Raw genomic sequence first — 55206 nt, forward strand, 5'->3', positions numbered from 1 at the left:
GTGCGCACCCAGGCGGCGGCCAGCTCGATGGCCAACGGGATGCCGTCCAGCCGGCGGCAGATGCGCACGACCTGGCGCCGGTTGCCCTCGTCGACGGTGAAGCCCGGCACCACGGCCGCCGCACGGTCGGCGAACAGGTCGACCGCCTCGGAGCCGTTCGCCCGGTCCGTGTCGTCCGGCACCGTGAGCGGCGGGACCGGCATGGTCTGCTCGCCCGCGATGCCCAGCACGTGCCTGCTGGTGGCGAGAACCCGCAGGTCGGGCGCGGCCGCGAGCAGCTTGCCCACGAACATCGCGCACGCGTCCACCAAGTGCTCGCAGTTGTCGAGCACCAACAGCAGCCGCTTGCCCTCCAGGTACTCGGCCAGCCGTGCCGCGGGCTCGACCGACGCGTCCCGCAGCCCGAACGCCGCCGCCACGCTCTGCGCCAGCAGCGACGGATCGTGCAACGCGTCGAGCTCCACCCGGTACACGCCGTCCGGGAAGGTCCGCCGCAGCTGTTCGGCGATCCGGATGGACAGCCGGGTCTTGCCCACGCCGCCCGCACCCGTCAGCGTGAGCAGGCGGGAGGCCGACAGCAGCTTCCGGGCCTCGGCCAGCTCATGTCGGCGGCCGATGAAGCTGGTCAGCTCTACCGGCAACCCACCCGTCGGCTGCGACACGTCCGCGACGACCACGGTTCGACTCCCGTCTCTCCGTCGAGGTACAGCCTACGGACATGCGCACCCGGATACGTAGTTCTCCCGATGCCGTGCGGCCTCGACGAGCGCAGGCTATTCGCATGTGGTCCAGAGCACACAGGCCGGTTGAGGAATCGACCGATGGGCCCCGAGGAGCGTAATCATGTGCCAGCACCAGCCCCCGTGCCCGGCAGGAACCGAACCGACCGGTCAGTGGGCGCAGATCGTCGCCTCCCACCCCGAGCAGGGCTGGTACCTGCTGTGCAACGGCGTGGTGCTGTTCGACGACGGCGGCCTGATGCTGTCCGACCACCGCGTCGTCGCGCCGGTCTACGAACTGGCCGCCGCCTGACCACCCTGGCGGAACCACGATCTCGGCCGCCGAGCGCCCCGACACGCTCGGCGGTCGGCTTTGCCCGGGGCGTCCTCCGCGTGGATACCCCGCGAACCCGGTGGTCTCCCCGCTCCGACGTCTGGTCGACGTAGCAGCGCATCGGGTCACAGGTCAGGCGGCGCGCCCGCGGCAGCACTTCATGCCGCCGGCGCGCCGCCTGACCGTTTTCGCATGTCCGCATGTCCGCATGTCCGCATGAGCGACAAACCCGCAGCGTGCAGCCGCTGCGCACATGCGATCCGGCAGAGCCCCCACGACGAAGGCGGGACATTCCCACTAGTGGGAATGTCCCGCCTCTGTCTGTCGAGCAGGGCCTTCAGCGACTTCTCGCAGCACCCTCAGGCCGTGCGCTGCCCCGCGCCGGAGCTGTCGAGGGTGTCGAGGGTGTCGACGACGCGGTCGCACCGCAGTCGCCACGTACCGACGTGCAGCCACTGCCGACCGGCGCGGTTCGTGACGAGCACCGTGTCGCGCAGGCAGCGCGGGCACGGCTGCGGAAGCGAATCGATGGTCATGCGAACTCCTCGTGATCCGGCCTCGGTCGTGGTGTCTTGCTGCCACGATGCCGGGCGAGGAGTCCGGCTCACATCGTCAGACCTACGTAGGTGACTACGTATCACCGGGAGACGAGTCATCCGAGGACTTGCTGCCCGGGGTCGTGCGCTTGAGGCGGCGGTTCAACTCCGCCACCAGTTGCTGATCCGTGAGCACCGCCGGGTCCGGAGAGGCCACGCGCTGGTCGGCCTCCTCGGCGGTGATCAGGTGGAACCCCACCATGACCTCCATCGGGGTCACGCCGAGCGCCTTGGCGACTCGGCGGGCGTTGTCCAGGTTGGGCTTCTCGCCCTGGCGCCACCTGGTGAAACGACTGCGCTCCAAACCGGCCTTCGCCGCCAACTCCGCTTGTGTCATCCCGTGGTTCTCGAGTTGGCGCTGGAGCCACTTCCCCCAGGGCGAGGCCGCACTCTCGTCTGTGGTCACCCGACCATGCTAGCTGCGCACACGCAACGTTTGCTGCGCACTCCCCCCAGATGGGCGCTGACCTGCACGTTGTGTGCACACAACATCAGTTGCGCGTTCACAAGACACTGCTAGCGTTGTGTGCACACACCACACGTTGGGTGTGCACAACACGAGGCGGACCATGCCGAACACGATCAAGCTCCGCACCGACGTCTTCGCCAGGGCCGCCCGGCTCGCGGGCTTCAAGTCGGACTACGCCCTGGCCAAGGCGATGGACGTCAACCGCTCCACGGTCGCGCGCGTCCTCAGCGGCGAACTCCAGCCCGGCCCGGCGTTCATCGGCGGCGCGTTGACGGCGCTCGCGCCGATGCAGTTCGACGACCTCTTCGAAGTCGTCCCCAATCCCGGCTGAGGCCGGTCCGCGAGTGCCCCGGTCGAGCGCTTGTGCGACCGGTTTCGCCGAGAGTCCGCCACTTCAGCGGTGTGCGGTGCAACCCGATGACGCCGCAGAGCGATGAGACCAGTGGTCCACCCCCTACAGGTCGCCCCCCGCCACGGGGACCCGGAAGGCAGATCCGGCACCGGCGACCACTGCCCGGCGGGCAGAGGACGAAAGCTCATGCCGAGAAGCTTTCACCCGATGGGTGTCAGACTCACGAAACCCGCCGACCACACCCGGACGCATCGTGACACCACCTCTGGGTTGCAGTGGTGCCAACTTGGTGCCATAGTGATGCCATGGACTTGACGCCGTACGTCGACAACCTCCGCCAGGAGCTGGCCACCGCCGCCGAGGCAGGCGGCGCGGAGGCACGGGCACTGGCCGAACGACTCGTCGCGCCACTGGAGTCGGCGATCCGGTTGACGCTGCTCGAAGCCCTGTCCACAGCCATGGACGAGATCACGCGGGACTTGGCGCCGGGGTCCGTGGACGTGCGGTTGCGCGGTCGGGATCCGGAGTTCGTCGTCTCGGTGCCTGATGATGCCACAGGGGGCCACACCGGTGCCACGGAGGTGCCACCGGTGGTTTCCGAGGAGGGCGCGGTCGCGCGGATCAACCTGCGGCTGCCCGAACACCTGAAGGTGCGGGTCGAGGAGGCGGCGGGCCGGGAGGGCGTCTCCGTCAACACGTGGCTGGTGCGGGCCGCGGCGGCCGGGCTCGGGCACGGGAGCCGGACGTCCGGGCGCACCGCGGCCGCGCAGCGCTACACCGGCTGGGTCCGCTGACCGGGCAGACCACCGCAGCACACACCCGCTAGCAGCGCAAACGCCGATCAGACTCATTCCCAGGGGACAGCCATGCCTTCTTTCGCCACACCCGGACCCATCACGCTCACCCTCGACGTCGGCGCCGGCCAGGCCCGGATCGCCGCGAGCGATCGGGACGACACCGTGGTCGACGTCCAGCCCACCGACCCGGACAGCGATATCGACGTGAAAGCGGCCGAGGGCACGACGGTCGACTTCACCGCCGGCCGCCTCACCGTCAAGACACCCAAATCCCGCAGCATTTTCGGCCGGCCCGGCTCGGTCACGGTCATCGTGCACCTGCCCACCGGCTCGCAGGTCGTCGCCCGCGGCTCGCTCGCCGACTTCCACGCCGAGGGCACGTTGGGCGAGTGCCGCTTCACCACCTCCGCCGGCCACATCCGACTTGAGGGCACGGCCGCCCTCAAAGCGGACAGCTCCCACGGCGACGTGCTGGTCGACCAGGTCGCCGGCCGCGCCGAGCTGTCGACCGGCAACGGTGAGCTGCGCGTGGGCCGCCTCGACGGCTCCGGCACGGTCAAGAACTCCAACGGCGCCACCCGGATCGGCGAGGTCACCGGCGACGTGCGGGTGAGCGGGTCCAACGGCGACATCTTCGTCGGCCACGCCGGCGGCGACGTGCACGCCAAGACCGCCAACGGCCACATCCGCCTCAACGAGGTCGTGCGCGGCACGGTCGTCATGGAGACCGCGGCCGGCGGGCTGGAGGTCGGCATCCGCGAGGGCACCGCCGCCTGGCTGGACGTGCGGTCGACGGCCGGTCACTTCCGCAACGAGCTGACGAGCACGGACACGCCGACCGAGTCCGACGAAAGGGTCGAGGTGCGCGCCCGAACCCAGTTGGGCGACATCGTCATCCGCCGCGCGTAAACCACAACACCATTGGGGGACAACAACAATGTGGGACACCAACCCGCAGCAGTTCTGGCTGCGCGGAGAACGACCCGACCACGTCGTGCAGTACGACGAGGAGCTGGGCTTCTGGAACGTCTACGGCTACCCGGAGGCCATCGAGATCCTGGGTGACTGGGGCCGGTTCTCGTCCAACATCACCCGGCTGTTCACGGCGTCGACGGACGAGTCGCTGTTCGAGGGCGACCTGCTCAAGATGGACCCGCCGACCCACCGCAAGCTGCGCCGCCTGGTCAGCCACGCGTTCACGCCGAAGGTCGTGGCCGATCTCGAACCGCGCATCGCCGAGCTGACCCACGAACTGCTCGACACGGTCACCGACAACGAGTTCGAGCTGGTCCGCGACCTCGCCTACCCGCTGCCGGTGATCGTGATCGCCGAACTGCTCGGCCTGCCGAGCAGCGACCGCGACCTGTTCAAGCAGTGGGTCGACAAGATCTTCGAGGACACCAACCAGGTCTCGCTCAAGGACTTCAAGGACGCCGACGAGACCGGGCAGCAGGAAGAGCTGCGCAAGCAGCTCGACGACATCGCACCGATGACGGACTACCTGCTCGAACACGCCGCGGAACGCCGCCGCAGCCCGCGTCCCGGCCTGCTCAGCGACCTGGTCCACGCCGAAGTGGACGGTGAACGCCTCTCCGACACCGAGGTGGTCAACTTCACCACCCTCCTGCTGGTGGCGGGCCACATCACCACCACCATGCTGCTGGGCAACACCGTGCTGTGCCTGGACGCGAACCCGGACCAGTTCGCGAAGGTCCGCGAGAACCGCAACATCATCCCGTCCGCCATCGAGGAGTCCCTGAGGTTCCTCAGCCCGTTCCCGGCGGTCGCACGGCTCACGAACAAGCCGGAGACGGTCGCGGGCGTCGAGATCCCCGCCGACCAGCTGCTCATGGTGTGGGTCGGCGCGGCCAACCGGGACGCCCGCCAGTTCGCGAACCCGGACGTCTTCGACGTCACCCGCGACCACAACCCGCACCTGGGCTTCGGCCGGGGCGTGCACTTCTGCCTCGGCGCGCCGCTGGCCCGGCTGGAGGGACGGATCGCGCTGGACATCCTGCTGGACCGCTTCCCGCGCCTGCGCACGGACCCGGACCGGCGGCCCACGTTCATGCCCTCGCCGAACCTCACCGGCGTGCAGACCCTGCCGCTGCTCACCGACTAGCTGCTCACGATCCTGAGGGGAACGACCATGGCCATCACGGCCACCGGACTGCGCAAGTCCTACGGCGACCACGTCGTGCTCGACGGCCTGGACCTGCGGGTGGAGCCGGGCACGGTGTTCGCCCTGCTCGGCCCCAACGGCGCGGGCAAGACGACGACCGTGCAGATCCTGTCCACGCTCATCTCCGCCGACCGCGGCGAGGCGGAGGTCGCGGGCCACGACGTGGTGCGCAACCCCGCCGGCGTGCGCAAGGCGATCGGCGTCACCGGCCAGTTCTCCGCCGTGGACGGTCTGCTCACCGGCGCGGAGAACCTGCTGCTGATGGCGGACCTCAACCACCTGGACCGCCGCGAGGGACGCCGCCGCAGCGCCGACCTGTTGCGGCAGTTCGACCTCGTGGACGCGGCGAAGAAGCCCGTCTCCACCTACTCCGGCGGTATGCGCCGACGCCTGGACCTGGCGATGACGCTGGTCGGCGAGCCGCGGCTGATCTTCCTGGACGAGCCGACCACCGGCCTGGACCCGCGCAGCAGGCACGCCATGTGGGAGGTCATCCGCGGTCTTGTCGAGGGCGGCGTCACGATCTTCCTGACCACCCAGTACCTGGAGGAGGCCGACGAACTCGCGGACCGGATCGCCGTGCTCAACGGCGGCCGACTGGTCGCCGAGGGCACCGCGGACGAGCTGAAGCGGCTGATCCCCGGCGGGCACGTGCGGCTGCGGTTCGCCGACGCGCACTCCCTCGACCTCGCCGCCAAGGCCATCGGCGACGCCTCCCGCGACGACGGGAACCTGACCCTGGACGTGCCGGGCAACGGCGGCGTGCACCAGTTGCGCGGCCTGCTCGAACGGCTGGACGCCGCCGCGATCGACGTGCAGGACCTGTCCGTGCACACCCCCGACCTGGACGACGTCTTCTTCGCCCTGACCACCGAGAGGACGCGGCGATGAGCACCATGGCCATCCGCGACACGACCACCCTGCTGCGCCGCAACCTGCGGCACATGCAGCGCTTCCCGATGATGTCGATCGGCTCGCTGCTGATGCCGGTGCTGATGATGCTGCTGTTCGTGCACGTGTTCGGCGGCTCGCTCGGATCGACCCTCGGCGGCGGTGCGTCCTATGTGGACTACCTGGTTCCGGGCATCCTGGTGATGACGGTCGGTGCGAGCGCGGCCTGGACCGCGGTGAACATCAACAGCGACATGAGCGAGGGCATCATCGCCCGGTTCCGCACCATGGCGATCTCCCGGTACTCGGTGCTGACCGGGCAGGCGCTGTGCAGCCTGCTCAACACGGTCGGCAGCCTCACCCTGGTGATCGGGGTGGCCGTGCTGACCGGTTTCCGGCCGGCGGCCGACGTCACCGACTGGCTCGCCGCGGCCGGTCTGCTGGTGCTGCTCACGCTGGCGTTCACCTGGCTCGGCATCGCCTTCGGCCTGGCCGCGAAGACGCCGGGGGGCGCGAACAGCTCGTCGCTGCCGTTGCAGTTCCTGCCGTTCATCAGCAGCGCGTTCGTGCCGACCGACTCGATGTCGAGCGGGCTGGCGTGGGTGGCCGAGAACCAGCCGTTCACGCCGATCATCGACACCCTGCGCGGGTTGCTCATCGGCACGCCGATCGGCGACAGCGGGTACTGGGCGGTCGGCTGGTGCCTGGTCCTCACGGCCATCGGCTACACCTGGTCGCGGGCCCTGTTCAACCGCGATCCGTCCCGCTGAGCAACGCCAACCCTCACTCCGAACAGACCCTGCCTCCCCGGGCGGGGTCTGACGGCGCACTGCGTGCACTGCACGAAGTCGAACGCCTGTTCGATCCGTCCACATCTGGGGACAACCCTGTGGACAACTCAGTCTTTGCTGGTCAGAGCCTGTGCGTGGGCGAGCAGTTCATCCACCGACCACTGGTCGAACGCGTGTTGTCCACGCTTCTCGGCGACGACCAGACCGTTCGGCGCGATGAGGAAGTCGGCGGGTAGGCCGAGCCGCCCGCCTTCCGGCTTGGGCAGCGGACGACGGCCGCGCAGCACCGGGCCCAGGTCGCGGGCCAAGCCGAGCAGGATCGGACCCCACGCGCGCGGGTCGAGCAGGGCGCGGGGCGCGGACCCCACGCCGAACTCCACGTACAGCCGCTTCTCCGGGTCGCCGATCACGGCGAGCGGGAAGTCGACGACGTGCGGGCGCAGTTCCGCGGGCGACGAGTGGAACACCACCACCTCGACGATGCCGTGCGCGGTGATCTCGTCCTGCCGCTCCACGATCGACCGCAGGTGCAAATTGCACACCGGACACCCGGCGAAGCGGCGGAATTGGAGGTGGACCAGGCGCTCCGGATCGGGCACCCGCACCGTCTCACCCGACACCGCTTCCCATTCACGTGCGCCGATCTTCACGTTTCCCCTCAACGTAGGCGTGCACTGTACGCTTACCCAAGCTATGCGCGTACCTTGTACGCTGTCAAGGCGATGCCACGCCCGAAGTCACTGACCACCACGGCGCTCGCCGCCGCCACGCTCGCCGTGATCGACCGCGACGGGCTGGCCGGGCTGTCCATGCGCGCCGTCGCCACCGAGCTGGGCATGGGCACCATGTCGCTGTACCGGTACGTCGCCGACCGGGACGAGCTGGAGGCCATGGCGGTCGAGCGGGTGGTATCCGCAGTGGACATGGAGCCGCCGAGGGCGCTGTGGGACAAGCAGATCTCGGTCCTGGTCGAACGGATCCGCGCGGCGATCGCCAAGCACCCCAACGCGGTGCCGCTCACCATGGCGCACCGGCACCGGTGCCCGAGCCTGCTGCGCTGGTCCGAGGCCGTGCTAGGGGTGCTGACCAGGGCCGGGTTCACCGGCGAGGAGCGGGTGATCGCGTTGCGGACGTTGCTCGGTTACCTGATCGGCGCGACCGAGATGGAGCACCGGAGTCCGCTGGCGGGCCTGGGCACCGACGCGATGGCCGGGCTGGGCGAGCGGTACCCGCTGCTGGCCGAAACCGCTGGTGTGGCAAGGACCATCCCCGCGGACATCGAGTTCCGCCGCGGCTTGGACGTCGTGCTGAGCGGCCTGCGGCGCCCCTGAGCCCGCGGTCGGACGGGGTCGGACGGGTCGGCCTGAGTGGCCGTCGCGGAGGCCGAAGCCGACCTCGGCCTCCGCGACGAGCGCGACGAACACGGAGTTGCGCTCCGAGCGTGGTGTCGCCAACCGGCGCGGAGCCGACACCCGCTGCGCCTCCAGGTCAGGTTCGCCGATGAGGGGCGTTGCCCCTCGTCCCGTCCGCCACCGCGGACGCGGACGGGAAGTCCTACGGGGTGCGGTCGTCGGGCAGTTCGAGCAGTTCTTCGAGCACGTGCGTGGCAGGACCCCGGCGACGCCACGAGAAACGGCTGGGAGACAGGACGTTCACCTCGTCGGCGGGCATCCGCATCGCGACCACGTCGTCCTCGGTGTGCAGTCGCACGACGTCGATGACGGCGTCGTGCGCCCGCACTCCTACCACCGCGGTGAGCTCTCCCCTGGCATCGCGCGGGTGGAGGAACTGGAAGCCGCGCGCGATCAGCTCGCGCAGCTGGAAGGTCGTCCGCGACGGGTGGTCAGTCGAGGAGGTCATCGAACTCCCCGTCCCTGGCACCGGCCACAAAGGCCGCGATCTCCGCTCGCGTGTAGACGAGCGCGGGACCTCCGGGGAACCGGGAGTTGCGCATCGCGATGTCGCCGCCGCCGAGGACGGCGAGCTCCACACAGTTGCCGATCGCGTCGCTGTGGGCGCTCTTGCGCCACGTCACGTCGATCAGGTCGGCCGCGGACATGCCGTTGTGAACCTTGCTGTCCATCGACATCACCCTCCAAGCCAAGTGATGCATCTGCACGTGCATCTGGTTGTGCACGGACCGTAGCACCGGGTCAGCGCACGGGTAAATGCACGTGCAGCCACAGAGGACGAATCTCCCCCGGACGGAGGAGACCTATAGGTCCACTCGCCGCTTGGCGAGGAGCTGACGGCTGCGATCCGGCGTCTCCGCGTCCACCGTCAGCCGGTCGAAAACCCGGCTGTATCTCTCCAGTTCTTCGAGTTTGTCCAGGTAGAGCGCGCCGGCCAGGTGTTCGAGGTACACGATGTCCGGCAGGTCGGGCTCGCCGAACCGCAACATCGTGAACGGACCTTTCGCCGTGTAACCGGCCAACGGATAGGGGACGATCTGAAGAGTGACGGGACCGCTCTTGGTGACGCTGAGCAAGTATTCGATCTGATTGATCAGAACCTGACGCCCACCGATCGGCCGATGCAGCACCGATTCGTCAAGCACCACCCACACTCGCGGTGCGCCCGGACGGGCCAGGATCTTCTGCCGCTGCATGCGCAACGACACCAGCCGCTTCACATCCGGCGTCACCAGTTCCGGCCGACCGTGGCTGGCGACCGCCGTCGCGTACTCCTCGGTCTGGAGCAGACCGGGCACGAACTGGGTCTCGTAGATCAGGATGCGGGACGCCGCCTCCTCCAGGCCGACGTAGTCCTGGAACCAGTCCGGCATCAGGTCGGTGTAGCGGTTCCACCACCCCGGCGAGTTCGACCGGCGGACCATGTCCAGGAACTTCGCCCGGTCGTCCTCGTCGTCGACCCCGTACATGGTCAACAGGTCGCTCACGTCGCGCAGCTTCAGGCCGACGCGGCCGAGCTCCATGCGGCTGATCTTGGACTCCGAGCCCCGGATCGTGAAGCCCGCGTCCGCGCGGCTGATCTCGGCGGCCTCGCGCAGCCGGCGCAACTGGGCGCCGAGCACGATGCGCAAAGCGGTGGGACCGCTGTCCCGATCCGGCGTGGGCTCGCCAGTCGCCATCGCCGTTCCTCCCGCCCGTCCATGCCTGCCCACCCGAACAGCGGTTGCGCCTGACCTGGGCGAACTCGCATCGTCACTGAACGTACACCCATGATCTTCACCGCTCGGCCGCACGCAGCTCACCCACGCGTTGAGCCCATACCCTTACGCTAAGCGGACTGTGACGCGGTGCACAATCATCAGCCCCCAATCCCCGTTATGCGAGGTCACCACAATGCCGGGTACGTCCTCGGACGCCGCTGCCCCCGTCTACATCGACACCACAAAGGCCAGCATCGCCAGGGTTTACGACGCGTTCCTCAACGGCAAGGACAACTACGAGATCGACCGCGAAGTGCTGCGGCGAGTGCAGTCGGTGGCCCCAGAAGCGGCCACGCTCGCCGTGGACAACCGGAGTTTCCTGATCCGGGCTACCCGGTTCGTCGCGAGTCAGACGGGTATCAACCAGTTCCTGGACTGCGGGTCCGGGTTGCCCACGGCGGAGAACACCCATCAAGTGGCGCAACGAATTAACCCGGATGCACGGGTCGTGTACGTCGACAACGACCCAGTGGTACTGGCCCACGGCCGGGCGCTGCTGGAGGAGAACGACCAGACGCACTTCTCCGCAGCCGACATCTTCAACCCGCAGGAGATCCTGAACGACGAGGTCGTGCGCAAGCACATCGACTTCGACGAACCGTTGGCGCTGTTCCAGTTGGGCACGCTGCACCACTACAACGGCGACTCGCCCACGTCGGCCGAGATCATGGCCGAGTACATCGAGGCGCTGCCGTCCGGTTCCTATGTGGCGATCTCGCACTTCCTCGACCCGGAAACCGAGGAACACTCGGCGATTGCGCGCCGGATGGAACACACGTTCCTGCATTCGCCGATGGGTAGTGGGAAGTTCGCCACGATGAGCGAGTTGCACGAGCTGTTCAACGGCCTGGAACTGGTCGAGCCCGGATTGGTCATCTGCGCGGACTGGTGGCCGGACGGTCCGCGGCTCAAGGAGCTGGACTCGGTGAGCTACTGCATCGCCGGCGCCGTGGGCCGCAAGCCGTAAGCCGTAAGCCGTAAGCCGTAAGGACGTCAGCGGTGAGGACCTTGCCATAAAGGACGTCAGCCGGTAGGGACGCCTGCGATGAAGATGCCCGACGGCCTCGTGCCTTGAGGGGAAGGCACGAGGCTTGTCGCGGGATTTCTCGACTCAACGCTGGAAGAACTCGACCAGCACCGGCGCCGTCACCTTGGCCTTGACCATGTGGGTCTGGCCGGGCAGCACGGTCAGTTCGGCCTGAGGCAACGCCGAGGCCAGGTACTGCTGCGCGTTGCGCATGTACTCCGGGCTCTTGCCGCCGGCGATCACCAGCGCGGGCACGTCCGCCCCGGACCACCGGTCCGCGGGTGGCGGCGTGCCGCGCTGGAACTCGCCGGTCAGCGCGAAGTCGTGCGGCAGCGTGTGCGCGACGCCCTTCAGCTTCTTCCACATCGGCATGACCTGCATCATCGCGATGAAATAGCCGGGTGTGCCGACGTACCGCATGAACAGCTTGATCGCGTCACCGCGACGTCCCTCCGCCACCGCGCGCTCCACCCGTGCCGGGAGGTCGGCGGGCATCGGGGGGTGCGTGCCGTCCACGATCATCGGCGACTCGTAGATCGCGATCCGGTCCGCGTTCACGCCCCGGTGCGCGGCCTCGGCGACCAGCGTGCCGCCGGAGGACATGCCGAACAGGTGCGCCGACCCGCCGGCCTCCTCGATCAGCGCGGCGATGTCCTCGACCTCGCGTTCGACGTCGTACGGGGTGCCGGCGCCGCTCTCACCCCGGCCGCGCCGGTCGTAGGTGTAGACGGTGAAGTGCTCGGACAACGCCTCGGCCAGGGCCGTCGCGGGCCCGAAGGCGCGGTAGCACATCGCGCCGTCCACGATGATCAACGCCGGTCCGGACCCGATGCGCGTGTAGGCGATCGCGGTGCCGTCCTTGGAGACGACCTGTCCCATGGTGTTCCACTCCCTTCAGATCTCGGAACGCAGCTTCGCCATGACTGCGGATGCCCACAGCCAGGCCACGACGGCCGCGCCGTACAGCAGGACCACACCGAACTCCGTGCCCATGAAGGGCATCGGCACGAGCGACAGCACGCCCGCGACCACACTCGCCCGCGCCCACGGGCCGTTCAGCTTCCTGGCCAACACGAAGAACGACGCCACCAGCGCGGGGAAGCAGGCGAAGAACGAGACACCGTGCAGCACCCCGTGCCACGACAGCTCGGCCGGTTGACCTTCGGGTGCGCCGGCCGGGAAGCCGAACGCCGGGTCGGCCACGAACACGCCGCCGCCGATCATGCCGATCGCGAAGATCCCGATCAGGACGGGCACCCACGTGCCGACCTTGCCGGTGCGGCGCAGGCCGATCGCGGCGGCCAGGAACAACAGTCCACTGAGGACGAAGTTGGTGATCTGCACCCATCCGCCCTCACCCAGGGACAGGAAGCTGAGCGGGTGGACGGTCATGTCGAAACCCTCGCGGGTGAACGCCAGGGCGAAGCCGGTGACCAGGTAGAGCGGGCCGGCCAGGACACCGCAGCCGAGCAGCAGCTTCGTGGTGTCGGTGTTCGTGTTCGTGCGGGTGGTGTGCGGGGTGGTCATGCCAGGTCTCCCATCCAGGTCGACCACGTCCGCTCGTCGCGGTGGTCGTCGGCGAACACGTGGTGCATGGCGACCACGACGCCGGGCCGTCCTTGGAAGAAGCGGTACAGCGCGTTCTCCGTGCGGATGCCGACGGTCTGCGAGTTGGCGAAGTAGACGACGCCGTCGTCGAGGGTGACGCGGTCGCCGGTCTTCGGGGCTGCGTCGAGGCCGAGCTTGCGGCCCAGGTTCACCCACATCGCGGGCCAGTCCGTGACGGGCGGGCCGAAGACGGTGAGCGGTCGCGCGGTGCGGCCGGCGAAGTGGCGCAGGTAGGTGACGAGGGTGTTCCAGAACATCTCGCCGCCCGCCGTCATGGCCTCGAACTCGTCTTCCCAGTCGTCGCCGGGCAGGAAGCCGTTGGCCACCATGCGCAGGACCGTGCTGCCGTGGTCGCGGCCCTCGACCAGGAACTCGTAGGCGATGAACCGGCCGTCGGGCTCTTTCTCGCCGCCGTAGGCCAGGTGCTTGCCGGGTTCCCAGGCGGTGATCCGGTGGGTGGGCTCGTAGCCGCCGAAGCAGACCTGCTTGACGACGGCGCCGGGCTCGACCTCGTTGGCGCCCATGAACCAGGAGTCGAGGCCGGGGCCGGTGGCGATGGCCTCCCAGACCTGTTCCGGCGTCACGCCGGCCAACTCGACCTCGTTGACGCCTTCGAACGCGTGACCCATCGTCACTCCTTCGGGATGCTCGGGTGGACGGCGACGACGAGGCGGTGCGCGCGTCCGCCGGCCGCGGATTCGTCGTGGTACTTGGCGACAAGGGACGTGACGGCGGTGGCGAGTTCTTCGGCGAACGCGGCGCGGTCGGCCGCGGAGGCGAAGCGGACTTCGCCGTCGAGCGCGAACGTGGCCACCTTCTTGTCCGCCTTGGTGGCGCCGGTGATGAGGTTGCCGACATCGCGGACCAGGCGTGCGGCGACGGCCAGGAGCCAGCGGGCCGACAGGCGGTCGGGCGCGCGCTCGGGGTCAGGTTGGACGGCGGCGAGCGCGATGGGCGAGATGACGTAGGACGCGGCGGTGGCGCGCATGATCCGTTCGGTCATGTTGCCCTTGCGGCGTTCCTCGGCCAGTTCGACCAGGCCGTGCTGCTCCAGCGCGCGCAGGTGGTAGTTGACCTTCTGCCGGGGCAGCCCGATCTTGGCCGCCAGCATGGTCGCCGAGCCCGGCTCGGCCAACTCGGCCAACAACCTCGCCCGAACCGGGTCCAACGAAACCTCGGCTGTCGCCGGGTCCTCGATCACTGCCACGTCAAGCATGGGACAACCCTCCCACCGACAATAAAAACTGTCAAGACAACAAAACTTGTCCACCCACCTCCGCGAGTCGAACCTCCAGGTCGCGCATGTCCAACGCTCAGAACGCGCGTGTCCAACGCTCAGAACGTTGAACTCGGGGGTCCTGGGCGTTCGACTCTCGTGTTTGCGTTTGCAAGGGGCGCTGTGCGCGGTTGGTGCGTGGGCTGTCAGCGGGGGTGGGGAGAGTCGGGGGCATGGGGAAGACGAAGTGGTACCGGCGTCCTTGGGTGGCGCCGTTCGCGTTCGTGGTGGTGGCGTTCGTGGCCTTCTCGCTGCCGCCCTACCTGACGCTGAACCCCGCGCTGTCGCGGGTTCCGCAGCCGGCCGACTACGCGTGGCACTTCCCGGCGCTCGTGGGGCACGTGATCTTCGGGTCGGTCGCGATCCTGACCTGCGTGCTGCAGGTCTGGCCCTGGTTCCGGCAGCGCTACCCGGTGGCGCACCGGCGGATCGGACGGGTCTACGTGTTCGGCGGGGTGTTGCCGGCCGGGGTGTTGGCACTGGCCGTCGGCGCGGTCTCGCCGTTCGGGCCGCTCAACCAGATCGGCAACGTGCTGATGGGGTCGCTGTGGCTGACGTTCACCGTGGTGGGCTTCCGGATGGCGCGGCAACGGCGGTTCGTCGACCACCGGCGGTGGATGATCCGGAGTTTCGCGCTCACCGCCTCGATCATGAGCAACCGGATCTGGGCGGTGGTCGCGACGATCGTCTTCTCGCCGCAGCTCGACACCACGTTCGGCGGCAGCCAGGTAGCCCTGGTGCAGGCCATCTCGGGGACGGCCGCGTGGATGGGTTGGGTGGTCCCGTTCCTGATCGCCGAGTGGTGGTTGGAGCGGGGCGACGCGAAGAAGCGCCGCACCCGCGGCACCTCAGAGCGGGAGCGGCAACCGGTCGGCGTGTGAGCCCTGCTCGAAGTCGAGCAGGTGCCGCTTGCGGGCCAACCCGCCGCCGTACCCGGTCAGGTCACCACTCGCCCCCACCACCCGGTGGCACGGCACGATGATCGAGATCGGGTTGCGGCCGTTGGCCAGCCCGACCGCCCGCGCGGCCGACGGCCGGCCCAGCCGCTGCGCCAGCTCCCCGTACGACACCGTCTCGCCGTACGGGATCTCCAGCAGCTCCTGCCACACGGTCCGCTGGAACGGCGTCCCGATCAGGTCCAACGGCAGGTCGAACGCCTTGCGCCCGCCGTCGAAGTACTCGGACAGCTGCGCGATCACGTCCCCGAAGAGCGAGGGGTCTTCGGGGCCGAACGTCTCGTCCGCCGGCCGGTACCGCTGCTTCACCATGTACACCCCGGACAGCACACCGTGGTGCGCGACCAGCGTGAGCGGTCCGACCGGGCTGTCGAACGTGGTGTGGCTCATCGACGAACGTCCTTTCAGGCGGGCAGCCGGTTGACCGCGTGGTCACCGGTGGCCCAGAGGTATTGGACGGCGTACGCCCGCCAGGGACGCCACGCCCGCGCCCGCCGCACCAGGGCGGCGGGCGTGTCGGGCAGGCCGAGGGCGCGGGCCGCGATCCGGATGCCGAGGTCGGTGGGGATGAACGCGTCGGGGTCGCCCAACGCCCGCATCGCGATCACCTCCACGGTCCACGGCCCGAACCCGGGCAGCGCCAACAGGTCGGCCCGCGCCTTCTCCCAGTCGGCGCCGACGCCGAGGTCCAGCGAACCGTCGGCCAGCGCCGCCACCAACGCTCGGAACGCAATCTTGCGGGACTGGGGCATCGCGAGCAGAGCCGGGTCGAGCGAGGCCAACGCCGACGGTGTCGGGAACAGGTGGGTCAGGCCGGAGTCGTGGATCGGGTCGCCGACCGCCTCCACCAGCCGTCGGGCGTGGGTGCGGGCGGCGGCCGTGGACACCTGCTGCCCGAGCACGGCGCGCACCGCGAACTCGGCCGCGTCCACGGTGCCCGGCACGCGCCGTCCGGGACCCGCGTCGACCATGGGCGCGAGCAGCGGGTCCGATCGCAGCTGCTCGTCCACCGCGACCGGGTCGGCGTCGAGGTCGAGCATGCGCCGGCACCGGGCGATGGCGATCGACAGGTCGCGCAGGTCGCTCAACGCCAGCTTGCACGCCACGTGATCGGCCTGCGGGCTCAGCGACACCACCGCGTGCCCGTGCGGCAGCCGCAGGGTCCGCCGGTACGCGCCGTCACGCCACTCCTCCACCCCCGGCACGCCGGTCGCCGCGAGGTGCCCGAACAGGTTGTCCGGGCGCAGCGGCGCGCGGAACGGCAACCGCAGCGACAGCACGCCGGGAGCGTGCGGCACCGGACGGCGGCGGCCGCGCAGCTCGGTGGGTGACTGCCCGAACACCTCGCGCACGGTCTCGTTGAACGCCCGGACGCTGGCGAACCCGGCGGCCAACGCCACCTCGGCCATGGGCAGGGTGGTGGTCTCGATCAGCAGCCGCGCGGTCTGCGCGCGCTGCGCCCTGGCCAACGCCAACGGTCCCGCGCCGAGTTCGGCCAGGAGCAGCCGTTCGACCTGCCGGACGCTGTACCCGAGTCGGGCTGCCAGTCCGGGCACGCCCTCGCGGTCCACCACGCCGTCCGCGATCAACCGCATCGCCTTCGCCACCGAATCCGCGCGGTGGTTCCACAGCGGAGATCCGGGTGAAGCGTCGGGACGGCATCTCTTGCACGCCCGGAATCCGGCTTGTTGCGCTCCCGCCGCACTCGGGTAGAACCGCAGGTTCTCCGCCTTGGCGGACGGGACCGGACAACTCGGCCGGCAATAGATCCGGGTGGTCAGGACGGCGGTGAAGAACCACCCGTCGAACCGGGCGTCTTTCGACCGCACGGCCCGGACACAACGTTCCACGTCTTCGTGCACGACACCAGCATCGGTCAAAGGGCCAACCCGTGGCCGGCGGAAATACGACATGGAGGAAAGCGCCGGCCGACCGGTTGCGCCGCACCGCGCTGTGCGGCACTCCCGAAGGGCAGGCACTCCACCGGAATCCCTGTGCGAGCGGATATACCCCTTGGCCGGACACCGAACTAGTTGTGCGCCGGAGCGGCCGGCGGGGCGGCGAGCCGGGCCAACAGGTCCAGTCGCACCTCGGTCCGATCGCGGCCGTGCGCGTCGAGCACCGTCCGCAGGATCGGGCAGACCCGTGCTTCACCGGAGCCATCCCGGTCCTCACGGGCCGTGACCGGCCTCAGTCGAGCCCGTCCACCGTCAACGCCGGCCGGCATGGCAGGTGGCCGCACCGTTCCACCGACCAGGCCGGTTCGGTGCGCACCGCTGAGAAGACCCCCAGGACCCCTCAGCGGCGAACGCGCTGCCACTGGCGGTAGTTGTTTGCGAAACCACTTTGACCGGTCCCTTCGCACAACTTGACGACGTCACCGGAACGTCCTGGGCAGCTTGGCAGGACAAGTCGTTAGGGTGGACTTCCCAGAGTCGCACCGGTCGACAAACGACCTGTTCACGCGCTCACATCCGGTTTTCCGGTCCGGAACAGAAGGACCTGAGGAGGCACGCCGCGGATGGCTGGTTCCGGTCAGGGGTCGGGTCCCCGTGCCGTGTTCGCGGAGCGGTTCGCGCTGCTCTACGCGGAAGCGGGAGATCCACCGCTGAAGAGGGTGACCGAGTCGGTCAGCCGCGCACGACGCACCGACGAACGTGGTCGGCCGGTGCGCGCGACCGCGCAACGGGTCAGCGACTGGCGTCGCGGCCGCAACGTACCGGCCCGGTTCTCGGCACTCTCGGTAGTTCTCGAAGTCCTCATCGGCGAGGCGCGCAAGGCACGTCCGCAGCCGCCGGCGGCCGGGTTGTACGACCTGGACGCGTGGCGCGCGCTGTGGGAGGAGGCGTTGGCGAGCCCGGCGTCGGGGCTGGAGGACGAGGATCCGCCGAGTTCGGACGAGATCGGTGTGTGCCCGTACCGGGGATTGGCCGCGTTCCAGCCGGAGGATTCCAGTTGGTTCTTCGGCCGGGAACGCAGCACCGCCGCGTTGGTGTCCCGTTTGGGCAGTTCCGCGGAAACCGGCGGAATCGTGATGCTGGTCGGCGCTTCGGGTGCCGGTAAATCGTCATTGGTGCGCGCGGGCGTGATCCCGTCCATTCGCGACGGCGCGTTGGCGGTCGAGGGTTCGACGAAATGGCCGTCGGTGGTCATCACGCCGGGCGCCGATCCGGTGAAGGAATTGGTCCGGGAGATCCCGGAATTAGCCGACGTACTGGACATGGCGATCAGCCTGGACGGGATGGAACAGGACCTGGTGGCCTCGGGGCACGGTCCCGAGACGTTCCTGGGGCAGACGCTGATGGGCGTGCTGCGGTTCGCCGCGCAGATCCGGGCGGCGTTCGCGGCGTACGCGGCACGGCACGGCAGCGACCGGGTGGTGGTCGTGGTGGACCAGTTCGAGGAGGCGTTCACGCTGTCCTCGGACGAGAACCGGGTGCAGGTGTTCGTGCAGGCGCTGCACGTGGCGTGCACGCCGGCCATCCCGGGCGGCACCGCGCCCGCGTTGGTGCTGGTGGGCGTGCGGGCCGACTTCTACGGCCGCTGCCTGGCGTTCCCCGAGTTGGCCGACGCGTTGCAGGACCGCCAGATGGTGCTGGGGCCGATGACGTCGGCCGAGTTGCGGGAGGCGGTGTCGCGGCCGGCGAAGGCGGCGGGCCTGCAACTGGAGCCGGGCCTGATCGAACTGATGCTGCGCGACCTGGGTGTGCGCAGCGGCCGGGCGCAGGCCAGGGCCGGTCAGGGCGCGTACGACGCGGGCGCGTTGCCGCTGCTGTCGCACGCCCTGCTGGCCACCTGGCAACGTCGGCAGGCGGGCAAGCTGACCATCGCCGGCTACCGGTCGGCCGGTGGCATCCAGGGCGCGGTCGCGGCCACCGCCGAACGGGCGTGGGCGGATCTCGCGCCGGACGCCCAGCAGGCCGCGCGGCCGTTGCTGCTGCGCCTGGTGCGCGTCGGCGAGGACACCCAGGACACGCGCCGCCGTTCGACCCGGCACGAGCTGGTCGAACAGGCGGCGAATCGGCCCGCGGGCGAGGAGGCGCTGGAGGTGCTGGCGCGGGCCCGGCTGGTCACGCTCGACGCCGGTTCGGTGGAGATCACGCACGAGGCGCTGCTCCAGGCGTGGCCCCGGCTGCGCAGCTGGATCGACCAGGACCGGGAAGGGCAGCTGCTGCGGCAGCGGCTGGAAGAGGACGCGGCGACGTGGGCCGGCCAGGACCGCGACTCGTCACTGCTCTACCGCGGCGCCCGGCTGGAGACCGCGCGGCTCTGGGCGGACGCGGCGGGCCCCCAGGTGCTGACCGCCACCGCCCAGGACTTCCTGTCCGTGTCGATGCAGCACCGCAGGCGGGCCGCGTGGGGCAGACGCGCGGCGGTGGCGTGCGTGGTCGTACTCGCGCTCATCGCCGCCACCGCCGCGGTGGTGGCCGTGCGGCAACGCGACGACGCGGTGTACCGGCAGGTCGTGGCGGAGGCCGACCGGCTGCAGGAGAGCGACCCGTCGCTGTCCGCGCAGCTGGCCCTGGTCGCGCACCGGATGCGCCCGGAGGACCGGGACGTGCAGACCCGGCTGCTGTCCACCCAGACCGCGCCGTTGGCGATGCCGCTGACCGGGCACACCGGGCCGGTGTACCTGACCTCGTTCTCCCCGAACGGCAAGACCCTGGCCACCGCCAGCTACGACCACACCGTGCGGCTGTGGGACCTGCGCGACCCGGAGAACCCGAAGCCGCTCGGTTCACCCCTGTCCGGCCACCGCGGCTGGGTGTCGTCGGCGGTGTTCAGCCCGGACGGCCGGACGCTGGCCACGGCGGGCGACGACGAGACCGTGCTGCTGTGGGACGTCAGCGACCCGGAACGGCCGCGTTCGCTCGGCCAGCCGCTGAAGGGCGGCAACGGCACCATCTACCTGCTCGCGTTCACCCCGGACTCCCGGACGCTGGTCACCGCCAACGCCGACCGCACGGCCCGGCTGTGGGACGTGACCGACCCGGCCGCGCCGCAGCGGCTGGGCGAACCGCTCGGCGGGCACACCGGCCAGGTGCGGTCGGTGGCGTTCAGCCACGACGGCAGGCTCCTGGCCACCGGCGGCGACGACGGGACCGTGGTGGTGTTCGACGTGAGCGACCGGCTCGCCCCCAAACCGCTGGGCGTGCCGATCGCCGACTTCGACAGCACCGTGCGCTCGCTGGCGTTCAGCCCGGACGACAAGGTCCTGGCCGCCGGCAGCCAGGACCACACCGTGCGGCTGTACGCCATGTCTGACCCGGCCGCGCCGCGGCTGCTCGGCCGACCGTTGACCGAGCACACCGAGTCCGTGTGGTCGGTGGCGTTCAGCCCGGACGGCCGGGTGCTGGCCTCGTCCGGCGGCGACGGCACCGCCCGGCTGTGGAACGTCACCGACCCGGCGCACCCCCTGCCGCTCGGCCACCCCTTGGCCGGGCGCAACGGCACCGTGTACGCGGTGGCGTTCAGCCCTGACGGCGCCACCCTCGCCACCGGCAGCCACGACTCCGTGGTGCGGCTGTGGTCGTTGCCGCGCGGGGTGCTCGTCGGGCACGCGGCCCGCACCATCGGCCCCCGCTTCACGCCCGACGACCAACGGCTGGCGTCGGCGAGCGAGGACGACTCGATCCGGGTGTGGGACACCAGCGACCCGAGCACCCCCAAATCCGGCGCCCTGCTCGCGCACGGCGCCGGCGTGTGGGCCCTGGAGCTGAGCGACGACGGGCAGACGCTGGTCAGCGTGAGCGACAAGCTGGTGCGGCTGTGGGACTTCGCCGACCCGGACCACCCCCGACCGCTGGGCGCGCCGATCGAGGTGGGCACTCGGTACAGCTCGCCGGTGGCGATCCGGCCCGACGGCAAAGTGCTGGTCACCGGCTACGACGACGCGTCCGTGCAACTGTGGGACATCAGCGACCGCGAGCACCCGAAGCGGCTCGGCGGCGCGCTGGTCGGGCACGGCGGGTACGTGCACTACGCCGCGTTCACCCCCGACGGCGCGACGCTGATCACGGCGGGCGCGGACCAGACCGTGCGGCTGTGGAACGTCGGCAACCCGGCCGCCGCCCAGCCGCTCGGGCAGCCGTTGAACGGGCACACCGCGGCGGTCCGAGGAGGCGACATCAGCCCCGATGGGAAGACGCTGGCCACCGCCGGCGACGACCGCACGGTCCGGCTGTGGGACCTGACCACGCCGAGCCGGGTCAAGCCCATCGGCGCACCGCTCACCGGCCACGCCGAGGCCGTGGTGACGGTGGCGTTCAGCCCGGACGGCACGACGCTGGCCAGCGGCGGCGACGACCGCACCATCCGGCTGTGGGACGTGCACGACCTCCAGCGCGCCGCACCGCTCGGGCAGGTGCTGACCGGGCACGACGGCGGGCTGCGGGACATCTCGTTCTCCCCGGACGGCCGGATGCTGGCTTCCAGCAGCTCCGACAGCACAGTGCGGCTGTGGGACCTCGACCTGGAGCACGTCATCGGGCGGATCTGCGCCACGACCAAGGGCGTGCTGCCGGAGGAACGGTGGCGCCAACACCTGCCGCAGCTGGACTACGCGCCGCCCTGCGCCTGACCGAGTGCCTTGAGCGAATCGTCCAGGAGGTCCAGCTCGAACCGGCGCGGATCGTCCACGTCCGGCCGGTAGGCGGCCATCAGGCCGTGGGCGCGGTCGAACCACGCGCGCAGCCGCGGCACGTCGACCGGGCGGTTCTCCGCGACGGCGTGCGCGACCAGGAGCTCGAACTCCTGCCGCATCAGCTCCGGCTTCGGCCGCTGCGGGTTCGTCCAGTCGTCGGCCAACACCGGCCGCATCCGGGTCGCGTGCCGGTTCCAGTGCAGCAGCAGGGCCAGGTCCACGGTGAAGCCGCCCGGCAGTTCCTCCGGCCACAACTCGCGCACCGCCGCGCGCTGGCCGGACCACGGGGTGGCGCCGACCTTCGGCAGGATCTCCGGGAACAACCGGCCCGCCAGCGGGGCGAAGAACCCGTGCAGCCACAGCTGCGGGTAGATCGGCCGCCAGTACAGGTCGGACACGGTCACGTCGGCCAGGCCGTCCAGGATCGGCTTGACCAGCAGCTCCACCAGGGTCTGCTCGCCGAAGTAGCGCAGGTCGCCGTCGATCAGGCAGATCACGTCACCGGTCGCGGCCCGCAGGCCGTGCGCGATCGCGTTGCCCTTGCCGGCGGGCGACTCGACCACCTTCGCGCCCGCCGCACGGGCCACGTCCGCGGTGTCGTCGGTGCAGCCGCTGGCGCTCACCACCACCTCACCCCGAACCCCCAAGAGGTCCAGACCGCACGAAGCGTCCGCGATGACTTCGGCCACCGTGGCGGCCTCGTTGTGCGCCGGCACGAGCACCGTCACCGTCGCTGACCTGCGGCTCAACGTGCGCTCCTGGGCCAGGTCCAGGCCGAGGGCGGGGTCGATGGCGGGCTTGGACATGTGGCTTCCCCTCATGGACTTCCGGTGGATCGTGACTAGGTTCTACAGATCATGCGTTTACTTGCCCGGGTGGGGAGCCCGCAGGCGGCGATCACGGCGCTGACCGGGATCACCGCGCTCTACATGGGTCTCGTGGTGTTCGGGAACATCACCGACTACGAGACCAACCGCGCGTTCGTCCAGCACGTGTTCGCGATGGACACCACATTCGGTTCGCCGAACACGACGTGGCGCGCGATCACCAGCCCGACGGTCGTGACCATCGCGTACCTGCTGATCATCCTGTGGGAGGCGGTCACGGCGCTGGTCATGCTGGCCGGGCTGGTGGCCTGGCTGCGGCGCCGGGAGGAGACCGCGCGGCAGCTGTCGTCCACGGGGTGGTTGATGCAGGTGCTGCTGTTCGGGGGCGGGTTCATCGCGATCGGCGGTGAGTGGTTCGTCATGTGGCAGTCCGGCGACTGGAACGGGCTGGCGGCCGCGTTCCAGAACTTCGTGATCGCCGCACTCGGACTCATCCTGCTGCACGCGAGCAAGCGCGCCTGATCCCTTCGTCCCCCTAGTCCCCCTTCATCATCCGTGTGGAGCCGGAGGCCGCCTCCCTTGTGGTGGCCTCCGGTTCTCGTCCCATGTCGACTGTGCCGGCTGCGTCGGCTCTTATTTGTCGGCCCAGAAGTCCAGCCGGTGCTCCGCTCGGTAGTCCACGCCGGTGATCGCGCCCGGTGCGAGCGACTGCACGTGCCGTCCGTCGGCGAACGCCGGCCAGCGCGGAAGGCCCTCGCCGTTCGGGTCGCCGTCGTGGGCGAAGTTGGCCCAGTACCGGATCATCAGGTCCGACAGTTCGCGCTGCCCGCCGGTCAGCTCCTCCTCCGGGAACAGGTAGCCGATGTCCGAGCTGTGGCTCGCACCCTGCTCGGACGCCGCCGGGTCGGCGAACTCGAACGCGAACGTCGGCGTGTGCGCGGACAGCAGCTCGTGCTGCCGGAACGTCGCCCGCGCCCACACCCGGTCGGTCAACACGGCCGCCCACGCCTCCGTCGGATCGGGGAACGCGCTGAGCGGGTACTCCTGTTCGACCTCGGCGGCCCGGTCCCCGAACGCCGCCGCGAGCAGGACCGGGTAGTCCTCGGCGGCGACCGGGCCGCGGAAGATCTCCACGATGCCGCGGTGCTCGTCACGGGTGTTGCCCGCCAGCACCGGAACCTTCGCGAACTCGCCGCCGGCGAGGGCGTCGGCGGGCACCTGCGGCAGGTCGGCGTTGCCGTAGCCGAAGGGTTGGAAGATGTTCATCACCTGCGGGTGGTCCAGCAGCTTCTCGACCGGCAGTGCTCTGAGGCAGGCGATATCGGCGCAGCCCAGTTCGGCGGCGACGGTCTGCCCGATGCCCTCGATCTCGGCCGTGTCCCGCCAGGCGAGCCACGGCAGCGCGCCCAGACCGGGGTACCAGGCCTCCGCCGGCAGGTCGACCAGCGCGAACCCGCTGTGCATGATCGCCTTGTCGAACAGGCCGCGTGACTTCGGCGAGACCAGGTGCGCCGCGGTCGAGGACGCGCCGTAGGAGACGCCGAACAGGGTGACGTTCTCCGGGTCGCCGCCGAAGCTCCGGGCGTTGCGGCGGACCCACTCCAGCGCGGCGCGTTGGTCCTGGAGGCCGAACGTGCCCGAGCCGTCCAGGCCCGGCAGGCCGAAGCCGCCGAACACGCCCAGCCGGTAGTTGAACGTCACGACCACCACGTCGCCCTTGGTGGCCAGGGCGGTGGCGTCGAAGTGGTGGCCCGCCCCGATCGCGCCGTCGCCGTGCACCCAGACCATGACCGGCTTAAGGCCCTCTGTGGACGGTGTCGTGACGTTGAGGAACAGGCAGTCCTCATCGGTCGCCTTGGTGTCCGAATAGGACGAGCCGATCTGCGGGCACGGGTTGCCCGGCGTGGTGGCATCCCTGATACCGCCCCAGTCCTCGGCCTTGCGCGGCGCCTGCCAACGCAGGTCGCCCTTGGGTGGTGCCGCGTACGGGATACCTTGGAAGACGGTGTGGTCGGCGCGCACGATGCCGCGCACCTCACCGCTCTCCACCCGCACGGTGTCTTGTCGTGGTCGCATTTCGGTCCCCCCGCATGCCGTCACGAGCAGTGCTGTCACGGCCGCTGTCACGGCCGCTCCGATCAGTGCCGGCGTCCCCCGACGCATGTGCCTACCCCCTCTTCGTGACGAGCTCCACCGCAGTGATCAACTCGCGTTCACAGAGGTCGAGGTCGACCTCCGGGTGATCGCCCGCCCTGGCCAGGACGCCGTTGCGCAGGGCCAGGACGAAGATCGCCATCGTGTCCGCGTCGAACTCGCGGAACTCCTGGTTCCGTTGCCCCTCCCTGAGCAGGTCGGCCATCTTGCGGTGGTCGTCGTCCCCGGTGTCCCCGGTTCGCGTGTACGGGCGGACCTGGAGCAACGCCACCATGTGCGCGCGGTGGGCGCGCATGAAGCGCAGGTTGGCGCTCAGGAACGCCCGCAGCTCGCCGGCGGCGGTGGCGCTCCGGTCCATCCGCTCCAGGACGAACTCGGCGAACCTCTTGCGGACCTCCGCGTAGACCTCGTCCACCAGCTCCTGCTTGCCCTTGAAGTGGTACGAGATCAGGCCCGTGCTGCTCAGCCCCGCACGGGCGGCGATCTGTTTGAACGAGGTCGCCCCGTAGCCGAGGTCGGCCAGCGTCTCGATCGCCGCCGAGACGATCTGCGCCCGTCGTGCCTGCTCGGTGAGGGACTTTGCTCGCATGAGCAAAATTTAGCACGCACGAGCAAACACGGTCGAGTGGAGCTTGTCGGTGGGTCGCCGGTTCGTGGAGCGGGACGGACTGTGGCGGGCGGGGTGGGGCGCGCGGGTTTGGGTTGGCGGGGTTTCGGGCGGTGGGGTTTGGTTGCGTGAGCGGTTGGAGCGGGAAGTGCTGGTTGGAGGAGATGTGACTGCCGTCGGTGAGAAGTACGGGACCGTTGTGCCTTACCTGGCCGTGCGTGACGCGCGGGCCGCCATCGACTACTACGTCGAGGTCTTCGGGGCCGCTCGGCGTGGCGATGCGATCGTGATGGACGACGGCTCCGTCGGGCACGCGGAGATCGCCATCGGGGACTCGGTGTTGATGCTCGCGGACGAGTCCGTCGAGTACTGGCACATCGCGCCCGGACGAGGTGGGGTCAATCCCATGCACCGGATCGAGGTGTCCGATGTGGACAGCGTGGTCCAGCGGGCGGCGGAGTTGGGGGGCACGGTGTTGCGGGCCGCCGACGACACGGGGAACGGGTACAGCGGGACCGTGCTCGACCCCTTCGGGTATCGGTGGATGGTGGCGACACGGAGCGGCGCGGCGGCCGGCGCGACCGCTGGTGCGACCCGACCGGAACAGCCTCGGCACGGGGAAGTCGGGTACTGCACGCTCACCGTGCCCGACGACGAGGCCGCCAAGCGGTTCTACGGCGGCGTGTTGGGCTGGCGGTTCCCGGCCGGACGCGTCGAGCGGGGTTGGGGGATCGAGGGGGCGGGCCCGCCGGCCGGGTTGTGGGGCGGGCAGGCGCGGGCCGGGTGGAAGCTGATGTACGCCGTCGACGATCTGCGCTCGGCCATGGCCCGCGTGCGCGAACAGGGCGGCACGGCCCAGGAGCCCGAGCGGCAGTCGTTCGGGCTCTCCAGCGAGTGCGTGGACAACCAGGGCATCGAGTTCTGGCTTTGGGAACTGTGAGGTCATGACTCCATGTTCGAACGGGAGTTCGAACATGGCAAGATCACTTTCGAGTGGTCCTGCGGCGCGTGATCGGCGTGATCGGCGCTACCCCACGATCTGGCGGCGCTACCCCACGATCTGGCGGAGTTGGTCCAGCAGTTCCGCCCGGCTGCTGCAACCCAACCGCTGCCGGATCCGGGCCATGTGGTGCTCGACCGTCTTCGCGGAGATGAACAGCCGGTCGCCCACCTGCTTGTAGGTCAACCCACCCACGACCAGCTCCGCCACCTCGCGCTCACGGTCGCTGAGCTTGCCCGCGTCGGCCTCCACCACCGGCTCGGGCTGCTTGCGCGCCGTCGCCGTGGTCCGCCCTTGGAGCAGCCGCGCGCAGTCCAGCAGCCGAACCATCGCCTGCCGGTCCGACGTGCGGATAGCCGCCTGACCGGCCAGCCGAGCCGCGTCCCACCACTGGCCGACCGCGTGCAGCCCGCGCGCGGACTCCTCCACCTGGTCGGCGTCCACCTTGCCCGCCAACACGTCCAGCCAGCTCTCCGCCGCCACCGACACTATCCCCGCGTACCGGCTCCGATCCCGGTAAGCCGCCAACGAAGCCGCGTGCTCCTCCGCCACCGACGTCTCCTCGGCGATGATCGCCGCGTGCAGCGCGCTCCAGTGCAACGGCACAGCCCACAGGCACGGATCACCCAAGTCCCGCAACAGGTTCCGCGCCGCCGTGAGGTGCGGCGCCAACCGGTGCTGGTCGCGCAGCCGCGCGGCGGCGGTGGCGAACTCGCCCAACGGCAGGAACGTGAACAGGTCGACGGGATGCCGCAACACCGCCTCGCACGCCTGCTCCCACGTCCGCTTCAACGTGGCCAGATCACTGTTGCGCCGGGCGATCCCGATCTCCAACGCCACCGCGAACAGCCAGTCCCGCGGCTCCAACGGCCGCCCGACCTTGCGCAGCGCCACCAACGTCTCCCGCGCCTGCACCAGGTTCCCGCGCTGCATCGCGATCCACCCCTGCAGCAACCGGTGCCGCACGGCCATCAGCGCACCGCCCGACGACGTCGCCACCGCCCGGTCCAGCACCGACTCGGCGACCCCCGGCTCACCGCTGTGCAACGCCACCAGCGCGGCCAACGCGGCGGGCGTGTCCGGCAGCAACACCGCTCTGCCGGCGGGCTCCAACAACCCAGACGCACGCATCAAAGTGGACAGTGACGTGGTGGCGGAAGACGTGACCGACTCCACCACCCCTTGCGCCATCAGCGAAGCGCCACCGTCGAGCATGGTCGGCGGCGCCACGGGCAACGCCGCCGTGGGCATCCTCCCCGTCCCCACCTGCCCGATCACCGCGAACGCCGACGACGTGGAGCTCGGCGACCACCGGTGCAGCTCGGTGCTGCGCGCCAACTGCCCCCGGTGCGCCAACGCGATCGCGGCCACCTCCGCCGCGGCCCCCCGGTGCGTCCGGTCGTCGCTGGAGATCACCTGGTCCGCCAACCGCATCGCCGCGTCGAGGTCACCCGCCATCGCCGACGCCACCGCCCGCCGCACGGCCACCGCAGCGCTCGGCGTGCCCACGGCCGCCAACAACCGCGCCGCCAGCGCCGGATCGGTGGCCAACGCCTCGTCCGCCGCGGCCTGGAACGCCGCCGCCATCTCCGGCCCGGCCACCCCGATCAGCGGCCGCACCAGCTCCAGCACCGGCCCACCGGACCGCAGTTGCAGTTCGGCCAGCTTCTGCCGCACGGCGATCCGCCGGTCGGTCCGGCTCAACGCCGCCACGGCGACCCGCGCGATGGGCAGCAACCTCCCGTCGGCCGCCACCAGACCAGTCGCCCGACCGGCCTCGATCACGTCCCCGACCGCGTCGACGTCACCCCCGAGCAGCCCCCCGAGCAGGTCGAGCCGCAACGCCGCCCCGGCCTCGGCCGCGAGCAGGTACTTCTGCACGTCGGCGTCCAGCCAGTCCAGGTCGGCCCGGAACGACGCCACCACCTCCGGCGTCACCTCCGCCGTGCTCAACCCGGCCAGCCGCTGCACGAACCGCGGCACGCCACCGCTCTGCTGGTGCACGTAATCCACCAGCCCCCGCGCGGACGCGGGCAGCACCGCCCGCACCTGCTCCCGGCTGAACGGCTCCAGCATCAACGCCGGCCGCGCCCGTCCCAGCGATTCCGCCAACGCCGCCAGCGCACGCGACCGCGGCCACGGCCGGTAGGCGACGACAACGCTCTCGTCCCCCCGTTCCACAAGGGAGCGCAGCGCCAACAGCTCGGCGTCCGGCAGCAGGTGCGCGTCGTCGACCACCGAAGCGGACAGCCCGGCGTCCTCGAACGCCCGCCGGATCTCCCGCAGCACGGTGGTCTTGCCGTACCCGCCGGGCGCGACGACCCCGAGCCGCAGGGAAGCCCCGGAGGCGATGACCTCCAAGACCTGCGAGACCTGCGGGGACAACATCGGGCGTGCGGTCATGCTCGGGCTCAACGGCCATCCTCGGAGTCACGGGCACGGCGCTGCCCACCGGTCATCGCCAGCCCGCGCACGACGCGCTTCACCGAGCGGCGTTCCGGCAGGTCCAGCGGTGTGATGTCGACGGGTGGCCGCGGCGGCGGCGCGGTGAACTCCGCGTCCGCCACGTCGAGACCGCCCACGGGGAACCTCAGCAGCGGGTCTTCGTCCCGCACCAGGATCGATGTCTCACGGGGCTCGGGTTCCGCGGCGGGCCCGATCACGATCCGACGAGCAGCCAGCGCCGCGCCCTTCACCACCGAGGTCTCGGGCGCGGCCTCCAGCACCACCCGGCCGGGCACCGAGGCTGCGACCAGCGGAATCCGGACACTGCCGCCGACCAGCACGGTCATCTCGACGCCGGTCGCGACCCTGCTGAACGCGGCCACGGCCTGCTCCACGGAGGGCCGGATCAGCTCCTCGAACTGCGCCCGGGTGATCGGCACGTCCACCGGCCCGGACGGCAGGTGCACCGGGATGGACGTCTCCACGGTGCCGGACAGCATCCGCTTGGCCGCCTCGCAGTCGCGCCGCAGCCGCCCGAACAGGCCACGGGTGCGGGGGTCGTCGGCGTCGAGTTCGGACAACGCCCGCCCGAGTGACGCCCGGACGTGGGAGAACACCGCGTCGTCGAAGTCCACGCCGGCCGCCTGATCCACCCCTTCGACGGAGTTGACCAGCTCGAACCCGCGCCCGACGACGGACGCGCTGAACGCGTGGCTGCCCAGGCTGAACACACCCAACGACCCGGTGGACGACCGGCTGAACGCATGGTTCTCGGCCGCCGCGACCGGCTCCGGCACCAGGGAGGCCTCGACGCCCACCGCCCGCAACGCCCGGTGCATGAGCCCCTTGGCGTGGGACCCCCAACCGGGGGGATGGGCGAGCACGATGTGCGCGGGCCGTTCCCCTTCACGGGCGGCCACCTGATCGGCCACCCACATGACCATGAGCGCGGTCAGCTCCTCGGCGGGGCACCGCTCGGCGCCGCCCGAGTCCACGCCGAACACGATCGGCACCGTGTCGCCGACCCTGCGGCCGAAGCCGGTGGCGGTCCACCGGGGGTCGCCCGGCTCGCCGACCGCGAACGAGCCGTCGGCGGTGAGCTGCAGCGTCGACGCCACCCCGCCGCCCGGACCGCCCAGCCCGACCAGCTCAGGCTCGGTCCGCCCGGCCCCGCCCAGTCGGCACACGGCCGCGGCGGTGCGGGTGGTGCCCACGTCGATCCCGAGGACATACGGCAATCGGAGGCCTCCTCACTCACCTGATCGAACTACCGGCAGTACCTACACGGGTTACGAGAGGGTCACAAGGTGATCCCCTAACCCCCTAGGGAGTGAACGACAACCACCCCATCGTGGTTGCGGTATCGACTGGGAGTAATCCCCGATGGCCGGCGATCCCCCCGCCCATAGGTTGATCACCACGGCCGGACCAACCCCTGCCGGTCCAGGTCACCGCGTCCGACTTACCCAGGAGATAGCCATCATGGGCTCCAGCCCCAACACGCTGCACGACTTCGTTCTCGACCTGCTCAGCGACCCGACCGCGCTGGCCGACTTCCAGGCCGACGCCGAGGGCACCCTGGCGAGGGCGGGCCTGAGCGACATCAGCGCTCTGGACGTGCAGGAAGTCATCCCGCTGGTCCTCGACTTCGTGCCGACCGGGAGCCTGCCCGCTCTCGACGGCTCGCTGCTCGAGGACCTCCCGCTCGACGTGCTCGACGCGGGCCAGGCCGGTGCGATCTTCAAGCTCAAGGCGGTGACCGACCAGCTCACGGTGTCGAGCGCGGTCAACGCGGGCGACGTGAAGGCCGCCGTGGCGGGCACGCTGAGCGCGGACGCCGACGGCCTGGCCGTCTTCGGCGGCGTGTCGAGCTGGGGCATCCTCGACGGCGCCGCCTCGGCGAAGCTGTCGATCGCGGGTGACTTCTCCGCGGTGGGTGACGTGACCGACACCCTGGACGGCACGTTGAACACCGTTTCCGGCCCGGTCAACGGCTTGACCGGCACGGCGACCGGCACGCTGGACGGTGCCCTCGCCACCGCGGGTGGGGTCACCGGCACGGTGACGGACGTGGACGGCCTGACCAGCACCGCGTTCGGCGCGGTCGACACGCTGACCGGCGTGGTCGGCAACGCGACCGGTGGCCTCACCGGCAACCTGCCCGTCGACCTGGGTGGCGTGACCAGCACCCTGGGCGGCGTCACCGACGTCGCGAACGTGGGCGGCCTGACCGACTCCCTGGGCGTCTCGGGCTCCGCGCACGGCTCGTTCGACACCCACGGCGCCGCTCCCCTGTCCGGCGTGACCGACACCGTCACGGGTGTCGCCGACACCGCCGGCGCGGGCGACGTGGTGAGCAACGTCACCAACACCGTCGACGGCCTCGACCTGCCGGTCGTGGACTCGCTCGACCTCGGTGGCCTGCTCTGAGCTGATCCACCGCCTCGTCGGAGGGGTCCTGTCCACCGGACAGGACCCCTCCTTCATTTTGTGATCTATTGTGATCGGACTTTCACCCGAACGGGTTTTACCGGCAGACTCTCCGGGGTGATGTCCGCGCCCTGGCTCGACGTGCTCGATGACACGATCCGGGCTTGCGCTGCGCACAACCGACCCGACCTGGCCGAACGGTTGCGCGACAAGCGCGCCCGCCAGCTGGACCCCAAGCTCCGCGTGCTCGTGATCGGCGAGCCCAAGCAGGGCAAGAGCCAGCTCGTGAACGCGATGGTGAACGCCCCGGTGTGTGCGGTGGGTGACGACGTCACCACCACCGTTCCCACTTTCGTGCAGCACGCGGAGACCCCGTCCGCCGCACTGGTGAGAGGCGCGTCCATCGCCAACACCCCCACCGAACGCATCCCCGTGCCGATCGACGAACTCGCCAGCCAGGTGAGCGCGAACCACGGCTCCGGCGGCGATCTGGTGCGCGCCGAGGTCGGCATCCCGCGCGCCCTGCTCGACTCGGGCCTGGTGCTGATCGACACGCCCGGCGTCGGCGACCTGCGGCCCACGCACACCGCCAGCACGTTCGCCGCGCTGCTCCAGGCCGACGCGGTGCTGATGGTCTCCGACGCGACGGCCGAGCTGACCAAGTCCGAGCTGGAGCTGTTGAAGCAGGTCATGACGTCCTGCCCGAACGTGATCGTGGTGCTCACCAAGATCGATATCGCGGCGCAGTGGCGGCGGGTGCTCGAACGCAACCGGGCGCACCTGGCCCGCGCGGGCGTGACCGCGAAGCTCATCCCGGTGTCCGCCGCGCTGCGGCTGCGCGCGGCCAAGACCGGCGACAAGGTGCTCAACGCCGAGTCCGGTTTCCCCGAACTGCTGGCCAGCGTGCAGCAGGACATCGTGGCCGCCGCCGACGTGCTGGCCCGCCGCACGGTCGCCGTCGCCGCCGCGTCGGCGATCAAACAGCTGGTCACACCGGTGCGCGAGGAGCTGGCCGCGCGTGCCGCGGAGGGCACGGAGAACACCATCGCCGCGCTGAACGAGGCGCAGCGCCGCATCGACGAGCTGCGCCGCCGGTCCGCGCGCTGGCAGACCGTGCTGGCCGACGAGATGGCCGACCTGGTCTCCGACATCGAGTACGACCTGCGCGACCGGACCCGCAAGATCCTGCGCGAGGTGGACAAGACCTTCGAGACCGCCGACCCGGCGCTGGGCTGGGACAAGTTCGAGGCCTGGCTGGAGGACAACCTCACCGAGGCCGCGACGACGAACTTCGCCTGGCTGCTGGACCGGTCGGAGTGGGTGGCGGAGAAGGTCGCGAAGAACTTCCCGGTGGCCCGCGACGACCTGCTGCCCGAGTCGATCTTCCCGGACGACGTGCTGGACCGGGTCGCGCCGATGGACAAGCCGGTGATCGAGAAGTTCAACCTGATGCAGAAGGCGTTCACCGGCCTGAAGGGCTCCTACGGCGGCGTGCTGATGTTCGGCCTGGCCACCAGCCTGGCCGGGATGCCGCTGATCAACGCGATCTCGCTGGGCGCGGGCGCGCTGTTCGGCGGCAAGTCGATCATGGACGAGAGCGATCAGCGGCTGCGCCGCAGGCAGGCCGCAGCCAGGGCCGCCGCGGCCCGGCACGTGGACGACTTCTTCATCAAGTTCAGCAAGGACTGCCGCGACGCCGCCCGGCACATCCAGCGCAGCCTGCGCAACCACTTCTCCACGCTGGCCGAGGAGCTGCAGGAGACGCTGCTGGAATCGGCCCGCAGCGCGCGCCGCGCCGTGCAGGACGACAACTCCGAACGGGAGCGCCGCAACCGGGACGCCAAGCGCGAACTCGACCACCTCGTCACCCTCTACCAGCGGGTCCAGACACTCGCGGGAGGTCAGACGCCGGCGTTGGGGATCAGTGCCTGATGTCTTCGGGCATGATGCCTTCGGGCCAGGCGTCTTCGGGCCAGGCGTCTTCGGGCCGGATGCTCTCGGGCATGGGGGTGGAGGACGAGGTCTGGGCGCTGCTCGACGACGCCCTGGCGGTCTACCGGGACAGCCCGCGCGCGGTCGCGTGGCTGCGCGGGCACCAGGCCCGGTTCGGCGAACCGGTGCGCGTGGCCGTGGCGGGCGCGCCGCGGTCGGGCAAGTCGACCGTGGTGAGCGCGTTGATCGGCGAGGAGTTCGTGCCGACCGGCGCCACCACCTGGTACCAGGACGGGCCGCAGGCCAAGGCGTACGTCGGCCAGTACGAAGTGCCCATCGCGCGTCGGGACGGCAAGGCGTTCGTGGACGTGCCGGACGCCGAGCGCGTGGTCGTGGAGTGGCCGTCCCGGTCGTTGCGCGACCTCACCCTGATCGACACGCCGGCCGGCACGCCCGTCGAGCACGTCTACGGCGAGGCCGACGCGGTGCTGTACCTGACCCGGCACATGCACACCACGGACCTCCAGTACCTCCAGACCGCGCACGACCACCCGGTGGCACGGGTCGCGCCGGTGAACACGGTGCTGGTGCTGGCGCGGGCCGACGAGATCGGCGGCGGCCGGATCGACGCGCTGTCCTCGGCCAAGCAGATCGCCCGCCGCTACCGGCGCGAGGCGGCCGTGGCGCCGTTGTGCCAGAACGTGGTCTCCGTCGCCGGGCTGCTCGCGGTGGCCGCGCGCACGGTGCGGGCGGACGAGTTCACCGCGCTGGCCGCGCTGGCGTCGTTGGCGCGCACCGAGTTGGACGAGCACCTGCTGTCCGCGGACCGGTTCGTGGGCGACGACTTCCCGGTGCGGCTGGACCCGGCGGTGCGCCGCGCCCTGGTGGAGCGGTTCGGCATCTTCGGCGTGCGGCTGACCACCACGTTGATCCGGCAGGGCTTCGACACCCAGGTGAAGTTGACCGGGCAACTGGTGCAGCGCAGCGGTCTGGGCGAGTTGCGCGACTCGATCGGCATCTACTTCACCGAACGCCGCGAGGTGCTCAAGGCGCGGGCCGCGCTGCTGGGCCTGGACGTGGTGCTGCGCGCCGAACCCCGGCCCGGCTCGGCGGGCCTGGCCGCGGCGCTGGAGCGGATTCTGGCCTCGGCGCACGAATTCCGGGAACTGCGGCTGCTGGCCGCGTTGCAGGGCGGGCGGACCCGGCTGCCCGGCGAGCTGGACGCGGAGGCGTCCCGGCTGGTCGGCGGCCTGGGCACGGACCCGTTGGTGCGGCTGGGCATGGACTACGAGCCGACCGAGGGCGAACTTCGGCACGCCTTGCTGGACACCCTGGGCCGCTGGCGCGACCACTCGGCGAACCCGGCGCTGGACCACGGGCAGCGGCGGGCCGCGTCCGTGGTCGTGCGCAGCTGCGAGGGGATGCTGACCCAGCTGGTCGGTTGATGCCCGGATCAGTCGAGCGCCGCGGTCAGTTGAGCGCGGCGGCCACCGCCCTGACCGCCGCGGACGGCGTCCGGCGCGGGTCCGTGATCAGGAACAACGTGCTGTCGGGCAGTTCGCGCACGCGCTGGAGCGTGCCCGCGTCCAACTGCTCGGCGACCGCGACCCGCGGCAGCACGGTCCACCCCAGCCCCGCCACCACGCACGACCGGACCGCCTCGATGCTGCCGAACCGGGTGATGCTCGGCGTCGCGGACAGCTCCCGCACGAACCGGTCGCTGTACGAGCAGCCCTCCTCCAGCAGGAAGTACCGCTCGTCCAGCACCACGCCGGGCGCGGACACCAGCTCGATCGGCTCGACTCCGATGGCGGTGACCTTCAGACCCGGCGCGACCACACCGTCCTCCAGCACCAACGCCAGGTCCAGCGTGCCGTTGCGGACACCGGCCAGCGCCTGCCGGGTCCCGGCCGGGGACAGGTGCACGGTGATGCCGGGCCAGCGCATGGCCACGTCCGCGACCCGCTGCGGCAGCCGGTAGGCGCAGACCGACTCGGGCGCGGCTATCCGGACGTCGCCCTCGACGGCGGTGCTGCCGCGCACCGCGTCACGCAGGCGTTGTTCGGCGGCCAGCACCTCCCGGGCGTGCTCGACGGCCTGACGGCCCGCCTCGGTCAGCCGGGCGCCGCTGGGCAACCGGTCGAACAGGCGGGCTCCGAGGTGCCGTTCCAGGGCTTTGACCTGGCTCGTCACCGTGGATTGCACGAGGTGCAGCTCCGCCGCGGTGGCGGTGAAGCTGCCCGTGCGCGCGAGCACCAGCAGGGTGCGCAGGAGACGGGTGTCCACCGGATCGACAATACCGATCGGACACATCGCAGGGAATCGTTGGACTCGATATGGGCTACCGGTGCACGCTGTCGGCATGACCGACGTGCTTGAGCCGGAAGTGCTCCGCTACAGCGCTTTCACCACCGACCCCGCCGGGGGCAACCAGGCCGGTGTCGTCCTCGACGCTACCGGGCTGGACGACGCCCGCATGTTGGCGATCGCCGCCGAGGTCGGCTACTCCGAGACCGCTTTCGTGTTTCCCCGAAAAGACGAGCACGGCAGCGACGCCGACGACGAGCGGGAGTTCGACGTGCGGTACTTCAGCCCGCTGGTGGAGGTCCCGTTCTGCGGTCACGCCACCGTGGCCACCGCCGTCGCGCTGGAACGGCCGGGCAAGCTCCGGTTCCACACCCCGGCAGGGCTGGTGGAGATCGCCACGACACCCGGCACGGCGACGCTGACCAGCGTGCCGACCTCGTCCACGCCCGCGCCCGACGAGGACGTCGCCGAGGCGCTGAAGGCGCTCGGGTGGTCCGCCGACGACCTGGACCCGCGCTACCCCGTGCACTGGGCGTTCGGCGGCGCGCGCCACCTCGTGCTCGCCGTGCGGACGCGGGAGCGGTTGGCGGCGCTGGACTACGACTTCGACGCGCTGGGCGACCTGCTGCGGGCCAACGACGCGGTGACCGCGCAGCTGGTGCACCAGCGCGCCGAGGACGTCTTCGACGCGCGCGACCCGTTCCCGGTCGGCGGGGTCGTGGAGGACGCGGCGACGGGTGCCGCCGCCCTGGCGTTCGGCGGCTACCTGCGGGCCATCGGCGAGGTCACCCGACCGAGATCGATCACCATCCACCAAGGTGTGGACATGGGACGCCCCAGCCTGCTGGAGATCGAGGTCTCGCCGGACGACCCGCAGGTCACCGTGACCGGCTCGGCCGTGCGGATCTAGGCCCGCTCCAGCACCACCACGGGGATCTCGCGGTCGGTCTTCTTCGCGTAGTTGTCGTAGTCCGGCCACACCTCGACCATCAGCCGCCACAGCTCGGCCCACTCGTCACCGGACGCGGTGCGGGCCTTGGCGGTGAACACGTCCGAGTCCACCTGCACCTCGGCGCTGTTGTTCGCGGCGAGGTTGCGGTACCAGGCGGGGTGTTCGGGCGAGCCGCCGTAGGAGGCGACGACCACGTACGCGTCGCCGTAGGGCTGGTAGATCAGCGCGGTCCGGCGCGGTTGGCCCGACTTGCGGCCGGTGGTGGTCAGCAGGAGCGTGAAGACTCCCGGCCGCCACTCGTGGCCTTCGGTGCCGTCCGACTCGATGTACTTCTGGATGTGCTCGTTCACCCAGCCGACAGGGCTGTCCACTACTGACATGCCCTCGACGCTACCGAGATCACGACGCGGCCGGGACCTCGCATACGAGTGAGCGGACTACTCGCTCGCGTACTGGGCACTCATACGGCAGAGCAGGTCAGCGACGCGCGCCGCGTTGAGAACGTGTGACAGATCACGCCCAGCCATCCGATCTGAATCGATTCGACCGGGTCACACAAGAGGCTTCCCCGGAGTTTCAGGGGCTAGAGATCGGATCTCTGACGCTCTCCAGAACCCAACGCCGGGTGAATTCCAGGTGAGGTTTGCCAGAATGGGTCTCATGACCAAGCCCTTCACGGACGATAGTCACCCGGCCGAGCCCTATCCGGGAGCTCGGCCGGGACACTGCTTCGTGCACCTGAACGGCGCCGGCTGGCCGGTCACGCCGGACCCGGGTGCCGATTCCGGATGGCGCGTCGCCCCGGACGGGCAGGACCTGGACGACTGGCTGGCGGGGCACGGCGAACCGCCGCTCGCGGGCCGGATGCCGGTGCTGGCCTACGGCTCCAACGCCAACCCCGCCAAGGTGACGTGGCTGCGCGAAGAACTGGGACTGACCGGTCCGGCCGTGGTGCTGCGGGCCCGTTGCACGGGACTCGCCGCCGTCTGGGCCGCGGGATTGCGCAAGACCGACGGCCAGCGGCCGGCCACCCTCGCGGCGGCGCCCGGCGTCGAGGAGGAGCACGCGGTGTGGTTCGCCACCGCGGAGCAGCTGCGGGTGCTCGACCGCTGCGAGGGCCGTGGCCTGCGGTACCGGCTCGTCCGGGTGCACACCGGCCGGGTGACGTTGTTCGACGGCGGCGTGGTCGACTCCGTGCTCGCGTACACCGGTGCGGGCACCCGGCGGATGCCCCTGCTGGTCAACGGCAGGCCGGTGCGCTGCGCCGACGTGGACCAGCGGGGTGCGCGCCGACTGGGCGGGCGGCCCGCCGACAGCGACGGCCTGGACGTGACGCCGGTGCACGGCGAGCCGTCGCCGAACGACTGGCCCGACCGCCTGTTCGTGTACGGCACCCTCCAGCCGGGCATGGCCGCGTGGCACCTGGTGGAACCGTTCGTGGACGGCGCCCCGGAGCCCGTCAGGCTGCCCGGCACCCTGCACGACACGGGGCAGGGCTACCCGGCGCTGCGTCCCGGCGACGGACCGGGCGTGCCGGGGCACGTGCTGCGCCTGGAGAACCCCGAGGACGCCCTGCCGGTGCTGGACGAGTACGAGGGCGACGAGTACCGCCGCGTGCGCGTCACGCTGCCCGACGGGCAGGTCTGCTGGACCTACCTGTGGACGGCCGGGGTGGGCGACATGCCGGTGCTCCCCGAGGGCTGGGTCGAGAACCGCCAATAATGCGCCCGATGCGGTGAATCCTTCGCCGATCCACCCAACCGTCCGGCAGTTGGGTACGTCCTCCTGATGAGGACCACGTATCCGAGCCAGGAGGTGGACATGAGGCGACTCGTGGCGTTCGGCGCTCTCGCGGTCGCGCTCACCGCGTGCGGGAGCCCCCGACAAGCGGCCGACCAGCCGACCCTGGTGGTCGAACCGCCCTCGTCCTCGGAGACCCCGCCGGTGCCGCCGTCCTCGCCCACGCCGGCCACCCCGGCGTCGACCAGGTGCACCGCCGCCGTGCTCGTGGGCTCGGTCAAGCCGGGTGACGCGGGCGCGGGCAACCGGTACGGAAAACTCGTGGTGACCAACAACGGCGCGGCGCCGTGCACGCTCAACGGCTACAGCGGCCTGCAACTGCTCGACGCGGCGGGCAACCCGGTGCCGACCGACCTCCGGCGCACCGCCGACCCCGGCCCGGCGCCGGTGACTCTCACCCCCGGCAAGGCCGCGGCGGCGAACCTGCGCTGGACCATCGTGCCCACCGGTGACGAGCCGGTCGACAAGCCGTGCCAGGCCGAGGCCGCGAGTGCCGCGGCGATCCCGCCGGACGAGACGCGACCGTTGAGCGTGGAGTGGGGGCTGGGTCCGGTGTGCGGCGGCGGGAAGATCGAGATCAGCGCGTTCTACGCTGCCTAGGTGATCGAGTCCAACGTTCCCGGCCACGCCGGTGAACTCGCGGTGCGCACCTGGCCCAACCTGGACGCCTCCTGGCTGGCCGTCCTCGTGCACGGGTACGGCGAGCACGGCGGCAGATACCGGCACGTGGCCGAGGCGTTGGTGGAGGCGGGCGCGCTGGTGCTGGCGGCCGACCACGTCGGGCACGGCCGGTCCGAGGGCGAACGGGCGGTGATCGCCGACTTCGACGGCGTGGTGGCCGATGTCGCCGCCACCATCAGCTCGGCCGCCTCCGACCTGCCGACCGTGCTGATCGGGCACGGCGAGGGTGGGCTGGTCGCGGCCCGGTACGCCCAGCGGAACCCGTTGTCGGCGCTGGTGCTGTCCGCGCCGGTGCTCGGCACCTGGCAGGGCTTGGACATGCTGATGACCGAGATCCCGGACGTGCCGCTCGACCCGGGCCTGCTCTCGCGCGACCCGGAGGTCGGCAAGCACTACGCCGCCGACCCGCTGGTCTGGCACGGACCGTACAAGCGGGAGACCTTGGAGGCGTTGGAGCGCGCGCTGGACGAGGTCAACTACGGGCCTTCGCTGGAGCACCTGCCGACGTTGTGGCTGCACGGCGACGCCGACGAACTCGTTCCCCTGGCCGACACCCGCACCGGCACCGACCGGCTGCGGGGCCTGCTGTTCGAGGAACGCGTCTACCGCGGCGCCCGGCACGAGGTGTTCAACGAGACCAATTCCGCCGAAGTGCTGGCCGACGTGATCTCGTTCGTCCGCCGCGTTCTGGGCCTGCCCTGAGCCCGCGGCCGTTCGTGGTGGTCCGCGCCGGTAGGCTGCGCGGGCATGATCGCCCCTGTGGAGCAGACCGTCGCGGCGTTCAGCCGATGGGCCGAGCAGCGCGGCGGTGAGGCGGACTCCGGTACAGCGCTGATCGCGCTGAGCATGCTCGGTTTCGAGGACGCCGACGACCTGAAGCCGGGTGACCTGGCGGAGTTCCTGCTCGACGCGTACCCGGAGGCCATGGCGGCGTTCGGGCAGGCGCCCGACGAGATCATGGTCGACACGTTGCGAGACCTGCTCGCCTTCTTCGGCGACAACGGACGGCTGCCCGCCGAACGGATGTCCCGGCTGCTGGGCGAGTTGGACGAGGTCGAACCCGAATTCCTGGACCTGGTCGAGACTTTCGACATCCCGATGCCCGATCTGGCGAGTGCGCTGGGCTCACCGGACCGGCTGCCGCCGATCCGGCTGCCTTCGCTCGACGTCCTGGCGGCCGATGCCCGACGGGCCCCACTGATCGCGGACGCGCGGGCGTTGGCGCTGTGGGTCGGTGAGGGGCGGCGGACAACGCCCGACTCCGAGCTCACCGAGGCCGACGCCGAGCAGGCCGAGCGGAGCGTCGGCATCACCGCGGCCGAACGCGCGCAACTGTGGGAAGTCGCCGACGCGTTGGGATTCCTCGACTTCACCGAGGACGACGTGATCGTTTCGAGCAGCGCCGACGCCCGCGCTTGGCCCGACGTGGACGACGAGACCGCGCTCGCGCAATGGGGACGGGCACTGACCCACGTGCTGATGCACTCGGTGGCGATCGACGCCTTCACCTACCACTCCAAGCACTTCACGATGGAGGGGATCGGCATCCCGCTGCTGTCGGTGCTGTTCCTCCGTCAGGGTCATGGCATGCCGACCGGCGGCGTGAGCGAGGCGATCCGGATCGCCGTCGACATCGAACTGGAACACCTGGCACCCAAGGCCGCCGACCGGTTGTGGCGGGAGTGGGTGGCCGAGCACGGCGACCCCGGCCAGGCACTGCTCGACCGGCTCACCCGACTCGGCGCGGTCAGGATCGACGACGATGTCGTCACCCTCACCCCGGTGGCGCGACACGCGGCGAGAAGCCAGTTGGTCGACGGTGGCGTCGACATCCCGCTGCTACCACCCAGCGCGGAGATGACCGCCCAACAGCTGATCGACGCCGCGCCAGGCTTCTCCGAGGCCGAACTGGCCGCCGAGGTGCGCGCGTGGATCACCAGCCGGGACACCGCCGCCCGCGAACTGTTCGGCCTCGCCGCACGGGGCGACGGCGGCGAGCGGAAGTGGGCCATGGACGTCGCGAAACACCTGGGCGCGGCTGCGGACGACCAGTGGCAGGCAGCACTGGACGTGCCACCGTTATGCGCCTACGCGAAGTCCACACTGGACAAGCCCCTCGACGACACCGACCGCGCGTGGCTGCTCATCGACACCGTCACATCACTCAACGGAATCCCGGAGCCAATCGCCGCAGCCGTCGCGGAAGTCGTGCCCCCAGGCCGCGAAGAGGCGGTGTTCGAGGCGGCATGGCGCCTACCTCATCCCCAAGCGGGTCAAGCACTCACCGACGTCGGCGAGGCACACCCGGACAAGAAGATCGCCAAGGCCGCCCGGAAGGCGGCGTTCAAAGCCGCGTCTCGACGGTGATCCCTGCCGCACCCGGCTGTCCGCCGACGTGCTCGACGCCTGCCTACCAGGGCTGGTCGGTGGGGCGGACCAGGATTTCGTTCACTGCGACGTGGTCGGGTTGGGCCACGGCGTAGAGGACGGCGTTGGCGATGTCGGTTGGTTGGAGTTGGCGCATCGCGTTCGCGAGTCGGTTGATGCCGTCCTTGGCGGTCTGGTCGGTGATGTGGTCGCGCAGCTCGGTGGCGACCACGCCGGGCTCGACCACGACGACCCGGACTCCGCGTTGGGTCATCTCTTGGCGGAGGGACTCGCTGAACGCGTTGAGGCCGAACTTGGTGGCGTTGTAGACCGCCGTGCCACTGCGGACGACACGTCCCGCCGTGGACGACACCTGCACCACGGCACCCTTGCTCGCCAACAGGTGCGGCAGCGCGGCGTGGGTGAGGTACATGACGCCCAGGAGATTTGTCGACACCATCCGGGTCCAGTCGGTGGTGTCCGCGCCCTCGACCGGGCCGAGCAGCATCACGCCCGCGTTGTTGACCAGCACGTCCAGTCCGCCGAACGCCTCTACGGTCCGCGCCACCGCGTCCCGGCACGCCGCCTCGTCGGTGACGTCCAGCTCGACCGACAGGACCTCCGCCCCGTCCTCGACCAGCCGGTCCGCCAACACCTTCAGCCGTTCCACGCGCCGTGCGGCGATCACCACGGCCGCGCCCTCCCGTGCCAACGCGACCGCGGTCGCCTCCCCGATGCCCGACGAGGCTCCGGTGACCAGCGCGACCTTGCCTTGCAGGTGGTTCGTCATGCCCCCACCCAACATGCTGGAGCGCACTCCAGGTCAAGCCGGGCGGCGACCGGGTGGGGCGGCCGACGCGGTGCCGCCCCACCCTGGTCACGAATCAGCCGTTGTGGTTGTTGTGGTGGTTGTCGTGGTGGTTGTCGTGGTGGTTGCCGTGGTGGCCATTGCCGTGGTGGTCGTCGTCGTCGTCATCGTCGTCGTGGTCATGGTCGACGTTGCCGAAGTGGTCGCCGGTCTCCACGCTGCTGTCCTCGAAGCCGACGCCCGCGCCGTGAGGGCCCGAGAACGAGAAGTCGCTCTCGAAGAACGCGTTACCGTCCTCTGTGAACGCTTCGGCCTCGAAAGCGGCCGCGCCCTCGTCCCCGGCAGCCAGGAACAGCTCGTGGAAGGACGTGTCACCGTTTTCGTGGGCGGAGGCGTGGAGGGCGTGCAAGAACGCACCGTCCTCGCCCACGAACGCCACGCCGTGGGCGTGGTTGACCTCGGCCTCGTCGTCCGTGCCGGCGGAGGCGATGCCCGCCGAGCCGATGATGATGGGGAACGCGACCGCGCCGGCTGCGACGAGTCGGACAATGTTGCGCATGGTGGAACCTCCTGGTGGTTAGACGGCCATGCGTTCACATCGTTACCTCGCAGGTCGGGCCGCTCACCGTCGCTGACCGGATCGTGTGAAGCGGGGTTTGAACCGGCAAAAACGCGCTGATCAGCGGCTATCACAAGGGGTGGGCGCAAGCACCTGCTTATGGGTGACACCGGTGGCACCCTCACGTGCCACAGGGGTCTCGTGGACAATTCCGTCGAGATGGTGGGAGACGACCTGGAGCTGCTGATCACCGCGGTGGTGGCGGCCGACGACGAACAGCAGGCGCGCGCCGCCTGCGCCGCACTGCTGCGCCGGATCGGCGGGCGGGTCGTGCGGGTCTTCGACTGCTCGGACGAGGAACCCGGCTGCTGGTCGGTGACGATCAGCCTGCTCAGCGGCGAGCGCGCGACGCAGAACGTGGCCGGCGCGCTGGCCAGGGCGGTCCGCACGTTCGTCCGGCAGTTGGGCGACGAGTTCCCCACGCCGCGGGTGGCCTGCGAGCCGCCGACCGCGTGGACGGTGCTGGAGGACCCGGCACTGCTCGACGGTCTGGTGCCGGGCGCGGAGCGGTTCCTGGTGGAGGCGTGGGCCGGCGGCGACCCCGAGCACCACGGCACCGAGCACCACGAGCCCGAACGGCACGAGCCCGAGCGGCACGGCACCGGGGAACACCGCACCGAGCGGTACGAGCCCGACCCCGAGCGGTCGGAGCAGAGCATGCACGGCCGGCTGGACGAGTCGGAGCCCGATGCGGCGAAACCCGCCCCGCCGGAACCCGGTACACGGCTGTCGTTGCGCGTCGACGTGGCCACGGACCGGTCCGCGGGCGCCGAGTGGCAAGCGCGGGCGGTAGCGAGCCGGGTGGCACGCAGTGGCAAGATCACCCGAGTGGCTCCCCATGGGCACCTACTGAGCGTGCACATCGACCTCGGCTCGAACGTTAATTCGCCCACTGTCGCGCTACACGACGCCGTCGCGTCATTGGGCCGTTCCGGGTGGTCCACCGTGGAGTGGTCCGGTGGGTCGGCGTCGATCCGCTGGTCAGCAACACCGGTGCCACCAGCGGGGATCGCCGCGTTGGAACTCACAGCGACACCGGCCTCGGCATTCGTGTGGACGGTGCCCGACTGAGACCGGCAGCACTGGCCCGATCGAGTGGATTTCGAATTCGCCCGGTCAGCCGATCTTGCTTGTGAATCGTGAAAATTTAGGTACTACTTTCAACTATAGGAACTCAAGCAGCTTTGCAGGAGGGGTCGGGATCCGACATGGCCAGCATCGAAGAGGTCCGCACCGCGATCGCTTCGGCCGTCGAGAAGGCGAGCCAGAGCGTCAACGCCCTGCAACAGGCCGCCGACCTGGCCGAAGACGCGCAAGCCCTGCTCAGCACAGCCACCCAGGGCAGCGTCCAGGCCGACGTGGAGCAGGCGAACGCGCGGTTCGCCGAGGTGGTCAGCGGCGTTTCCGACTTGCAGAAGCACCTCGGCGCCGGGATCTCCCAGGCCGAGAGCATCAATTCCAGGTTGTGACGTGGCCTCGGTAGGCGAGATCAAACTCGCGCTCGAACAGAGCTGCGAGTTCCTCCGTGACGCCTACCGCAGCGTCCGAGAGGCCCAGAACGCGTTGGACGAAGCGGTCGACATCCTGGTCGCGGCGAGCGCCGACCACCACGAGTCCCTGGTACCCGCGGGGTTCGTGAAGGCCGGTGAGGGGTTCGCCGACGAGTTGGAGCTGATCGTCGGCAGCCTGGAACTGGTCCAACGCCTAGCCGTGGAGCTGTGACGTGAGCAGGCGTGACGAGCGCCGGAAGAAGATCGAGAGCTCCTTCGAGGAGTTCCGCAGGGCGGTCGCCGCCGCGTTGGGCAACGCCTCGCGCGAGCACCGCCTGCTCGCCGACGAACGTGCCCGCGACATGTTCGAGGTGATGTTGCGCGGTGACGGCATCGATCGGGCGCTGGACGACCACCTGCTGGCCGAGGCGCTGGAGAACCCGCGGTTCACGCAGCAGGTGGCGAAGGCGCTGATCGACCGGATCGACGCCTTCCGCGACTGGTCCGAACGCGGACCGGACCAGCTGACCGCGCTGGTGAACGCGGTGGCCGAGGGCCCGGCGTCGTGGCCGCACGAGTCGTGGCTGGGCACACCGGGCACGGACGACGGCAGCGACGGCGTCCCCGAGCTGTGGCGCATCGGCACCGGCGTGGTCCGCAGCGCGCCCGAGCCGCAGCGCTTCCCGGTGGCCGTGCCGCTGCTCGACCAGGCGCACCTGCACGTCTCCTCCACCTACGAGAGCCGTGCCGCGGCCGAGGGCCTGGTGGAGAGCCTGCTGCTGCGGGTGCTGAGCCACTTCCAGCCCGGTCTGGTGCACGTGCACGTGTGGGACGTCAGCCAGCTCACCGGCGCGCTGCCCGGCCTGTACCCGTTGACCAGGGCGGGCCTGCTGACCGTGCACGACCCGGCCCGGCTGCACGAGCTGCTGGACGAGCTGTCCGACCACATCCGCCGCGTGCACACCGGCGTGCTGGTCGAGGGCCACCAGTCGGTGAAGGCGGCGGGCGGGCGGCGGACCGAGCCGTGGCGGGTGGCGGTGCTGTTCGGCAACCGGCAGGCGTTGCGGGAGGAGCACCAGCAGCAGCTGCAACGAGTGGCGCGCAACGGTCTGGCGGCCGGCATCCAGCTGTTCATCGTCGACATCCCGGTCACGGTCAACTCGCCGATCGAGACCGTCACCATCGCCGCCGACCAGACCGCGACGTGCACGATGACCGGCAAGCACGTGACCGTCACGCTCGACCCGCCGTTCCCCCGCACGGCGGTGCCCCGCGCCTGCGCGGCGATCGCGGACAAGCGGGAGGAGCGCCGCACCCGGCTCAGCACGTTCGCCGACCTGCTGCCGGAGCAGCTGTGGCAGGAGAGCTCGGCGGCGGGGGTGATCGCGCCGGTCGGCTACCACGAGGGCGAGCCGGTGCACGTCGCGTTGGGCGACACGTCGCCGCACGCGTTGATCGGCGGGCCCAGCGGCTCGGGCAAGACCAACTTCCTCTACGCCATGCTCGGCAGCCTGGCCGCCCGGTACCGGCCGGAGGAGCTGGAGCTGTACCTGCTGGACTTCAAGGAGGGCGTGTCGTTCGCGCAGTTCGCGCCGGGCCGCAAGGACCCGACGTGGCTGCCGCACGCGCGGCTGGTCGGCGTGAACGTCAACACCGACCGCGAGTTCGGCGTGGCGCTGCTGGCGTTCCTGGCCGACGAGATGCGCAGGCGCGCGGACGCGGCCAAGCAGCACGAGGTCACCAAGTTGGAGCAGTTGCGCGAGGAGGACCCGGCCGGCCACTGGCCGCGGATCGTGGCGGTGATCGACGAGTTCCAGTACCTGTTCGGCGAACGCGACCAGGTCACCGCGCAGGCGACGCAGCTGCTGGAGGACGTGGCCCGGCGCGGCCGGTCGCAGGGCATCCACCTGGTGCTGTCCAGCCAGGACGTGTCCGGTATCGAGGGCTTCTGGGGCAAGTCGGCGATCTTCGAGCAGTTCACCGTGCGCATCGCGCTGCCCAAGGCGCGCCGGGTGCTGGCCGAGCCGCAGAACGACGCCGCGGTGGAGCTGCCGCGCTGGCACGCGGTGGTCAACCACGAGTCGGGCGTGCGGCCGGGCAACGAGATCGCGCGCATCCCGGACGCCACCACCAAGGGCACGTTCGACGCGCTGCAAGCCGAGCTGCACCGGCTCCGACCGGCCGACCTGACCGAACCGATCCTGTTCGACGGCAGCAAGGTGCCCGCGTTGCAGGCGTTGCCGGACTTCCGGGCGCTGCGGCCGGGAGAGGGCAACCCGACCGTGCTGATGGGCCAGGTGATCGACGTGGCGGGCAGCGCGGCCAAGGTCCGCTTCGCCCGCACGCCCGGCCGCAACATCGCGGTGCTCGGGTCGCTGGCCGAGGACGCGGCCGACGTGCTGGGCGGCGCGGCGCTGTCGCTGGCCCGCCAGCACGAGCCCAACGATGCCCGGTTCACCCTGGCCTGCCTGGCCGAGGACGCTTGGCCGTACGCGGAGAAGCTGGCCAAACAGCTGCGCGACGCGGGCCACGCGGTGGACCTGTTCGGCATGGACGGCATCAGGACGCTGCTGGACGACACCGCGGCCCGGATCACCGCCAGCATGACCGGTGAGACGGGTGCGCCACTGCAACCGCACTACGTGGTGGTTTACGCGGTGGACGCGGCGCACACCCTGTTGGAGGCCAAGAACGAAAAGCGGGTCTCCGGGGTGGACAACCTGCGCACCGTGCTCAAGCACGGCCCGGAGAACCGCACCCACGTGCTGGGCTGGTGGCGGGGCGCGCAGCGGCTGAAGAACAGCCTGTCACCGGGTGTCTACGACGACATCGGCGCGTGGGTCGCCTTCGACATCCAGGGCAAGGAGCTGCTGTCGTTCGGACCGGAGCAGGTCTTGACGTGGTCACCGCGACCGCGGCGCGGCCTGTTCTTCGACCGGTTCGAGCACTCGCGGCCCCAGGTCGTCATCCCGTTCGACACCGGGGAGGAATCATGATCAGCCACGCCTCAGTGGTGCCCGCGCAACGCACCAGCGGGGACGGCGCGCCGGAGGTCGAGGCGGTCTCGGCGGTCGAGCGCTACCGGGAGATCGTCGCGCTGGCCGGCGACTCGGTGGAGCGGATGCGCGCGGCCGACCGGGCGCGGGTGCGGGAGCTGCTGGAACGGCTGGCCGCGTCGCAGGACCGGATGGCCGAGGTCATCGACCAGGAGAAGCTGGTCAAGCAGATGGTCGCCGAGCACTGGGAGGCCGTGGTCCGGCTGTTGTGGGAGGAGCGGTGGTTCACCATGACCACGGTGCCCGGCCCGGACGAGTCGGTGCCGCCACGTGACCAGCGCGAGTACAACACCGCGCTGGAACTGGCCTTCCGGGCGTTGGAGGAGGCGTCGCAGAAGCGCGCCCTGTTGCGCCGCAAGGGCCCCTAGTGTTCTAGAAGCCCCAGGAGACGGCCACCGTGTCGAAGTCGAGTTCGGCGCCGGCACGGCGGTAGGTGGCCAGGGCGGCGGCGTTGTCCTTCTCGGTGCCGGTCCACACGCCGGTGCAGCCGCGTTCCCGGGCCAGTTCGACCAGCTGCCCGATCAACGCGGTGGCGATGCCCCGCCGCTGGTGGGCGTCGTCCACGCCCAGCTCGTAGAGGAACATCTCCACGCCCTTGTCGGGGTGGATGGTCTCGACCCCGGACACGAACCCGGCGGGCTCGCCGTCGACGTAGGCGATGAACAGGTGGTGCCGGTCGTCGGCGAGGAACGCGCGGGTGGCGTCCTCGACCGGCGGGTCGTCGAACAGGTGGCCCGCGGCCATCACGGCGTCGAACGACGTGATCCGGCGGATATCCATGCGGGCGAGGGTAGCTCTTGGGGATGATGCGGTCATGCGCGTTCTGTCCTCCCCCGCCGACGTCGCCGCCGCCAGTACCGACCCGCTGACGCGCTGGGCCGCGCAGGCGTTGCTGCCGGGCCGTGACGGCGCCGCGTGGGCGCACGGCGACGCGGTCGGTGTGCTCGCGCCGGGCTTGAACAGGCACGACCGGCTCGTGCTGGCGGGGCCGGTGGACGACGTGGCGGTGCTGCTGCGGACGCACGCGAGGCCCGGCGTGAACCCGCTGGTGACGACCGGCGTGGCAGAAGAGCTGGGGTGGCCGGTGCGGGCGACGTTCGGGTGGATGGAACGCACCGGGTCGCTCGACGCGGGTGCGGGTGCCCGGTGGCTCGCCGAGGACGAGTGGGACGACGTGGAGGCGTTGCTGCGCAAGGCGAGCCCGAAGTCGTACGTGTGGCCGCGTGAGCCGGGGCCGTCGCGGTGGGCGGGCATCCACGCGGACGGCGAGCTGGTGTCGGTCGGTGCGGACGCGTGGTCGGCGCCGGGGGTCGGGTTCGTCGCGGGCGTGGCCACCCACCCTGACCACCGCGGCCGGTCTTTGTCGACGAATCTCTGTTCATTCCTGGTCGATGCATTGCTGGCCGAGCACGGCACCTGCGCGTTGATGGTCGAAGCGGAAAACCCGGCCGCCATCGCGGTCTACCGGCGATTGGGATTCGAGTACCGGAGCGTGACCGCACTGCGGGACGCAGCTCACACCTGAATGGCGGAACAGGGCCGCGACTTCGTGCCGTTGCACTTCACATGACGTTGCCGAGCACCGCGCGGGAATTCCGCCTCGCCTCCCGTCCCGAAGGCTTCCCGACCGAGGAGAACTTCGACCTGGTCGAAGCTCCCCTGCCGACCATCGGCGACGGGCAACTACTGGTCCGCAACCTCGTGATGAGCGTCGATCCGTACATGCGCGGCCGGATGAACGAGGGCAAGTCGTACGTGCCGCCGTTCGAGATCGGCCGGCCGCTGACCGGTGGCGCGGTGGGTGAGGTCGTGGCGTCCAACGCGCCCGGCTTCGAGGTCGGCGACACCGTGCTGCACTTCCTGGGCTGGCGCGAGTACGGCGCGGTGGACGCGGCCGACGCGGTGAAGGTCGATCCTCAGGCGGCTCCGGTCGGCGCGTACCTGGGCGTGCTGGGCATGCCCGGCATGACGGCCTACGCGGGCCTGCTGGACGTGGCCGCGTTCAAGGAGGGCGACGTGGTGTTCGTGTCCGGCGCGGCGGGCGCGGTCGGCCAGGTCGCCGGTCAGGTCGCCCGGCTGCGCGGCGCGAAGCGCGTCATCGGCAGCGCCGGCAGCGACGCGAAGGTGAAGTACCTGGTCGACGAGCTGGGCTTCGACGCGGCGTTCAACTACAAGAACGGCCCGGTCGGCGAACTGCTGGCGGAGGCGGCGCCGGACGGCATCGACGTGTACTTCGACAACGTCGGCGGCGAGCACCTGGAAGCCGCGATCACCGCGTTCAACCCGCACGGCCGCGCGGCCCTGTGCGGCGCGATCTCGAACTACAACACCAAGGACCCGGTGGGTGTGCGCAACATCGGCCTGGCCGTGGGCAAGCGGCTGAACCTGCGCGGTTTCCTGGTCCGCGACCACGAGCACCTGCGGGAGCAGTTCGTGCGCGAGGTCGGCGGCTGGATCGCCGAGGGCAAGCTGCGCTACCAGGAGACCGTGACCGAGGGCCTGGACCGCGCGCCGGAGGCGTTCATCGGCATGCTACGTGGCGAGAACACCGGTAAGGCCCTGGTCACCCTGTAGTTCTCCGGTCCTGTAGTTCTCCAGTGCGCGAAAAATGGTTGTCGCACACGGCCGGCGATGCGCTAGCGTCGCCGGCATGTGTGCTGCCGCCTCTGCGTTCACCCGGTTGCGCCGCGTCTAGCGGCGGCATCCTTCGGTAGAAGCTCCGCCGCTCCAGCGAGTCCTCGCCGGGCGGTCTTCCGTGCTGCCCGGTTCGCTACCCAGCAGCCGCGGAGATCGACCAGTGCGCACGCACCACAACGGCCGGCACGAGAACGGCCAGAACTTCCTCACCGACCACACCGTCATCACCGCTGTGGTCGACCTCGTCGGACTCACCCGCGGACCGATCCTGGAGATCGGCTCCGGTGGCGGCGCGTTGACGCTGCCCTTGCAGGCCCTCGGCCGACCGTTGACCGCCGTGGAGATCGACCTTGACCGGGTCCGCGAGTTGCGCGGACGGGTCGGGCCCGGCACGTCGGTCGTCCACGCGGACTTCCTGCGGCACCGGCTGCCGTCCTCGCCGCACGTGCTGGTCGGCAACCTGCCGTTCCACCTGACCACGGCGATGCTGCGACGCATCGTCCACTCCGACCACTGGACGGACGCGGTCCTGCTGGTCCAGTGGGAAGTCGCCCGGCGTCGGGCGGGTGTGGGCGGCGCGACGATGATGACGGCGCAGTGGTGGCCCTGGTACTCGTTCGGCTTGGCGCGGCGGGTCCCGGCAGCTGCGTTCCGCCCGCGACCGAACGTGGACGGCGGCCTGATGACCATGACCCGCCGCGGCACCCCTCTCGTGGACGTCGGGAGCCGACGCCAGTACCAGGCGTTCGTGCACCGGGTCTTCACCGGTCGCGGGCGCGGTGTGCCGCAGATCGTGCGTGCCGCCTACCCGTCGTCCCGCATCACGCCGTGGCTGCGGAGGCACGCCATCACCGACCGGACGCTGCCGCGTGACCTCACCGCCGAGCAGTGGGCCGGCCTGTTCCGGATCGGACTGTCGGGGGTCGGTGCCACAATTCCGCGGCATGGCGGGGAAAACGGTTAGCTGGCAGAGGCCCTCCGGGACGTGGTGGACTCGATCTCCGGCCAGGTTCCGCTGATCCGGTCCAACAGCCCGAGCGCGTTCAGGGCGACCGTGATCCCGCTGCACCTGTTCGAACGCATTGCCGCGGAGCGCGAGTCCGGCATCCTCGGCGAGTCGATCGAGGAGATCCAGGACGGGGTCGACTCGTACACGAAGGCGCTGCGGGCGCTGGAGTCGAGCCGGCGGCAGAGTGCGGAGGTGGCCGGTTAGACGATCTCGCCGTCGGCCGCGACGACGCGTCCCGCGTGCACGACCAGCGTGCGCGGGGCGCGGTCCATCACGGCGGCGGTCACCGTGTCGCCCGGCACCACGACCAGGTCGGCGGGTGCGCCCTCGGTCAGCCCCAGGGTCCGGCCCATGACGGCCGCGCCGCCGCGCGTGGCGATGTCGGCGCACACCTCGACCAGGTCGTCGCGGCGGAACCCGTTGCGGTAGACCAGCTGCCAGGCCCGTTCCAGCATGTCGCCGTTGCCGTAGGGCGACCAGTAGTCGCGGATTCCGTCCTGCCCGAGACCGACCCGCACGCCCGCCCACCTCAGTTGCTGCAACGGCAACGGTTCCCGTGAACCCGGCGCGACCGTGGTCACCGCGACGTCCTGCTGTGCCAGCAGCTCCACCAGCTCCCGCTGCCGCTCAGCGTCCACAGTGGACAGCGCGAACGCGTGGCTGATCGTCACCTGTCCCTGCATGCCGAGCGCGTGCACGCGTTCGCAGATCAACTCCACCTGGAACGCGCCGAGCGACCCGGCGTCGTGCAGGTGCACGTCCACCCCGCACTGGTGCCGCTCCGCCAGCCCGAACACGACGTCCAGGTGCCGCACCGGATCACGGTCGTAGCCCGCCGGGTCGAGCCCGCCGACCAGGTCCGCGCCCGCGCGCAGGGCCGCGTCCAGCAGTTCGGCGGTCCCCTTCTCCCGCAGGATGCCGCACTGCGGGAACGCCACCACCTCGACGTGCGCCCGCCCGGAGTGCTCCTCACGTGCTGCGAGCACGCCTTCGAGCTTGTCCAGTCCGGAGTCCACGTCCACCTGCGCGTGGCTGCGCACGTGCGTCGCACCGCTCGCGATCGTGCGCGCGAGTGTGTAGGTGGCGCGTTGTGCGACGGACGTCTCGGCGGACCGCCAGTTGCGACGGTCGTTGTCGATCAGTTCGGACAGTCCGTCGCCCGCGCTGTGCGGGCGGAACGGCAGGCCGAGCCGGGTGGAGTCGAGGTGCGCGTGCGCGTCGGTGAACGCCGGCAGCAGCACGCCGCCCCGGCCGTCGACCACCGGCACGGCGGGCGGCGGGTCGAGGTCCGGGGCGAACGCCGCGACGTGCCCGCCCTCGCAGAGCACGTCGACCAGGGGTGCGTCCGGGCGGTTCGGCCACGGCCGCACGGAACGGATCAGCAGGTCACCGGTCACCAGGCGACGCTAGCTCCGCCGGGTTGAACTTTCCAGGGATGAGCTTTCCGGGATTGAGCACCCCGGTCGGGTCGAGCGTCCGCTTGACGGACGCCAGCACGTCCACCCCGAGCGCGCCGATCTCCGCTTCCAGGTACGGCACGTGGTCCGCGCCCACCGCGTGGTGGTGGCTGATCGTGCCGAGCCCGGTGATGGCCTCGCTCGCGGCGGCCTTGGCGACCTGCCACTGGCCGATCGGGTCGGTGGCGTCCCGTGCGGCCAGGGCGGTGAAGTACAGCGACGCGCCGGTCTCGTAAGCGTGAGAGATGCCGCCTTGTCGCCGCGCAGGGCGTTCACCCCGCCGACGACGGACGTGCCGCCGCCGAACGGCACCACGGCCACGTCGTGCTCGACGCACGTCTTCAGCACTTCGACGACCTGCGCGGGTGACGCGGGCAGCACCACCGCGTCCGGCACCGCCAGGTCACCGTCACCACGTTGCCGCAGTAGGTCCACATAGGACAGCCCGCCCACGCGTCCCAGCCGGGAATCGTGGTCCATCCGGACGTAACCAGGCCCGACCACCGCGTCCAACGCGGCGCGCGCGGCACCCGACAACGCCGACTCCGGCACGACCGGCGTACGGCTCGGCGTGCGGACGTCCGAGAGGCCGTGCGCCCGCGAAGCCACTTGAGGGCGTGCGGCGGGAGCTCGCCGGTGGTGGAGGTCCAACTGCCCCGGAGGGTGTGGTCGATGCGCTCGGTCACCGCTACAGTGTGACATATGACGTCTCAACGTCACAGTGATGACGCGCTCCTCGACGCGGCCCGCGACTGCGTGGTCCAGGTCGGGGTCCGCCGCACCACGCTGACGGACATCGCCAAACGCGCCGGCGTCAGCCGGATGACCCTCTACCGCCGGTTCCCGGACGTCGGGACGCTGGTCAGGGCCTTGATGACCAGGGAGTTCACCGCGCTGTTGCAGCGCATCACGGTCACCGGGGACAACACCAGGCAGCGGCTGGTGGCGCAGGCCATCGCGAGCATCCGCCTGCTCGCCGCCGACCCGTTGATGCGCCGGGTGCTCGACCTGGACGCCGAACTGATGCTGCCGTACCTCGTGCAGCGGCTCGGCAGCACGCAGAAGCTGGTCGAGGCGTTCCTGGTGGCGCAGATCGAAGCGGGCCACGCGGACGGCTCGATCCGCGCCGGTTCTCCCGCCGCCCAGGCCCGCTTGGTGCTGCTGACCACGCAGTCGCTGGTGCTGTCGATCCGGCCCGCGACCACCGACCTGGACTTCGAGGAACTGCTGGCCGAACTGGCCACCTACCTGGACGCGGCCCTGTCATGAGCACATCCCTGAACGCCGCCCGCCGCCGCGCCGACCTGGACTACGTGTCGTCGTCGCCCGTCGACCTGCTCGTCGTCGGTGGCGGGGTGACCGGTGCCGGCGTCGCCCTGGACGCCGCGTCACGCGGCCTGTCGGTGTGCCTGGTCGAGGCGCACGACCTCGCGTTCGGCACGTCCCGCTGGTCGAGCAAGCTCGTCCACGGCGGCCTGCGTTACCTGGCCCAGGGCGAGGTCGGCCTGGCCTACGAGAGCGCGGTCGAACGCGGCATCCTGATGACCCGCACCGCTCCGCACCTGGTCCGCGCGCTGCCACAGCTGGTGCCGCTGCACGGCAAGTCGCACGCCCCGATCGTCATGGCCGGTCTACGTGCCGGCGACGTCCTGCGCCGCCTGGCCCGCACCCCGTCCCACGTCCTCCCCGCCCCGCGCCACGTGCCCGCCGTAGAGGCCCTGGCCCTGGCTCCCGGCCTGCGCCGTGCCGACCTGCGCGGCGGCCTCCTGAGCTTCGACGGCCAACTGATCGACGACGCCCGCCTGGTCGTAGCCCTCGCCCGCACCGCCGCCGGCTTCGGCGCCCGCATCATCACCCGCGCCCGCGCCACATCCCTGACCAACAACGGCGCCCACGTGACCGACACCCTCACCAACACCGCACTCCACATCAAGGCACGAGCCGTCGTGAACGCCACCGGTGTCTGGGCAGGCGACCTGGTGGACGTAAAACTCCGCCCGTCCCGCGGCTCCCACCTGGTCCTCTCCGCCTCCACCCTCGGCCTCACCAACACCGCCCTGACCGTCCCCATCCCCGACGCCCGCAACCGCTTCGCCCTACTCCTCCCTCAACGCGACGGCCGCGTCTACATAGGCCTGACCGACGAACCGTTCGACGGCCCGATCCCCGACGTACCAACGGTCCCCCAGTCCGATGTGGACTTCCTCCTGACCGTGGCCACTTCAGTCCTGCAACGCCCCCTGACCCAAGCCGACGTCCTGGGCACGTTCGCCGGCCTGCGCCCCCTCCTGGACACCGGCGACGGCCCCAGCGCCGACCTCTCCCGCCGCCACGCGATCCTCACCCACGACGGAATCACCACAGTCGTAGGCGGCAAACTCACCACCTACCGCCGCATGGCCGCCGACGCCGTAAACGCCACCGCCCTCACCACAGTCCCCTCCCGCACCGCCCACCTCCCCCTAGTAGGCGCGGGCCCCGCCACCGGCCCACCCCACCTGATCCCCTACTACGGCACCGAGTCCCCCCACGTAGCCAAAATCGGCGAGATCGCCTGGGCCGTCCATCACGAAGGCGCCCTAACCCCCGCCGACGTCCTGGACCGCCGAACCCGAACCGGCCTAGTCCCCACCGACCGCGCCCACGCCGAACCCACCACCACCCACCAAGTAACCCAAGAACTACCCCCCACCCCCCGAGAGTCGAACCTCCAGACCCCGAGAGTCGAACCCTCAGGCCTCCTGAGTTCAACACTCAGGACGCGCGTACCCCGACCTGAACGTTGAACTCGGCCTACCTGAGCGTTCGACTCTCG

General features: G+C 70.6%; 56 protein-coding genes and 2 pseudogenes. 32 read left to right on the top strand and 26 right to left on the bottom strand.

Translation table 11 applies throughout. The features are described from left to right. A partial coding sequence (locus tag ALI22I_RS11715; protein WP_179118202.1) for an ATP-binding protein occupies positions 1-677 on the bottom strand: 677 nt, incomplete at its 3' end. A gap of 166 nt (positions 678-843) precedes the next feature. Between ALI22I_RS11715 and ALI22I_RS11720 the strand changes: the two genes are divergently transcribed. Continuing rightward, the gene (locus tag ALI22I_RS11720) at positions 844-1032 is read left to right on the top strand and encodes a DUF5999 family protein (RefSeq protein WP_077005500.1); all 189 of its coding nucleotides are present in this window, start codon (positions 844-846) and stop codon (positions 1030-1032) included. Positions 1033-1412: 380 nt separating this feature from the next. On the opposite strand, the gene ALI22I_RS50715 is transcribed toward ALI22I_RS11720, so the two are convergent. Together ALI22I_RS50715 and ALI22I_RS11725 are read right to left on the bottom strand one after the other, a co-directional pair. Then, a complete protein-coding gene (locus ALI22I_RS50715; protein WP_179118203.1) occupies positions 1413-1589 on the bottom strand; it encodes a hypothetical protein in 177 nt (58 codons plus the stop codon). A 94-nt stretch (positions 1590-1683) separates the two neighbouring features. Then, positions 1684-2055 carry a helix-turn-helix domain-containing protein gene (locus tag ALI22I_RS11725; protein WP_077005501.1) on the bottom strand — a complete coding sequence of 124 codons (372 nt, stop codon included), beginning with the start codon at positions 2053-2055 and terminating at the stop codon, positions 1684-1686. Positions 2056-2218: 163 nt separating this feature from the next. Here ALI22I_RS11725 and ALI22I_RS11730 point away from each other — a divergent pair, with 163 nt between their 5' ends. From ALI22I_RS11730 to ALI22I_RS11755, 6 genes are all read left to right on the top strand, one after another. Next, positions 2219-2449: a transcriptional regulator gene (locus ALI22I_RS11730; protein WP_077005636.1), complete on the top strand. Its 231-nt coding sequence runs from the start codon at positions 2219-2221 to the stop codon at positions 2447-2449. 326 nt (positions 2450-2775) lie between these two features. Beyond that, positions 2776-3264 (top strand): toxin-antitoxin system HicB family antitoxin, encoded by a 489-nt coding sequence (locus ALI22I_RS11735; RefSeq protein ID WP_077005502.1) that lies wholly within the window; start codon positions 2776-2778, stop codon positions 3262-3264. A 72-nt stretch (positions 3265-3336) separates the two neighbouring features. Beyond that, complete coding sequence (locus tag ALI22I_RS11740) at positions 3337-4176, top strand: DUF4097 family beta strand repeat-containing protein (RefSeq protein ID WP_077005503.1); 840 nt, start codon at positions 3337-3339, stop codon at positions 4174-4176. 28 nt (positions 4177-4204) lie between these two features. Further along, on the top strand, positions 4205-5389 hold the full coding sequence (locus tag ALI22I_RS11745; RefSeq protein WP_077005504.1) for a cytochrome P450: 1185 nt from the start codon (positions 4205-4207) through the stop codon (positions 5387-5389). A 27-nt stretch (positions 5390-5416) separates the two neighbouring features. Continuing rightward, positions 5417-6340: an ATP-binding cassette domain-containing protein gene (locus tag ALI22I_RS11750; RefSeq protein ID WP_077005505.1), complete on the top strand. Its 924-nt coding sequence runs from the start codon at positions 5417-5419 to the stop codon at positions 6338-6340. Beyond that, on the top strand, positions 6337-7110 hold the full coding sequence (locus ALI22I_RS11755) for an ABC transporter permease (RefSeq protein WP_077005506.1): 774 nt from the start codon (positions 6337-6339) through the stop codon (positions 7108-7110). Before ALI22I_RS11750 ends, ALI22I_RS11755 begins: the two co-directional genes overlap by 4 nt. Before the next feature lie 128 nt (positions 7111-7238). Here the strand turns inward: ALI22I_RS11755 and ALI22I_RS11760 are convergent, their stop codons facing one another. Next, a complete protein-coding gene (locus tag ALI22I_RS11760; RefSeq protein WP_077005507.1) occupies positions 7239-7781 on the bottom strand; it encodes a peroxiredoxin-like family protein in 543 nt (180 codons plus the stop codon). Positions 7782-7853: 72 nt separating this feature from the next. Here ALI22I_RS11760 and ALI22I_RS11765 point away from each other — a divergent pair, with 72 nt between their 5' ends. Continuing rightward, positions 7854-8462, top strand: a complete 609-nt coding sequence (locus ALI22I_RS11765; protein WP_077005508.1) for a TetR/AcrR family transcriptional regulator C-terminal domain-containing protein — start codon at positions 7854-7856, stop codon at positions 8460-8462. Between the two features lie 223 nt (positions 8463-8685). Here ALI22I_RS11765 and ALI22I_RS11770 read toward each other — a convergent pair whose 3' ends face one another. The 3 genes from ALI22I_RS11770 to ALI22I_RS11780 all read right to left on the bottom strand — a co-directional run bounded on the left by ALI22I_RS11770 (position 8686) and on the right by ALI22I_RS11780 (position 10222). Beyond that, complete coding sequence (locus tag ALI22I_RS11770) at positions 8686-8991, bottom strand: hypothetical protein (RefSeq protein WP_077005509.1); 306 nt, start codon at positions 8989-8991, stop codon at positions 8686-8688. Further along, positions 8975-9214: a DUF397 domain-containing protein gene (locus ALI22I_RS11775; RefSeq protein ID WP_077005637.1), complete on the bottom strand. Its 240-nt coding sequence runs from the start codon at positions 9212-9214 to the stop codon at positions 8975-8977. Before ALI22I_RS11775 ends, ALI22I_RS11770 begins: the two co-directional genes overlap by 17 nt. A gap of 132 nt (positions 9215-9346) precedes the next feature. Further along, positions 9347-10222 carry a helix-turn-helix domain-containing protein gene (locus tag ALI22I_RS11780; RefSeq protein ID WP_077005510.1) on the bottom strand — a complete coding sequence of 292 codons (876 nt, stop codon included), beginning with the start codon at positions 10220-10222 and terminating at the stop codon, positions 9347-9349. 214 nt (positions 10223-10436) lie between these two features. Here ALI22I_RS11780 and ALI22I_RS11785 point away from each other — a divergent pair, with 214 nt between their 5' ends. Beyond that, positions 10437-11270 (top strand): SAM-dependent methyltransferase, encoded by an 834-nt coding sequence (locus ALI22I_RS11785; protein ID WP_077005511.1) that lies wholly within the window; start codon positions 10437-10439, stop codon positions 11268-11270. A gap of 144 nt (positions 11271-11414) precedes the next feature. Here ALI22I_RS11785 and ALI22I_RS11790 read toward each other — a convergent pair whose 3' ends face one another. From ALI22I_RS11790 to ALI22I_RS11805, 4 genes are read right to left on the bottom strand one after another with little or no spacing between them, the layout of a single operon-like run. After that, positions 11415-12209 carry an alpha/beta fold hydrolase gene (locus ALI22I_RS11790; RefSeq protein ID WP_077005512.1) on the bottom strand — a complete coding sequence of 265 codons (795 nt, stop codon included), beginning with the start codon at positions 12207-12209 and terminating at the stop codon, positions 11415-11417. A gap of 15 nt (positions 12210-12224) precedes the next feature. Next, positions 12225-12857, bottom strand: a complete 633-nt coding sequence (locus ALI22I_RS11795) for a DUF998 domain-containing protein (protein WP_077005513.1) — start codon at positions 12855-12857, stop codon at positions 12225-12227. Then, the gene (locus tag ALI22I_RS11800; RefSeq protein ID WP_077005514.1) at positions 12854-13567 is read right to left on the bottom strand and encodes an SRPBCC family protein; all 714 of its coding nucleotides are present in this window, start codon (positions 13565-13567) and stop codon (positions 12854-12856) included. Before ALI22I_RS11800 ends, ALI22I_RS11795 begins: the two co-directional genes overlap by 4 nt. Positions 13568-13569: 2 nt before the next feature. Continuing rightward, complete coding sequence (locus ALI22I_RS11805; protein WP_179118204.1) at positions 13570-14154, bottom strand: ArsR/SmtB family transcription factor; 585 nt, start codon at positions 14152-14154, stop codon at positions 13570-13572. Positions 14155-14387: 233 nt separating this feature from the next. Here ALI22I_RS11805 and ALI22I_RS11810 point away from each other — a divergent pair, with 233 nt between their 5' ends. Further along, complete coding sequence (locus tag ALI22I_RS11810; RefSeq protein ID WP_077005515.1) at positions 14388-15095, top strand: DUF2306 domain-containing protein; 708 nt, start codon at positions 14388-14390, stop codon at positions 15093-15095. Here ALI22I_RS11810 and ALI22I_RS11815 read toward each other — a convergent pair. Beyond that, on the bottom strand, positions 15063-15560 hold the full coding sequence (locus ALI22I_RS11815) for a methylated-DNA--[protein]-cysteine S-methyltransferase (RefSeq protein WP_077005516.1): 498 nt from the start codon (positions 15558-15560) through the stop codon (positions 15063-15065). The genes ALI22I_RS11810 and ALI22I_RS11815 overlap by 33 nt on opposite strands. 14 nt (positions 15561-15574) lie before the next feature. Next, complete coding sequence (locus ALI22I_RS11820; RefSeq protein ID WP_077005517.1) at positions 15575-17032, bottom strand: DNA-3-methyladenine glycosylase 2 family protein; 1458 nt, start codon at positions 17030-17032, stop codon at positions 15575-15577. 659 nt (positions 17033-17691) lie between these two features. Between ALI22I_RS11820 and ALI22I_RS11830 the strand changes: the two genes are divergently transcribed. Next, complete coding sequence (locus ALI22I_RS11830; RefSeq protein WP_077005519.1) at positions 17692-21750, top strand: nSTAND1 domain-containing NTPase; 4059 nt, start codon at positions 17692-17694, stop codon at positions 21748-21750. Here the strand turns inward: ALI22I_RS11830 and ALI22I_RS11835 are convergent. Then, positions 21729-22619, bottom strand: a complete 891-nt coding sequence (locus tag ALI22I_RS11835; RefSeq protein WP_077005520.1) for a glycosyltransferase family 2 protein — start codon at positions 22617-22619, stop codon at positions 21729-21731. The two genes, ALI22I_RS11830 and ALI22I_RS11835, sit on opposite strands and share 22 nt — an antisense overlap. A gap of 51 nt (positions 22620-22670) precedes the next feature. Between ALI22I_RS11835 and ALI22I_RS11840 the strand changes: the two genes are divergently transcribed. Beyond that, positions 22671-23162: a DUF2165 domain-containing protein gene (locus tag ALI22I_RS11840; RefSeq protein ID WP_077005521.1), complete on the top strand. Its 492-nt coding sequence runs from the start codon at positions 22671-22673 to the stop codon at positions 23160-23162. A 111-nt stretch (positions 23163-23273) separates the two neighbouring features. On the opposite strand, the gene ALI22I_RS11845 is transcribed toward ALI22I_RS11840, so the two are convergent. Together ALI22I_RS11845 and ALI22I_RS11850 are read right to left on the bottom strand one after the other, a co-directional pair. Next, a complete protein-coding gene (locus ALI22I_RS11845) occupies positions 23274-24716 on the bottom strand; it encodes a carboxylesterase/lipase family protein (RefSeq protein ID WP_077005522.1) in 1443 nt (480 codons plus the stop codon). A gap of 91 nt (positions 24717-24807) precedes the next feature. Further along, positions 24808-25383: a TetR/AcrR family transcriptional regulator gene (locus tag ALI22I_RS11850; RefSeq protein ID WP_077005523.1), complete on the bottom strand. Its 576-nt coding sequence runs from the start codon at positions 25381-25383 to the stop codon at positions 24808-24810. 184 nt (positions 25384-25567) lie between these two features. Between ALI22I_RS11850 and ALI22I_RS11855 the strand changes: the two genes are divergently transcribed. Beyond that, on the top strand, positions 25568-26341 hold the full coding sequence (locus ALI22I_RS11855) for a VOC family protein (RefSeq protein WP_077005524.1): 774 nt from the start codon (positions 25568-25570) through the stop codon (positions 26339-26341). Between the two features lie 108 nt (positions 26342-26449). Here the strand turns inward: ALI22I_RS11855 and ALI22I_RS54610 are convergent, their stop codons facing one another. Together ALI22I_RS54610 and ALI22I_RS11865 are read right to left on the bottom strand one after the other, a co-directional pair. Further along, entirely contained in the window at positions 26450-28804 is a 2355-nt protein-coding gene (locus ALI22I_RS54610) for a helix-turn-helix transcriptional regulator (protein WP_083751656.1), read from the bottom strand. A gap of 8 nt (positions 28805-28812) precedes the next feature. Next, complete coding sequence (locus tag ALI22I_RS11865; RefSeq protein WP_077005525.1) at positions 28813-30084, bottom strand: Hsp70 family protein; 1272 nt, start codon at positions 30082-30084, stop codon at positions 28813-28815. A gap of 244 nt (positions 30085-30328) precedes the next feature. Between ALI22I_RS11865 and ALI22I_RS11870 the strand changes: the two genes are divergently transcribed. From ALI22I_RS11870 to ALI22I_RS11880, 3 genes are all read left to right on the top strand, one after another. Beyond that, complete coding sequence (locus ALI22I_RS11870; protein ID WP_077005526.1) at positions 30329-31276, top strand: IniB N-terminal domain-containing protein; 948 nt, start codon at positions 30329-30331, stop codon at positions 31274-31276. Positions 31277-31396: 120 nt separating this feature from the next. Further along, positions 31397-33208 (top strand): dynamin family protein, encoded by a 1812-nt coding sequence (locus ALI22I_RS11875; protein WP_077005527.1) that lies wholly within the window; start codon positions 31397-31399, stop codon positions 33206-33208. Between the two features lie 71 nt (positions 33209-33279). After that, a complete protein-coding gene (locus ALI22I_RS11880) occupies positions 33280-34653 on the top strand; it encodes a hypothetical protein (protein WP_077005528.1) in 1374 nt (457 codons plus the stop codon). A 25-nt stretch (positions 34654-34678) separates the two neighbouring features. On the opposite strand, the gene ALI22I_RS11885 is transcribed toward ALI22I_RS11880, so the two are convergent. Continuing rightward, positions 34679-35494 carry a LysR family transcriptional regulator gene (locus ALI22I_RS11885; protein WP_077005529.1) on the bottom strand — a complete coding sequence of 272 codons (816 nt, stop codon included), beginning with the start codon at positions 35492-35494 and terminating at the stop codon, positions 34679-34681. 76 nt (positions 35495-35570) lie between these two features. Between ALI22I_RS11885 and ALI22I_RS11890 the strand changes: the two genes are divergently transcribed. Beyond that, the gene (locus ALI22I_RS11890; protein WP_077005530.1) at positions 35571-36425 is read left to right on the top strand and encodes a PhzF family phenazine biosynthesis protein; all 855 of its coding nucleotides are present in this window, start codon (positions 35571-35573) and stop codon (positions 36423-36425) included. On the opposite strand, the gene ALI22I_RS11895 is transcribed toward ALI22I_RS11890, so the two are convergent. Continuing rightward, positions 36422-36847 carry a nitroreductase family deazaflavin-dependent oxidoreductase gene (locus ALI22I_RS11895; RefSeq protein ID WP_077005531.1) on the bottom strand — a complete coding sequence of 142 codons (426 nt, stop codon included), beginning with the start codon at positions 36845-36847 and terminating at the stop codon, positions 36422-36424. The genes ALI22I_RS11890 and ALI22I_RS11895 overlap by 4 nt on opposite strands. Before the next feature lie 280 nt (positions 36848-37127). Here ALI22I_RS11895 and ALI22I_RS55100 point away from each other — a divergent pair, with 280 nt between their 5' ends. The 4 genes from ALI22I_RS55100 (at position 37128) to ALI22I_RS11915 (ending at position 41315) form a co-directional block, all read left to right on the top strand. Next, positions 37128-38189, top strand: coding sequence for a gamma-glutamylcyclotransferase (locus tag ALI22I_RS55100; protein WP_077005640.1), 1062 nt, complete (start codon positions 37128-37130; stop codon positions 38187-38189). Positions 38190-38288: 99 nt separating this feature from the next. Then, positions 38289-38867, top strand: coding sequence for a DUF4232 domain-containing protein (locus tag ALI22I_RS11905; protein WP_077005641.1), 579 nt, complete (start codon positions 38289-38291; stop codon positions 38865-38867). After that, positions 38868-39650, top strand: coding sequence for an alpha/beta fold hydrolase (locus ALI22I_RS11910; protein WP_077005532.1), 783 nt, complete (start codon positions 38868-38870; stop codon positions 39648-39650). A gap of 45 nt (positions 39651-39695) precedes the next feature. Then, positions 39696-41315 carry a hypothetical protein gene (locus tag ALI22I_RS11915; RefSeq protein WP_143532151.1) on the top strand — a complete coding sequence of 540 codons (1620 nt, stop codon included), beginning with the start codon at positions 39696-39698 and terminating at the stop codon, positions 41313-41315. A gap of 43 nt (positions 41316-41358) precedes the next feature. Here the strand turns inward: ALI22I_RS11915 and ALI22I_RS11920 are convergent, their stop codons facing one another. Together ALI22I_RS11920 and ALI22I_RS50720 are read right to left on the bottom strand one after the other, a co-directional pair. Continuing rightward, positions 41359-42105, bottom strand: a complete 747-nt coding sequence (locus tag ALI22I_RS11920) for an SDR family NAD(P)-dependent oxidoreductase (RefSeq protein ID WP_077005534.1) — start codon at positions 42103-42105, stop codon at positions 41359-41361. A gap of 94 nt (positions 42106-42199) precedes the next feature. Beyond that, positions 42200-42682, bottom strand: coding sequence for a hypothetical protein (locus ALI22I_RS50720; protein WP_077005535.1), 483 nt, complete (start codon positions 42680-42682; stop codon positions 42200-42202). A 201-nt stretch (positions 42683-42883) separates the two neighbouring features. On the opposite strand from ALI22I_RS50720, the gene ALI22I_RS11930 reads away from it, so the two are divergent. From ALI22I_RS11930 to ALI22I_RS11950, 5 genes are all read left to right on the top strand, one after another. Then, on the top strand, positions 42884-43813 hold the full coding sequence (locus ALI22I_RS11930) for a hypothetical protein (RefSeq protein ID WP_238598315.1): 930 nt from the start codon (positions 42884-42886) through the stop codon (positions 43811-43813). A gap of 137 nt (positions 43814-43950) precedes the next feature. Next, positions 43951-44211 carry a hypothetical protein gene (locus ALI22I_RS11935; protein ID WP_077005536.1) on the top strand — a complete coding sequence of 87 codons (261 nt, stop codon included), beginning with the start codon at positions 43951-43953 and terminating at the stop codon, positions 44209-44211. Position 44212: 1 nt separating this feature from the next. Next, positions 44213-44464: a hypothetical protein gene (locus ALI22I_RS11940; protein ID WP_077005537.1), complete on the top strand. Its 252-nt coding sequence runs from the start codon at positions 44213-44215 to the stop codon at positions 44462-44464. A gap of 1 nt (position 44465) precedes the next feature. Further along, on the top strand, positions 44466-47228 hold the full coding sequence (locus tag ALI22I_RS11945; RefSeq protein WP_077005538.1) for an FtsK/SpoIIIE domain-containing protein: 2763 nt from the start codon (positions 44466-44468) through the stop codon (positions 47226-47228). Continuing rightward, entirely contained in the window at positions 47225-47656 is a 432-nt protein-coding gene (locus ALI22I_RS11950) for a hypothetical protein (protein ID WP_077005539.1), read from the top strand. The genes ALI22I_RS11945 and ALI22I_RS11950 overlap by 4 nt, the downstream gene beginning before the upstream one ends. 4 nt (positions 47657-47660) lie before the next feature. Here ALI22I_RS11950 and ALI22I_RS11955 read toward each other — a convergent pair whose 3' ends face one another. Beyond that, positions 47661-48068, bottom strand: coding sequence for a GNAT family N-acetyltransferase (locus tag ALI22I_RS11955; RefSeq protein ID WP_077005540.1), 408 nt, complete (start codon positions 48066-48068; stop codon positions 47661-47663). A 34-nt stretch (positions 48069-48102) separates the two neighbouring features. On the opposite strand from ALI22I_RS11955, the gene ALI22I_RS11960 reads away from it, so the two are divergent. From ALI22I_RS11960 to ALI22I_RS11975, 4 genes are all read left to right on the top strand, one after another. Then, a complete protein-coding gene (locus tag ALI22I_RS11960; RefSeq protein ID WP_077005541.1) occupies positions 48103-48813 on the top strand; it encodes a GNAT family N-acetyltransferase in 711 nt (236 codons plus the stop codon). Positions 48814-48854: 41 nt separating this feature from the next. Next, positions 48855-49862: an NADP-dependent oxidoreductase gene (locus tag ALI22I_RS11965; RefSeq protein WP_077005542.1), complete on the top strand. Its 1008-nt coding sequence runs from the start codon at positions 48855-48857 to the stop codon at positions 49860-49862. Positions 49863-50085: 223 nt separating this feature from the next. Continuing rightward, positions 50086-50889, top strand: a complete 804-nt coding sequence (gene erm, locus ALI22I_RS11970; RefSeq protein ID WP_077005543.1) for a 23S ribosomal RNA methyltransferase Erm — start codon at positions 50086-50088, stop codon at positions 50887-50889. Between the two features lie 21 nt (positions 50890-50910). Continuing rightward, positions 50911-51138 (top strand): hypothetical protein, encoded by a 228-nt coding sequence (locus tag ALI22I_RS11975; RefSeq protein WP_077005544.1) that lies wholly within the window; start codon positions 50911-50913, stop codon positions 51136-51138. Here ALI22I_RS11975 and ALI22I_RS11980 read toward each other — a convergent pair. The 3 genes and pseudogenes from ALI22I_RS11980 to ALI22I_RS55565 all read right to left on the bottom strand — a co-directional run. Then, positions 51135-52331 (bottom strand): amidohydrolase, encoded by a 1197-nt coding sequence (locus tag ALI22I_RS11980; protein ID WP_143532152.1) that lies wholly within the window; start codon positions 52329-52331, stop codon positions 51135-51137. The genes ALI22I_RS11975 and ALI22I_RS11980 overlap by 4 nt on opposite strands. Beyond that, positions 52321-52638 (bottom strand): annotated as a pseudogene (locus ALI22I_RS53510) (FAD-binding oxidoreductase); the annotation flags it as partial. The gene ALI22I_RS11980 and the pseudogene ALI22I_RS53510, both read right to left, overlap by 11 nt. Positions 52639-52718: 80 nt before the next feature. Further along, a pseudogene (locus ALI22I_RS55565) lies at positions 52719-53093 on the bottom strand (hypothetical protein); the annotation flags it as partial. Here ALI22I_RS55565 and ALI22I_RS11995 point away from each other — a divergent pair. Then, positions 53094-53660 carry a TetR/AcrR family transcriptional regulator gene (locus ALI22I_RS11995; protein WP_077005545.1) on the top strand — a complete coding sequence of 189 codons (567 nt, stop codon included), beginning with the start codon at positions 53094-53096 and terminating at the stop codon, positions 53658-53660. After that, positions 53657-55177, top strand: a complete 1521-nt coding sequence (locus ALI22I_RS12000; RefSeq protein ID WP_083751657.1) for a glycerol-3-phosphate dehydrogenase/oxidase — start codon at positions 53657-53659, stop codon at positions 55175-55177. The genes ALI22I_RS11995 and ALI22I_RS12000 overlap by 4 nt, the downstream gene beginning before the upstream one ends. Positions 55178-55206: the final 29 nt, after the last annotated feature.

This window comes from Saccharothrix sp. ALI-22-I (assembly GCF_001984175.1).
In the GTDB taxonomy this organism is placed as follows: domain Bacteria; phylum Actinomycetota; class Actinomycetes; order Mycobacteriales; family Pseudonocardiaceae; genus Actinosynnema.

Coding starts and splice junctions, on each gene's coding strand:
- ALI22I_RS11935 (WP_077005536.1), top strand. CDS start 43,951: ATGGCCAGCATCGAAGAGGTCCGCACCGCGATCGCTTCGGCCGTCGAG.
- ALI22I_RS11950 (WP_077005539.1), top strand. CDS start 47,225: ATGATCAGCCACGCCTCAGTGGTGCCCGCGCAACGCACCAGCGGGGAC.
- ALI22I_RS11995 (WP_077005545.1), top strand. CDS start 53,094: ATGACGTCTCAACGTCACAGTGATGACGCGCTCCTCGACGCGGCCCGC.
- ALI22I_RS11870 (WP_077005526.1), top strand. CDS start 30,329: ATGGGCTCCAGCCCCAACACGCTGCACGACTTCGTTCTCGACCTGCTC.
- ALI22I_RS11915 (WP_143532151.1), top strand. CDS start 39,696: ATGATCGCCCCTGTGGAGCAGACCGTCGCGGCGTTCAGCCGATGGGCC.
- ALI22I_RS11770 (WP_077005509.1), bottom strand. CDS start 8,991: ATGACCTCCTCGACTGACCACCCGTCGCGGACGACCTTCCAGCTGCGC.
- ALI22I_RS11895 (WP_077005531.1), bottom strand. CDS start 36,847: ATGTCAGTAGTGGACAGCCCTGTCGGCTGGGTGAACGAGCACATCCAG.
- ALI22I_RS11805 (WP_179118204.1), bottom strand. CDS start 14,154: ATGCTTGACGTGGCAGTGATCGAGGACCCGGCGACAGCCGAGGTTTCG.
- ALI22I_RS11775 (WP_077005637.1), bottom strand. CDS start 9,214: ATGGACAGCAAGGTTCACAACGGCATGTCCGCGGCCGACCTGATCGAC.
- ALI22I_RS11765 (WP_077005508.1), top strand. CDS start 7,854: ATGCCACGCCCGAAGTCACTGACCACCACGGCGCTCGCCGCCGCCACG.
- ALI22I_RS11755 (WP_077005506.1), top strand. CDS start 6,337: ATGAGCACCATGGCCATCCGCGACACGACCACCCTGCTGCGCCGCAAC.
- ALI22I_RS50715 (WP_179118203.1), bottom strand. CDS start 1,589: ATGACCATCGATTCGCTTCCGCAGCCGTGCCCGCGCTGCCTGCGCGAC.
- ALI22I_RS12000 (WP_083751657.1), top strand. CDS start 53,657: ATGAGCACATCCCTGAACGCCGCCCGCCGCCGCGCCGACCTGGACTAC.
- ALI22I_RS11800 (WP_077005514.1), bottom strand. CDS start 13,567: ATGGGTCACGCGTTCGAAGGCGTCAACGAGGTCGAGTTGGCCGGCGTG.
- ALI22I_RS11835 (WP_077005520.1), bottom strand. CDS start 22,619: ATGTCCAAGCCCGCCATCGACCCCGCCCTCGGCCTGGACCTGGCCCAG.
- ALI22I_RS11880 (WP_077005528.1), top strand. CDS start 33,280: ATGGGGGTGGAGGACGAGGTCTGGGCGCTGCTCGACGACGCCCTGGCG.
- ALI22I_RS50720 (WP_077005535.1), bottom strand. CDS start 42,682: ATGCGCAACATTGTCCGACTCGTCGCAGCCGGCGCGGTCGCGTTCCCC.
- ALI22I_RS11840 (WP_077005521.1), top strand. CDS start 22,671: ATGCGTTTACTTGCCCGGGTGGGGAGCCCGCAGGCGGCGATCACGGCG.
- ALI22I_RS11745 (WP_077005504.1), top strand. CDS start 4,205: ATGTGGGACACCAACCCGCAGCAGTTCTGGCTGCGCGGAGAACGACCC.
- ALI22I_RS11890 (WP_077005530.1), top strand. CDS start 35,571: ATGACCGACGTGCTTGAGCCGGAAGTGCTCCGCTACAGCGCTTTCACC.
- ALI22I_RS11905 (WP_077005641.1), top strand. CDS start 38,289: ATGAGGCGACTCGTGGCGTTCGGCGCTCTCGCGGTCGCGCTCACCGCG.
- ALI22I_RS11735 (WP_077005502.1), top strand. CDS start 2,776: ATGGACTTGACGCCGTACGTCGACAACCTCCGCCAGGAGCTGGCCACC.
- ALI22I_RS11920 (WP_077005534.1), bottom strand. CDS start 42,105: ATGACGAACCACCTGCAAGGCAAGGTCGCGCTGGTCACCGGAGCCTCG.
- ALI22I_RS11830 (WP_077005519.1), top strand. CDS start 17,692: ATGGCTGGTTCCGGTCAGGGGTCGGGTCCCCGTGCCGTGTTCGCGGAG.
- ALI22I_RS11790 (WP_077005512.1), bottom strand. CDS start 12,209: ATGGGACAGGTCGTCTCCAAGGACGGCACCGCGATCGCCTACACGCGC.
- ALI22I_RS11960 (WP_077005541.1), top strand. CDS start 48,103: ATGCGCGTTCTGTCCTCCCCCGCCGACGTCGCCGCCGCCAGTACCGAC.
- ALI22I_RS11845 (WP_077005522.1), bottom strand. CDS start 24,716: ATGCGACCACGACAAGACACCGTGCGGGTGGAGAGCGGTGAGGTGCGC.
- ALI22I_RS11720 (WP_077005500.1), top strand. CDS start 844: ATGTGCCAGCACCAGCCCCCGTGCCCGGCAGGAACCGAACCGACCGGT.
- ALI22I_RS11785 (WP_077005511.1), top strand. CDS start 10,437: ATGCCGGGTACGTCCTCGGACGCCGCTGCCCCCGTCTACATCGACACC.
- ALI22I_RS11965 (WP_077005542.1), top strand. CDS start 48,855: ATGACGTTGCCGAGCACCGCGCGGGAATTCCGCCTCGCCTCCCGTCCC.
- ALI22I_RS11850 (WP_077005523.1), bottom strand. CDS start 25,383: ATGCGAGCAAAGTCCCTCACCGAGCAGGCACGACGGGCGCAGATCGTC.
- ALI22I_RS11955 (WP_077005540.1), bottom strand. CDS start 48,068: ATGGATATCCGCCGGATCACGTCGTTCGACGCCGTGATGGCCGCGGGC.
- ALI22I_RS11740 (WP_077005503.1), top strand. CDS start 3,337: ATGCCTTCTTTCGCCACACCCGGACCCATCACGCTCACCCTCGACGTC.
- ALI22I_RS11730 (WP_077005636.1), top strand. CDS start 2,219: ATGCCGAACACGATCAAGCTCCGCACCGACGTCTTCGCCAGGGCCGCC.
- ALI22I_RS11795 (WP_077005513.1), bottom strand. CDS start 12,857: ATGACCACCCCGCACACCACCCGCACGAACACGAACACCGACACCACG.
- ALI22I_RS11780 (WP_077005510.1), bottom strand. CDS start 10,222: ATGGCGACTGGCGAGCCCACGCCGGATCGGGACAGCGGTCCCACCGCT.
- ALI22I_RS55100 (WP_077005640.1), top strand. CDS start 37,128: ATGACCAAGCCCTTCACGGACGATAGTCACCCGGCCGAGCCCTATCCG.
- ALI22I_RS11875 (WP_077005527.1), top strand. CDS start 31,397: ATGTCCGCGCCCTGGCTCGACGTGCTCGATGACACGATCCGGGCTTGC.
- ALI22I_RS11815 (WP_077005516.1), bottom strand. CDS start 15,560: ATGAGCCACACCACGTTCGACAGCCCGGTCGGACCGCTCACGCTGGTC.
- ALI22I_RS11750 (WP_077005505.1), top strand. CDS start 5,417: ATGGCCATCACGGCCACCGGACTGCGCAAGTCCTACGGCGACCACGTC.
- ALI22I_RS54610 (WP_083751656.1), bottom strand. CDS start 28,804: ATGACCGCACGCCCGATGTTGTCCCCGCAGGTCTCGCAGGTCTTGGAG.
- ALI22I_RS11810 (WP_077005515.1), top strand. CDS start 14,388: ATGGGGAAGACGAAGTGGTACCGGCGTCCTTGGGTGGCGCCGTTCGCG.